The following is a 57,671-nucleotide window of genomic DNA, read 5'->3' as shown; positions in this document are numbered from 1 at the left end:
GATCACCTGATCGGCCGTCGCGCGACGCTCACCCAGGGGCTTGAGCGTGACGAACAGCAGTGCGTTGTTAAGCGCGTTCGCTCCCCCCACGAAGCCACCCACGAACGCGACGTTCGGATTCTCCTGCACCGCCTTGTTGACCATCTGGAACTGATGCTGCATCTCGTGCCAGGAGATGCTTTGCGACGCCTGCAGCGTGCCAAGCAGCAGCCCCGTGTCTTCCTCCGGGAAGAAGCCTTTCGGAACCACGGTGAACAGCCAGAGGTTCAGCACGAACACCAGCACCGTCACGCCACCCATCAATAGCGGATGCCGGATGACCCAGCGCAACGACGTGCCGTACAGGCGAGAAAATCCGCTCTCGTGATGCTCGTCGCCGTTCCCGGCTTGCGGTCCTGCGCGCAGGAAAATGCTCGTCAGCATCGGCGTGACCGTGAGCGAAATCAGCATCGACATCAGGATCGCAACGGAGAGCGACACCGAGAACTCACGCAGCAGCCGGCCCATCAGGCCACCCATGAACAGCAGCGGGACGAATACCGCGATCAGCGAAACGCTGATCGAAAACACCGTGAAGCCCACTTCCTGCGCCCCTGCGAGTGCCGCCTCGATGGGCTTCTTGCCGCGCGCCAGATGCCGCATGATGTTTTCGACGACGACGATTGCATCGTCGACCACGAAACCGGTCGAAATGGTCAAGGCCATCAGCGAGAGGTTGTTCAAGCTGTAGCCAAGGACGTACATGACCCCGAACGTACCCAGCAGCGACAGCGGTACGACGATCGCCGGAATGAGCGTCGCGCGCCAGCTGCGGAAGAACGCGAACGTGACGGCCGTCACGAGCACGATCGATATCAGCAGCGTCATTTCGACGTCGAGCAGCGAGCCACGGATCGTCTTCGTACGGTCAACCGAAATCGCCAGCTTGATGGTCGACGGGATCGCCGCCTCGAGCGCCGGCAGTTCGGCCTTCACGTTGTCGACGGCGTCGATCACGTTCGCGCCCGGTTCCTTATAGAGGACCAGCAACACGGCCGGCTTGCCGTTCGACAGGCCGTAGTTCTCAAGCTGCTCGACATCCTGACGTACATAGCCGAGGTCCGACACACGCACGATGTTGCCGTTGTTCTGCCTGACGATCAGCCGTCCGTAGTCGGCGGGCGAATACAGCATGTCGTTCGCGCCGATCGAATAGTTCTGCCCGCTCGCCGACATCGATCCCTTGGGCAAATCGACATTCGCATTCCCGATCGTGCTGCGGATCTGCTCCAGACTGATGCCGTAGTGGCTCACCCGATCTGGATTCAGTTCGACCCGCACCGCCGGCAGCGCGGCGCCGCCCACCACCACGTTGCCCACGCCGGTTGTCTGCATCAGCTTCTGTTGCAGCACCGTCGACGCCGCGTCGTAAAGCTGGGCTGGCGTGGCCGTGTCGGAGGTCAGACTGATCACGAGGATGGGCGAATCCGCGGGATTGACCTTGCGATACGTCGGGCTGCCGTCCATGTTGGGCGACAGGTTGGTTTTCGCCGCGTTGATCGCGGCCTGCACGTCGCGTGCCGCGCCGTCGATATTCCTGCTTAGGTCGAACTGCAACGTGATCTGCGTTTGCCCGCGCGAGCTGACCGACGTCATCTGGGCCAGGCCCGCAATATGGCCGAACTGCCGCTCGAGCGGCGTCGTGACCGAGGTGGCCACCGTCGTCGGATCGGCGCCGGGCAGTTGCCCCTGCACCAGGATCGTAGGAAAGTCGATTTCGGGCAGCGGCGCAACCGGCAGCAGCCTGAATGCCAGGATACCGAACAGAGCAAGGGCGACAGCCAGCAACGTCGTCGCGATGGGCCGCCTGACGAATGGGCCAGACAGGTTCATTGCACATACTCCGTTACGATCGGCTCGTCCGCGGCAAAGCGTCTTTCCAGACGATGCATCGCCAGATAGATCACCGGCGTCGAGAACAAGGTCAGCAACTGGCTGACGCACAGGCCGCCGATAATCGCGATGCCAAGTGGATGCCTCAACTCGGAGCCCATGCCGGAGCCGAACGCGAGCGGCAGTGCGCCGAACAGCGACGCCATCGTCGTCATCAGGATCGGACGGAAGCGCTGTTCAGCCGCACGCCGGATCGCATCGTGTGCGGACAGGCCGTGGTTGCGCTGCCCGTCCAGCGCGAAGTCGATCATCATGATCGCGTTTTTCATCACGATGCCGATCAGCAGCACGATTCCGATCAGGCCCATGATGTCGAACTGGGTTCCGGTCATCAGCAGCGCCAGCAGCGCGCCAAGCGCCGCCGAAGGGAGCGTGGACAGGATCGTGACGGGATGAATGAAGCTCTCGTACAGGATGCCGAGCATCAGATAGACCACAATCACGGCAGCGGCGACCAGGTACCCTTCACTCGCCAGCGACGACTGAAAGGTCGCGGCCGATCCTTCCAGCGACACCTGGACGGACTGCGGCAACCCTATCTGCTCCTTGACCCGCTCAAGACGGGCGATCGCCGTGCCGAGGCTGTATCCGGGAGCGAGATTGAACGACACGTCCGCATACGGGAACTGGCCCTTGCGATCAATCCGCAACGGCGCGGGCATCACCTTCATCGTCGCCATCGACGCGAGCGGCGCGAGGCTGCCCGACGACGTATTTACATAGAGTCCTGAAAGCAGATGCGCAAGGTCGTCGGCGTTGTTTCTCGCGACCAGCACCACGTGATACTGGTTCAACTGCGTGTAGATCGTCGACACCTGGCGCTGACCAAACGCGTCGTACAGCACATCGTCGATCGCCTGCGGGGTGATGCCAAGGCGCGACGCGGTATCGCGGTCGAACGTGAGTTGCACCTGATTGCCTGACTGCATCGCCTCGCTCTGCACGTCGGCAAACGCCGGATCGCCGCGCAACGCGCCAACCAGCTCGCCAGTCCAGCGAGTGAGCAGCGCCGGATCGGTCGACTGTACGCCGAGACGGTAGCTCGTCGTCGAGACGGTGTCGTCGAGCGTCAGATCCTGCACCGGATGCAGAAACAGGCGCACGCCCGCGACGTCTGCGGTGTCATGGGTCAGGCGGCGAATCACCTCGTCGATGCGCGCTCGCTCGCCCTTGTCCTTCAGATTGATCAACAGGGTGCCCTGATTGATCGTCGGTCTCGTCTGGTCGATGCCGACAAACGACGAGAGACTTGCGACTGCCGGATCGCGTGCGACCCGGTCGACGACCTGCTGCTGTTGGCCGATCATGCGCTGGAACGAAATGGTCGGCGCGGCCTGCACGACACCTTCGATCAGACCTGTGTCCTGCTCGGGAAAGAAGCCCTTCGGCATCAGCATCAGCACGACGAACGTCAGCGTGGCCGTCAACACCACCGATGCGATCGTCAGGCGCCGATGCGACAATACCCAGTCGAGACCGCGTATGTACCTGCTGTTGAGCCGGTCGAAGAAATCGACCCGATGCGAGTGTGGCTGCGCTTTTAACATGCGCGAGCACATCATCGGCGTAAGCGTCAGCGACACCAACGCCGACAGGACGATCGCGACCGACAGCGTCAGCGCGAACTCGCGGAACAGGCGCCCGACCACGTCGCCCATGAACAGCAACGGGATCATCACCGCAATCAGCGACACGGACAACGAGACGATCGTAAAGCCGATCTCCTTCGCACCCTTGATCGCGGCCCTCAGGGGCGTTTCCCCAGCCTCGATGTAGCGTGTAATGTTCTCGATCATTACGATCGCGTCGTCGACGACAAAGCCTGTCGCGACAGTCAGCGACATCAACGTGAGGTTATTCAGCGAAAAGCCGAGCCCGTACGCGACCGCGAGCGTGCCAACGAGCGAAAGCGGCACGGTGACTGCGGGAATCACGGTAGCGGGCACATTGCGCAGGAATACGAAGATCACCATCACGACGAGCGCCACGGCGATTGCCAGCTCCGTTTCGACGTCGGCAACCGACGCGCGGATCGTCTTCGTGCGATCCGTCAGCACGGCGACCTTCACCGATGCGGGCAAGCTCGCCCGCAGTTGCGGCAACAGCTTCTGCACGCTATCGACCACATCGATCACGTTGGCGCCCGGCTGCCGCTGGATGTTCAGCACGATAGACGGCGTGCTGTTGGTCCACGCCGCCTGTTGCAAATTCTCGGCGCTGTCGATCGACCTGGCGATCTGCGCCAGCCGAACCGGTGCGCCTTGCCGGTACGCGATGATCAGGTCGCGATAGTCCGCCGCCGATTGCAGCTGGTCGTTCGCACCGATCGAATACGACTGGTATTTTCCGTCGAGACTGCCCTTCGCCTGGTCAACGTTGGCACTGCCGAGCGCGGTGCGCACGTCGTCGATCGACATGCCGAGTGCGTTGAGCGCGCCGGTATCGGTCTGCACCCGCACGGCCGGCCGCTGACCGCCGCTGATCGTGACCAGGCCCACGCCTGAAATCTGCGAGATCTTCTGCGCAAGCCGGGTATCGGCCAGATCCTCGATCTTCGTCAGCGGCAGCACGTCGGATGTCAGCGACAGCGTGAGCACCGGGGGGTCGGCAGGGTTGACCTTGCTGTAGACAGGCGGATACGGCAGATTCGCCGGCAGAAAGCTCGACGACGCATTGATCGCGGCCTGCACTTCCTGCTCGGCGACGTCGAGCGAGAACGACAGATCGAACTGCAACGTGATCACCGATGTGCCGTTCGAACTCGTCGAGTTCATCGCCTTCAGCCCCGACATCTGGCCGAGCTGTCTTTCGAGCGGCGAGGTGATGGACGAACTGACCACATCCGGGCTTGCGCCGGGATACTGCGTGTAGACCTGGATCGTCGGATAGTCGATTTCCGGTAGCGCCGAAACAGGCAGCAGGATGTATCCCAGCACCCCGGCCAGAAACAACGCGATCATCAACAGCGCGGTCGCAATGGGTCGCTCGATAAAGATTCGTGAAGCGTTCATCGTCGGCTCCGCTCAGTGCGCCACGACTTTCACGAGCGAGCCGGTATCGAGCCTGTCTGCACCGTCGGTCGCGACCCGCTCTCCTTCCTTCACCCCGCCATCGAGAATCGCCGTGTCGTCGCCTTTTACCGGTCCGGTCTTCACGTTGCGCAATGCCACTGCGCCTGCGCCGCCGATCACGAAAACGAAATCGCCGTTCGCGCCATGCTGGATCGCCGTAGTCGGCACGACCGGAATCCGCTGCAGCGTGTCGACCTGCATCCGGACATTCACGAATTCGTTCGGGAACAGCGCGTTGCCGGAATCGGGGAAGACTGCCTTGACGTTGATCGTGCCGGCGCTCGTATTGACGAGGTTGTCGACCGCAAGCAGCGAGCCCTTCGCGAGCAACGATTTGCCGTCACGGTCATAGGCCAGCACCTGAACCTCCCCCTGCGACATCGCCCGCCGGATCCGTCCCAGGTCGTCTTCTGGCACCGAGTAGGTCACGGTCGCCGGCTGCAGTTGCGTAACGACCGCGATACCGGTCGTGCTGGTGCTGCTCACGTAGTTGCCGGGGTCAACCAGGCGCAGGCCCACGACGCCGTCCACGGGAGACGTGATGGTGCAATAGCCGACCTGAACCTGCAGATTGTTCACGTTGCCCGTGTCCGCCAGCACCGTGCCTTCGTCCTCCTGGACGGTAGCAACTTGCGTATCGAGCGTCTGCTGCGTAATCGAGCCCGCTTTGATCAGCTGCTGATAACGTTGCAGGTCCAGTTTCGCGTTTGCGAGTACGGCCTGGTCATGACGCAGCGTACCCTGTGCCTGCAGCAGCTGCGCTTCGAGCGCCCGCGAATCGATGCGTGCAATCACCTGTCCTTTCCTGATCGTCTGCCCCTCGCTGAAATCGACGGAACGCAGTATCCCGTTGACCTGCGTGATGACCGTGACGGTACGTGTCGGTGTCACGGTGCCGAGCGAGTCGATATAGACAGGAACATCGGTAACCGAAGCCGCAACCGCGCTCACGGGGATCGGATCGGGTGCGACAGCCGTCTGACGGTGACCGTGAGCCAGGTGGAACCACCCAACGGCCACGACGCCGGCCATGAATATACTAAGTACCGCAAAGTATCTTGTAAGGTTTTTCATCACACAACCATGAAAAATGGCCATCTCATCAAATGCTCACGCTGCCCTGCCAGACCCTTTGGGCGGGGCTCGAGCGTCACATTAAGTCGTAGTCCCTGCCACACCACGTCGACGGCGCAGTCATCGCGCCGACAAGTGCCCGTTAAGGAATGGGAATTTGCACCACGGCCTTGAGTCCGGACGGCGCATTCTGGAAGAGATCGAGCGTGCCGCCATGCTGCTGTGCGACGTGCTCCGCTATCGCGAGGCCGAGGCCGCTCCCGCCCTTTCGATCCGCCTCTGAGCCGCGCCGGAATGGCTGCTTTATCAACGACAGAAGCTCTTGAGGCAGGCCCGGCCCCCGATCCTCAACCGCAATCGTGACACTTCGCGCGTCCACGGTAGTCCGGACTGCGAGCCCGACCTGACCGTACACGACCGCGTTCTGCATCAGGTTCATCAATAGGCGCTGCATGCCGACCGGTCGGAACGCAACAGGTGGCAATTCCGCGAGCGACAGTTCGAACGTGCGACCGAGACCTGCATAGTCGGCGGCGAGCTGTTCGATCAGCGCGTTCAGATCGCCGTGCGTCGCCGGTTCGCTATCCCACCCACGGGCGAAATCGATAAACTGCTGGACGATGGTGTCGATCTCCTCGACAAAGCGTTCCGCACTGGCGGCCGGGGCCTCGAATGACTCCGGCGCGAAGATGGCCATGCGCAGCTTGGTCAGCGGCGTGCGGATATCATGCGATATGCCCGCAAGCATTTCGGCGCGCGTCGCTTCGAGATCTTCGAGCGTCGAGGCCATCCGGTTGAACGCCTCCGCTACTGTTGCCAGCTCGCGCGGGCCGCTCACGGGAACCGCTTCGGGCCAAACGCCACGCTCGATGGTGCCGGCAGCGCGCGCCAGCCGGCGCAGCGCCTGTTCGACCGGCCGGTGGATCAGATAGGCCCCAAGAGCAGGAAGGGTGGCCGCACTTAACAACAGGCCGATCAGCGCCCAAGGCAGCGTACTACTCATGGCCGACGTTCCACGCAGCGCCACCCAGTACCGCACGTCCTGCACATGGAGACGCACCCAGATCCGGTGCCCGTCGCGCTCCCAGCGAAGCTGTTCGTCCGGGGCAAGTTCCGATGCCAGTCGACCGAAAAAGCGGTGCGCCATGTAGTCGGGAGGCAACCCGTCGCGAGCCTGTGGCGGCGGCAGTTCACCTTGGGGCGCTCCGTTCATTTCCAGCAGTTGCCGGTTTCGCTCGTCGTCCGGCAGGACTGACAACAGCCGGTCCAGGATCCGGATCTGCGATGCCACGAGCGCTGCGCCATCGTCAACTCTTGGCTTCTGGATAAAGTTCAGATAGACGGCAAAGACCAGGATCTGACTTGTCAGCATCAGTACAATCAACAGCAATACGTTGCGCGCGAAAAGGGAACCCCGCCATACCGACATACCGCTTCCTTTCATCTCGCTCTCTCGATGACCTGCTACGCAGGTATACATAAAACAGTCAGATGCCTTTTGCATTCGATCGACCGGTCCCGGGATCGCAGTGGGTCCTCTGCATCCTTGCCCCGGAAAGGCACTCATCCACTTGCGCGGTCATGCCGTACAGCGCGTCCAAAACGATGGCGGACGAATTGCCATAACGTCGCGCGAGCTCCGCCAGGTTCATTAGCGCCGCATACGGCACTGTGCACTGCTATGCCAAGCTATTAAACGATGGTGAATTATCGCTGCGGGGGACAATCGTTTGGGTGCACGTCCATTCAGCCTCATGCACCCTCCAACCGTAAGTGCACCGAGGATGCCCAGCAGCACAAAGTCGGCAACCAGCAGACCGCGGCGAGCAGCGTTGGCGCCGAAGCGATGTGCAACATGGCTTTGCTGCTTTGATGGACCGGGGTGATGTATCGCACGAGACGGGTTCGGCGCAGAGATTTCACAACCAGTGACCGGCCACCCAAACCCCACCTACCCAGTGACCAGGCATCCAGACGCGACGCGGCACCGTAACTAGGTGCATCACAGGACGACGTGGCATGACGACGACCGCCATGGGAGGTGGGGGCGCTGGCGCAACCGTCACAACCGGTGCGACTGCCGCCGGCACGGCGGCTGCTGCGTAACCGTTTTGCACGACCACGGTCGGCGGCGCATAGACAGGTGTCGCCGGAACGACAGCGACGGGAGCCGGCACGGCGATACCGACGACCACGCCGGCGAACGCGGAAGCAGTCATGGATGTGAGCAAAGCCCCACCCACCAGCATGGCAAACGTTCGAGTTTTCATGAGCATCCTCCTTTACATAGAGGGCGCACGAAGCGGATCGCGCGCCGAGAAGAGAATGTACAGAGATCGCGACCTCAAATCTGTTGGAAAGGTGTGTCAAAAGATGTCACTTTGGCACTAGGGTCTGTTTACATATGGAACGCACGTGCGTTGCCTGGATTTCATTCCAGGGGAATGCCCGCTATCGGCCGCATGGCGGCGTCGTGCGTCGCTCACGTGGCGCGGCCACGCAGCGCTCCTTACTCCTTGCCCTGCGCCCCGAAGGAAGTCCCCTTGGGGGACGCCCCGAAGGAAGTCCCCTTGGGGGACGCCCCGAAGGAAGTCCCCTTGGGGGACGCCCCGAAGGAAGTCCCCTTGGGGGACGGCCGATAGCGGGCATTCGCACGTGCGTTCCATATGTAAACAGACCCTAGAAGTGGCGCCGAGAATTCGGAGAGGTCGGTAAGTGGAAAAGCCGGGACGTGAGTCGGTCACAATGGCCGGCAACAAGGAACCAGAAGATGACGAAACGCAACCGACGGACACACTCACCGGCGTTCAAGGCAAAGGTGGCACTCGCGGCGCTCAAGGGCGACAAGCTGGCGGTCAACACGCAGATCAGCCTGAACTCGCTGACAACCTCGTGCCCTTGCGCCTGCCGGACAGCCAGTTGCTCGCGCACGACGAAAGCTCGGTCGACGTCGACGCGATCAGAACGCGTTGCTTCGATCCGGATGCCTGATCAATATCTCTGGGGCTCGGAAACCACGCATTCGGCGCTCGCGCTCGCGCGTCGGCTGATGACTGCTTTGCGCGGTTGTTGACACGAGCGCTCGCCTTGACGAACACATGCCTGAGGTTCGCCAGTTCGGGGATATTGGCCTTCGCCGCCGGATAGCTGCCGTGAACACGGCTAGCGGAATTTACGAACATCAACACCGGCCGATGGGAAAGGCCGGCTCACCGGCCCCTCGGCGTTATGCGGTTTTCGATTGCCCCCGGCCTTGCCTCTGCGCTCAGCCGTGCTGCTGAGCCACCGTCGCTTGCCAGCCAGTGCGCGATTCCACCCACTCCGCCAACATCAGCAAATCCAGGTCGCCGTGAGCGGCGCCCACCAGTTGTGCGCCAAGCGGCAAGCCCGCCGGCCCGAATCCCACCGGAACGGTCACGGCCGGTACACCGAGGAACGTCCACGGTGCGCAGAACGATGCGTCGCCCGTATAGTCGAGTCCGCGCGGCGGCTCGCCCGTGGCCGGCGCGACCAGCAGCGCATCGAGCGCCATCGTGCGCGTCAGCCAGTCGTGAAAGCGATGCGCCATCGGCATCTGCGCCGCCTTGATCCTGGCGTAGGCGGTGACGGGCAGCTTGCGTCCCTCGTCGACGAGACCGCGCATTGCCTGGCTCACGAGCTCGGGCGTGCGATCGACCAGTTCGCCGTGCGTGATGGCCGCTTCCACGGACATCAGTTTCAACGCATGCGCGGGCGTTTCGAAGATCTCGACAGGCAGATCGACTGAGACTATCTCGGCACCGTCTCGCGCGAGCTGGGCCGCGAGCCTGTCCAGCGCGGCCTGCTGCGCCGGCTCGACTTCGCCGCCGACCTGTTTCGACAGCACGCCGATGCGCCGGGTCCCAGTGCCGCGCGTCGTCGCGCCAGTGTGCGGAACGTGCGAGACGTGCGGATCGGCTGCATCGGCCCCAGTGACGAGCGCCAGTGTGTAAGCTACATCGGCGACGCGCGTCGCGAACATGCCGACGTGATCGAGCGACCACGCCAGCGGCAACACGCCCGTGCGCGCGATCGCGCCATAAGTCGGCTTGAACCCGACGATGCCGCAGTACGCCGCAGGCCGGATCACCGAGCCCTGGGTCTGCGTGCCGAGTGCGAGCGGCACGATGCCCGCCGCCACCGCCGCCGCGGAGCCACTCGACGAACCACCCGGTGTGAACCCGCCATTCCACGGGTTGACGGTCGCGCCCGGCTGACGCCAGGCGAATTCGGTGGTCACGGTCTTGCCGATAATCGACGCGCCCGCCGCACGCAGACGCGCCACCACCCACGCATCGTGCTCAGGGCGTCGGCCCTTGTAGGCGGGTGAGTTGAATTCGGTCGGCATGTCGGCGGTATCCAGAACGTCCTTCACCGCGACAGGCACGCCCGCCAACGACACCGTCGCATCGACGGCATTGACCGGCGCGATCTCCGGCAAATAGCAGAACGCATGCAATGACGCCTGCGATTCGCACGCGGCATCGTAGGCGCGCACGACGTACTGCGCGACGTCTGCATTGCCCGAGGCGACCTCGGCGCGAATCCGGGCGATAGTGGGAATCGGGGCGACGGTGGAAGAAGCAGGGAACATAGTCATGGAAGCGTCGGCAAACGGTGTCATTTCGCGGCAAGCGCCGGCTGAATGTAACTCTGAACGATGAACCTGTCGTAGCTGGGTTGCTGCTTCAGGTTGCCGAGCGCGATCTGCGTGTCCATCGCGACGGTCAGCGCTTTCGGCGTGATGCCGACGTTCTTCGGATACACGCCTTCGTCCAGCATGCGCTTGACGGCTGCATCGACCACCACGGGATCGAGCGTCGGGAATTCCTTGCGAGCGATCGCCGCGGTTTCCGCAGGATGGCCCTGCATGAAAACCAGCGCGTTTTGCAGCCCCTTCACGAACCTCGCGGCCGCATCAGGATCGACGCTGCGTTTGGCGGAGATCGACGAGAACGCGTATTCGCCATAGAGCTTCGGAAAGCCGAGCACGACTTTCATGCCCTTCGCGACGGCCTGATCGAGACCCGGCTCATACATCACCGCGATCTTCGACTGACCGGCGACCAGCGGTCCGATCTCCGAGCCGAGCGGCACCTGAACCAGCTTGATGTCACTCTGGGACATGCCGTTCTCCTTCAACAGCTTGAAGAACAGCGACGTGCTCGTAGTCGGCATCTGTCCCGACACGACAACCTGATCCTTCACATCCTTGATGCCGCTGAACTTCACGTCCGGCGCAACCGCGATCCACACCGCCGCACCGTTCACGACGTTGGCGATCACGTCGACATCCGCGCCCTTCTCGGCGGCCACGGCCGTCCACTCCGGCCCGTGCAGCGAGAAATCGGCGCTGCCCGACAGCACGGCGGAGAGCGCCGCGCTCGGGCTACCCGCCGTCTGCTTGCTAACGTCGAGTCCCTGCTTCTCGAAGAAGCCACCGTCGATCGCTACATAGAGCGGCAAATACAGCATCGACTGGAACGCCTGCGAAATAGTCACTTTCTTGCCTGCGGCAAGCGCCGGCGTCGAAACAGCTGCAACGCTCACTGTTAAAGCGATGCTCAGCGCGCTCAGCGCCTTTCTTGCGGTTAGTGCCATCGTCTGTCCTGAGATGAAGTGGTTGGACTGCCGGAAATGGGTTAAACCTTGAGCGTGGTGGTATTCGACGCCTGCCGCCACGGCAGCAGCTTGCGCTCGAGCAGGTCGATCAAAAAGTACAGAACGAAGCCGATCGCCATCAGTACGAACAGGCCCGCCCACACGGTGTTGAGGTCATACAGGCTCGACGCTGTGAAGATCATGTGCCCGAGGCCCTTCTCTGACGAGATGAATTCGCCCACCACCGCGCCAACCAGACCGAAGCCGACGTTGATGCGAAAGGTGGAGATCACATAGGGTAGAGTGAACGGCACCACCACCTTCATGAAGACATCGTTTTTGTTCGCGCCGAGCGTGACAAGCAGCGCCTGCAAATCGGGATCGGCGTCTTTGGCCGCTTCATACGCGGCGATCAGCGCGACGATCGCGGTCAGCGAAATGGCCAGCGCGACCTTCGAGATCAACCCGGTGCCGAACCACAAGATCACGATCGGTGCGAAAGCGATCTTCGGCACACTGTTGATCGCGACGATGAACGGCTCGATCAGCCGCGCGACGAACGGCGAATACCACAGCGCGAGCCCGCATACCGATCCGACCGCCGTGCCGAACACGAAACCGAGAATGGCTTCGAAAAGCGTATAGCCGGTGTCGATAAAAAGCTGATGCGATTGCGTGTCGCGCACGAGCGCCGCGAGGATTTTCGACGGCGAGCCGACGAGGAAATTCGATACCCAGCCCAAGCGCGCCGCCCCTTCCCAGATGGCGAAGAACGCAATCACGGCCGCCAGTTGCAGCAGCGAGCGGCCCCAGCCGCTGTCAAGTGCGTACCGCACGCGAGCCTTCGGTGCACGCCGTGCCGGTGCCGATTTATGGATGGAAATGGACTGTGTCATGCTGCCTTTACCTCCGTCTGAATATCGAGCTCGCCGCACAATGCATGAAAGTAACCCGCGAAGTTGGGGTCGCTGCGCGCACCGATCGGCGAGCGCGCGGCGATGTCGATGTCATAGATCTTCTTCACCTGCGAAGGCCGGCCGCCGAGCACGACCACGCGCCTGGACAACGCGACCGCTTCGTCGATGTCGTGTGTGACGAGCACCACTGTCTTATGGAACGTTTCGACAGCTTCCATCAACACGCCTTCCAGGTACAGGCGCGTCTGGTAGTCGAGCGCCGAGAACGGCTCGTCCAGCAAGATGATGTCGGGATCGTTGATCAGCGTGCGGATGAGCGCGACGCGCTGACGCATGCCGCCCGACAGCATGCGGGGATAGGCATGTTCGAAGCCCGCGAGGCCATACGTGTTGAGGTATTCCATCGCCATGTCGTGCGCCTGAGCGGCCGGCATATTCGACAGTTCCGGTCCGATCAGCACGTTTTGCAGCACGGTACGCCACGGCAGCAGCAGGTCGCGCTGCATCATGTAGCCGACCTTGCCGCGTAAGCCGTCGACGCTTTGCCCGCGATAGACGATATCGCCGCTATCCGCCTCGAGCAGGCCGGCGATCACGTTGAACACGGTCGTTTTCCCGCAGCCCGAAGGCCCGATGATGCTGACGAAATCGCGTTCGTGAATATCGAAGGTCAGACCGCCGAGGACGTCGACCGAGCCGAGTTTGTTCGAAAACGATTTGCGGATATTGCGTAAGGCAAGCTGAACGGGCATGTTTGTTCCTCGACGACGGTTCGGTGTGCATTGCGGCAGACGGCGGGCGGAGTCAAACGCCCCGCTGTGCGGCGAGAAAGCGGCGGCGCATCGGCTTAAGCACGGCAATGGCCAGCAGTGCGGTGGCGATATCGAGCGTGATCGCGGTGGAGAACACCGGCTCCCAACTGCCCGCGTGCTGATGCAGCAATGCCGCGAGCGGGCCGCCGAAGATCGAGCCGATCCCTTGCGAGATGTAGAGCCAGCCGTAGTTCTCGGTGGCGTGACGCGTGCCGAAGGTGTCCGTCAGCGTCGCCGGGAACAATGAGAAGATTTCGCCCCAGCCGAAGAACACCACGCCCGACAGCAGTACGAATAGCACGGCGTTATCGCGCGTGAGCAGCCACAGCGCCATTGCTACGCCTTCGAGCGCGAACGCGAAGAACATCGTGTTCTCGCGCCCCACCTTGTCCGACACCCAGCCGAACAGCGGCCGCGTGAGTCCGTTCGTGAAGCGGTCGATTGTCAACGCCAACGGTAGCGCAGCCATGCCGAACACGAGCACCTTGGTCACGCCGAAGTCGGCGGCGAAGGTGGCCATCTGCGAGGTGACCATCAGACCCGACGTGGACATCATGGTCATCATCGCGAACATCAGCCAGAAGAGCGGCGTCTTCAGTGTCTGCGACGGGCGAAAACTCGCGACCGTCGGCGCGGAAATGGAACCCGCGGAACCGGCGGCATCGTCGTGCGAAGGCGGCACGCGCAAACCCTGCGAAGCCAGCAGACCGACCACGGCGAACGCAATGCCGAACATCCACAGCGTGGCTTCGATGCCGCGTGTCTGCAGCGACGTGGCGATCGGGAACGTCGTGACGATCGCGCCCATGCCATAGCCGGCAGCCACCGCGCCCGCCGCGAAGCCGCGCTTGTTCGGGAACCAGCGCACCATCAGCCCCACCACGCCGACATACACAATGCCCGTGCCCAGCCCGCCGATCACACCGTAGGTCAGATAGAGCATCGGCGCGCTATGCACCTGCGAGGCCAGAATCCAGCTCAGGCCCGCCATCGCGGTGCCGATCGAGATCGGCATGCGCGGTCCGAAGCGGTCGATCAGCTTGCCCTGAAACGCCGAGAAAAACGTCTGCAATATGATCAGCAGCGAGAACGTGACTTGCAGTTCAGGTAGCGCTACGCCGAGTTTCGCGGCGAGCGGTTTGGTCATCAGCGTCCATACATATTGCGGACTCGAGATCGCCATCATGCAGACGAGACCCAGCCCCAACTGAAGCCAACGGTTGCCTGTCACGGTGGTCGAAGTGCTGCGGAGGTCCGCCGACGCCATGGATTGCGAGCGTGTGGGTGTGGTCATCGAAACTCCATTTACTGAGCAAATGCCTGCCGGCGCCCGGCAGACGTGCAGCGTCCTCCGGGCCTCGAAGGCCGGACCTGCAATCTGATTGAAAAAAAGCGCGCGTGTGCGTCTACCAGCCCGCGGCTGCCCCGTCACTGCGCGGATCGTAGCCCGCTTCAATCAATCCATCTGGATACCGAACGATTGCGCCGGCGTGTCCCATTGCCTCGTCGTAGGCCTGCATCGTCTCGACCTGGTGGCCGAGCGCTTCGAGCCGGGCCACTGTGCCGGGCGCGAAGCGCGCTTCGAGCTTGAGGGTGTCGGTCGACTGGCCCCAGGTCCGGCCCAGCAGCCAACGCGGCGCATCGATCGCGGCTTGCGGATTCCAGCCGAATTTCGCGATGCGTGAGAAAACCGCGCTCTGCGATTGCGGCTGGCCGTCGCCGCCCATGTTGCCGTAGACCATCGTACGGCCGTCGGCAAAACGTGCGAGCGCCGGGTTCAGCGTATGAAAAGGCCGGCGCAGCGGCATCAGCGGATTGCGTGCGCGCTCGTCGAGCGAAAAACTGCAGCCGCGGTTCTGCCAGTTGATGCCCGACCCCGCCAGCACAATGCCGCTGCCGAACTCGTGATAGATGCTCTGGATGAAGCTCACCGCGACGCCGTTGCTGTCTGTCACGCCAAGCCACACCGTATCGCCCGGCCCGCGACCGGCGCCCCACGGCGCGGCCTGGGTGATCGAGACTTGCGCGGCCATCGCGTCAAGCGCGGCCGGCTGCAGCAACTCACGCGGATCGACGCGCATGTAATCCGGGTCGGTAATCTCGGCGTCGCGCACGGCGAACGCCAGCTTGGTCGCTTCGACGCACGCATGCACGAACTCGGGACCAAGCGGGTCCATGTCCTTCGTCAGCACCCGATCGAGGATGCCCAGAATCAGCAGCGACACCAGCCCCTGGGTCGGCGGGGGCATGTTATAGATCGTGCCCAGCGAGTGCTTGAGCGCGAGCGGCGTTCGCAGGCGCGCCTCGTGCCGTTCGAGATCCGCAAGTCTCAGCAGGGAGCCCGCCGACTGCAGATCGCTGGCAATGCTGCGTGCGAGGTCGCCCCGATAGAAGTCGTCGAAGCCCGCGTCGGCCAGACGTTCGAGCGTAGCGGCAAGACGCGGTGCGACGAAGCGCTCGCCGGTAACGGGCGCGGAACCGCCGTGTAGAAAGGTTTCGGTGAAACCCGCGAGCGGGCGCAATTCGGCAAGGCGGCTCTCCACACACTGCGCCTGGCTGCACGTGACCGGCACGCCGTGCTTCGCGTAATGGATCGCGTCTTCCAGCAGGCGTTTGACCGGCAGCCTGCCCCCGAGCGTTTCGGCCGACCAGCGCTGCGCGCGCTGCCAGCCCGACACCGTGCCGGCCACGGTATTGGCTGCGAGCGGGCCGCGCACGGGAATCGCCGACAGTCCGCGCGCGCGGTATTCGTCGATTGTTGCGGCCAGCGCCGCCGCGCCGCATGCTTCGATGCCGACCGGCTCGGCGCCGGGACGGGAGATCAGCCAGAAGCCGTCCCCGCCTATGCTGTTCATGTGCGGATAGACGACCGCGATGGTCGCGGCGGCGGAAATCATCGCTTCGACGGCGTTGCCGCCTTCACGCAGGATCGCGAGAGCGCTCTGCGCGGCGAGCGCGTGGGGCGCAACCGCCATGCCGCGGGTTCCGCGGCCCGGATTCAGGAATTTGGATGCCATGGGAGCAATAGGAGTTTGCTTGTATACATACCCACGCGAAAACCGTGCCATCAGCCAGAATTCCCGCAGAGGCCGACTGCAGAAGGAGCTTAAAAGCTCGAGCCGCTCCAACGTATGTTGCTAGATGGTGCCGCGCAACCTTGGTGGTGCATAGGGAGCGCTGTGAGGCTCCAATGCGGTGCGGGCGCGTTGCAGGCGCTCGGTCGTCAGCGTGCGCACCTCCGCCCGGCTCCCTTCTATGTGCCGTCCCAGCAACTCGACGGCACTGTCCGCCGCAAGATTGCGGATGGCCGCGAGAATTGCAATGTGTTCGTCGTAAGTGTCATCGATGCAGTCACCATAGACGAGGTCGAGCCGCCGCACCACGCGGATGCGGTCGGTCACGCGCTGCATGGCCGCGCTCAACTCGGCGTTGCCGGCGGCGACGACCAACGCCTCGTGAAAGGCTTCGTCGAGTGCCACCATCTCGCGGCCATCGCGAACGCGCTGTGCGTGAGGAACGTTCCAGATGCGCGCGAGCCGCTCGAGCATCTGCAAGGCGGTCGCGGATAAGGCGCCGTCGACCCCAAAGAACCGGCTGACCGAAAACGTCTCGATCAGCTGGCGCATTTCGTATAGATCTTCGAAGCGCCTGAAATCGATCGGCACGACTTCCCAGCCGCCGCGCACATAGCCGCGCATCAACCCGTCGCTTTGGAGGCGCTGCAGCGCCTCGCGCGCCGGTGTGCGGGAAACGCCGAAGCGATCCGCGATACTGCCTTCGGTCATACGATCGCCGGGCAGCAGGCGCATGTCGAAGATATCGTCGCGCACGCTGAAATAAACATGGTCAGCGCGCGATGAGGGAGATTGGGTTGTGTCTTTCACACATGAGCCTGGAATTGACGGGTCTTTTCGGCAGTGACTATCGGTAGCCTCAAAACATTCATGATGCGAGGTTGCCGCAGCCGCTCGATGAGTGTTTGCAACGACAATTGATACAGTGCAAAATTTCTCTCGATGTCCCGCTCTGCAATCAGGGCGATATTGCGAAGGTTGATTCGAGTAATTCGCCGTTTGCCAAGCGTGAAGTGAACTTCGCGGCTTTGAATAGCGCTAACACTACTGTGTTACGATTGCTTACACACTGTAGTAAAGAACGGACGCTTGGTAAAGGCGGTTTTGTCCTCGCGACAAGCGGTAGCGCTGGGCAAATCGGACCTGCTGATAACACGCTCACGCCCTTGCCTTGCGCTGCGGTATCCAACCCGGGGGATTGAGTGAGCCGTCTTGTTGTTGTTTCGAATCGCACTGCTGACCTCCGGAAGGCCGCAGCGGGAGGTCTCGCTGTAGCGGTAAAAGAGAGTCTGCAACAGACAGGTGGGATGTGGTTTGGCTGGAGCGGCAAGATTCGCGACGCGGCACCCGAATCTGACAGCGAGACCAGCGTCAGACTGCAAACAATCGGGAACATACAACTGGTGACGCTTGACCTGAACCAGCAGGATTACGATAGCTACTATCTGGGATACGCGAACGATGTCTTATGGCCGGTATTCCACTACCGGCTGGACCTTGCGAATTTTGATGTACGATTCGCAGCAGGGTACCGGCGGGTCAACCAGCTGTTCGCGCGAAAGCTGCTACCGTTGCTCAGGCCCGACGACATCATCTGGGTCCATGACTATCACCTGATCCCCCTTGCTGCCGAACTCAGAGCGATGGGGTGCGGCAACCGGATCGGATTCTTTCTGCATGTCCCGATGCCACCGCCTCTCATCATGGCGGCCATTCCAGAGCACGAATGGCTCATGCGTTCACTATTCGCCTACGATCTGGCCGGCTTCCAGAGCGAAGCGGATGTAACGCATTTTACGCACTACGTAGAGTCCGAAGCCGGCGCTGACGCGCTACCCGGCGCACAGCTTCGGGCCTTCAATCGCACGTTGCGGGTCGGGGCGTATCCGATAGGAATCGACGTCGATGAGTTCGCCGCTCTCGCGCAGGACCGGGAGGGTGTCGAAATGTTCGATCGTATGCGACAGGAGTACTCCCGACGCCGCCTGCTTCTCGGCGTCGACAGGCTGGATTACTCAAAGGGTCTACCGCAGCGCGTGCACGCGTTTCGTGAGCTTCTCGCGAACTACCCCGAGAACCGCAACAGCGCAACACTCATCCAGATCGCGTCCCCGAGCCGGGAAGACGTGGGTGCCTATGACGATCTGCGCCGCGAGATGGACAGCCTCTGCGGCGCGATAAACGGTGACTTCGGCGAACTTGACTGGATGCCGGTTCGTTATATTCATCGCAACGTCGCCCGTAGGCGGCTACCGGGACTATATCGCGCAAGCCGCGTCGCGCTTGTCACGCCACTGCGCGATGGGATGAACCTGGTCGCCAAGGAGTTTATCGCCGCGCAGGACCCAGCCGATCCCGGCGTGCTGGTTCTCTCCCGATTTGCCGGCGCAGCGGAACAATTGAAAGAAGCTCTTCTGGTGAATCCGTACGATACGCACGGGACAGCGCAGGTCATTCAGCGTGCGCTGACGATGTCAATCGAAGAACGGATCAGTCGTCACGCAGCATTAATGGGGCGGATCCGCCAGTTCGATGTGCACTGGTGGAGTTCGAGTTTTCTGAGGGATCTCTCGGCTGCTGAGCGCAGTGACGACCGTGAACCGGTGCTGGGACATTCAGCCGATCGCGCGAGCTAACCGACGGCGATTGGCGCATCGTGCCGCCCTACGCCGACGACGCAATCGGCTCGAGTACCCACGCGACATCGCGTTGCAGCCCCGCTGAAGAGCACATGCAGACTCGGGCCTGCCGGTTTGGTGTTGCACCGGTTTTCCAGCCCTGTCATGTGCCCGCTCACCCACGCTCATAGGTGTGAGACCGGGCCATCCTTAACCATAACCCGGTCCGCGTATGACCAAAGCTACCAGGCAACAGCCTTCTTCCCGCCCCCCCGTAGATGCGCTTCAGTATGAACGTCTCGCGCTGGCTGCCTTCCATCTCTGTGAACGGCAGGGACAGCAACTTCAACATCTGATTACGCTTGCGACTTCATTGTTCAGGAATCCTTCTGTAACGCCTGAGGAAAGACACGACCAGCGGAATCTGCTTGAGGTCATGATTCATATCGGCGAGGACTAGAGGCGCATGAACAATTGCGATCATGAACTGCTCACGGTTCTGGCGCTCGACGCCAAGGGTATTCCGGACCGTCGTCTTACTCCCCGCGATGCGGCGGACCTGCTGGCCGATGCGGCGCAAAGCGTTCAGGACAGACTTGCGACTCCTGGCACGACCACGACGAAGCACTAACTGGCTCTGTCAGCAATCCAATGAAGGCGGCTTGATGCCGCCTTTTTCAATTGCACGGCGAGAAGCAGACGTTTATTCGTTTTGCATATTGTGTCTGCATATGTTGTCACGCGCGTCCATCAGATAAATCATGTGCCTCCCGACCCGACCCGAACGAAACGCGCGGGGAGATGCTGGCCATGATTGAGCGCATCGCCGAACTTCTGGAGGCGCGCGCTCGCGGCGACGCCACGCTTCTCTCTACCACGCTGCGCTATCACGAGCAGCAGGGCTGACCGTTTCCCGCGCGCGATCGACTCGCATGCGTCGTTCGCCATTAGGTGTTGCTGCACCCGTTTATCACGCATTTCCATCTCGAAAAAGCAAAGGATTCCGATTTAACGATCATTCACAAAATCGTTGGCAATTTCGCACAGGGTGAGTGGAGTGATTGACGGGCAGCGGGTACCGCCCTAGATTTTTTCGGTTGAAGGTTGCTGACGCAACAGTTGTGCCTCGTTTCTTTAACCATACAGGGATGTGTGGATGAATGCTGTCACGAAAAACTTTACCGCCGCGCTCAGCCATCCGAGCGCGCGCCTGACCCAGCACCTCAGGATCTGGATCGGCTCCCAGCCCCATGACCTCGACGTGCTCGATTTCAAGGCCAGCGGTGGCTTCTGCAAGGACTACCGCGTCGACGTCACGGTTACGTCGCCACGGCTGGAGATCGACGGCAAGCAGTATGTGGGCCGTCGCGCGGGCCTGCAGATCGACGAGCAGGCGGCGGTGCCCTCGGTGAGCTACGTGCAGCCCGTCAGTCACGCCGCCGCCACCTTCAACGGCGTGGTGACGAGCTGGAAGCGCATCCGCACGAGCCGCGACGAGTCGGCTTACCAGATACGCATCGAGCCGCGCTTTGTGGCCCTCTGCAAACGCATCATCAAAAGCGACACATTCAAGGATGTGACGTTGCAGGAGCTGATCACCCAGGCGCTGGTGGACCGCAAGAATTTCGATGCCTTCGATGTCGAATTCCAGATCGAAGGGCTGCAGGAGAAGATGGAGCAGGTGGTGATGCTGGAGGAGTCGCTCTGGAATTTCATCGCCCGCCATTGCCGCCGCCTCGGCGTTTTCTGGTTCTACAAGCAGGGACGCGGCAAGGACGGCAAGCTCGACACCATCGTGTTCGCCAACAATCCGCGCGCCTATATCCGCTCGGTCGACGTGCCGCTGCTGGATGCCTCGGGCCTGCACGCGAGCTGGCACGAAGCGGCCCAGGCCGTGCATGAGCAGCGCGCGCTGGTGCCGGCCACCATCGAACTGTGGGAGCGCAACTACTGCACGCCGGACGATCCCCTTCGCGCCACGGCGAATGTCTCCATCGGGACGGATGACCGCTCGTCGTTCGGGCAGATCAGTCGCAGCGTCGAAGGCCATCTGACGCCAGCGCAGGGCGAAGCATTCGCGCAGACGCGGCGCGATGAGCAGATCGCGCGTCAGGCGACGCTGGCGGGCAGGACCGACGCCAAGGGCATCGCGGCGGGCGTGGTAATGAAGCTCACCAATGCGAAGATGCCGAGCGCCGAATACGGCTTCGTGATCACTTCGTTCAAGATGAAGGGCAGCCGCACCAAGCCGGCCTATACGCGCTTCAAGGCGATGCCGGCGAACCTGACCTACCGGCCCAGGTTTGACTTTGAGCGGGACTGGCGTTTTCTGCCTGGTCCCGCTGTGGGCGTGGTCACGACGAGCGACTCCGCCCCCTACGGCGACATGGACGACCACGGGCGTTATAGCGTGCTGCCGAAGTTCCTGCAGGGCACGGGCAACACCGACAACAAGCTGCTGAAGCTGCGCCTGCTGCGTCCGTCATCGTCCTACCAGGGCGGCTTCCACTCGCCCCTGCTGCCGGGAACCGAGGTCCTGCTCGACGCCGAAAATCGCGACGTGGACCGCATCTACATAGCGGGGGCCATGCACGACTACGCCCACCCGGACGTGGTGCGCGGAGACCAGTCGCTGTTTAGCTATGCCATCTGGCGCTCGCCGCTGCTGGGGGCCGAGGTCATTTTTAACGATCTGCAGGGCAAGGAAAGCGCGCGGATCGCGACGGTGTACAGCCAGTCGGCCGTCAATCTCGGTTACCTGCTCAACAGTAAAAAGCTCCTGCGGGGTGAAGGGTCCGAAATGACGACCCAGGGCTGGGGCACGACGCGCGCGGCGAAGGGACTGTTCCTCTCGGCGGATGCGGCGGCCGGGGCCGATACGCCGCACCTCGACATGCCCACCGCCGTCGCGCAGCTCAAGGCCGCCCTGCAGCGCGTGACGGATCTGGCAACCGCGACCACGCAGGCCGGGGCCGATCCGGCTGACCGCGCCACGCAGTCGGCGCTGCTCGACGGGCTGAACCAGCTGCGCGACGCGGGGCTGCTCGCGAGCGCGCCCGGCGGCATGGCATTCGTGACGCCGAAATCGATGCAGCACTCGGCGGGGCAGAACGCGATCGTGACGGCGGGGCAGGACATGGACGTGAGCGTCGTCCAGCGCCTGCGCATGGCGGTGGGCGGCATGATCTCGCTGTGCGCGCACAGGCTCGGCATCAACCTGACTGCAGCAAAGGGCAAGTTCACGGCCTCGGCGCTTACCGACGGGATGGACCTGTTCGCTCAGAAGCAGTTGCGCGTCGCCAGCGAAAGTGCGGATGTGCAGGTGTCGGCGAAGTCGAAGATCACGCTCAACTGCGGCGGGGCCTCGGTTGTCATGGAGGGCGGCAACATCACGTTCCACTGCCCCGGCGCATACACCATCAAGGCTGCCTCGTTCACGTTTGTCGGCCCCGGCAACGTGCCGACCCAGTTACCGTCCCTGCCGAAAAGCAGCCTGAAGATTTCCGACCCGTATTCGTCATCCCACTGAAGCCATGATCATCAGCCCTCCCTTCCTTCCCGCGTCGGGCCTGACGGCCAGCGACGCGTCGAAACCGGACCCCATGATGGAGCTCATCGACCAGTTCGAGATCGGTCATCACGGGGTCTGGCCGGTCACCTTCGACCGGCGTTCTCATTGCGGCATCCATCTGAACCCGGGTGAGCAGACGGAACCCGTCCGCGCGATCGCTGATGGGGATGTTGTTGCGTACCGGGTCTGCAAGAATGGCATCTCGGATGGCACCACCAATTCGACGACCGGGCAACCTGAGCTGAACTCGAATGCCGGTTTCGTCCTGCTTCGGCACAAGACCAACACGGGAGACGGACGCACGATCACGTATTACTCGCTCTACATGCACCTGCTGGACATGACCAGCCAGGAGCACATCGTCCCCCAGCCTAACGACCCGCCGGAGACCGGCTCGGCGAATGCGCTGCCCAAATGGCTGCTCGATACGGCAGGGGGCAAGGATGGGGTAGTCCAGACGGCCGGCACGAAGAAGGTGTATCGCAAGGACATGCTTGGCTACGTCGGCCAGCATCAGGGTGTGGCGCATCTGCACTTCGAAGTATTCATGGCGGACGGCGATTTCAAGGCCTGGTTCGACAAGGTACAGATCGGGGTGAAAAAACCGGCCCAGCCGACCACGGGCGACTATTGGGGGCACAGCTATTTCGTCATTTCCGGCCCGCAGGAGTTCTATCCGCAGCCAGCGGGCATGGATGAGAAGTGGTTTCCCCGAGTGCCGGGCGGCTCGCTTGGCGCAGGTGACACGCTCTATGTCGAGGCGTGGTTCAACAAGGGGCAGCGCTTTACGCGGGCGTGGATCGATCGCGGCAGCAGCGGCAACGTGATGCTGCTTACGCCCGACCCCGTTGCGGACCCATATGATCACGGCACCGACAGCCACCACAATCCAAAGCGCTACGAATACGACCTGTGTGATCGCGCGATGGCACTCTATCCGACGTGCCCGAGCGATGGTTATGAAATGCTGCGGTTTGGACGCATTCTCTCGGACCATCCGACGCTGACGGGGACGGCTTGTGCCACCTGGATCGCAGTGCCGTTCGACGGGAACGGCACGCTGGGCTACGTCAACATCGCGCCGGACGCGATCAAGAAGCTGTCCGATGCGGATTTCCCGTTCTTTACGGGTTGGCAAAAGGTGGATGGCGACAACACGCCGTTCAACGACGCCGGGCGATGTGATTACGCCACGCTTTGCGGGTTGACCGGCATTCAGGATTCGCTGCCATCGGCACAGCCGCTTGAAGCCGATCCAAACAACAACAATGAGGTCAACCTGCAGCTTGCCAGCTATGTGCAGAACACGGACGGCGTGGATGAAAAGCTCCGGGGGATGGTGTTCAAGGCGCGCAGCGAGTGGGATCCGTCCAACAACGACGAACGGTACAAGGACCTGAACGACCCGTATGGCTTTTTTGGCAAGCAGAAGGATACCAACCCCGATGGGTACGCCAAGTTCACCGATTTCCTGAGCAAGTTCCAGTTTCTGGACAAGACGCCGCTCGCTGGGAAGGAGCTGTGGTTTTTCCATCCTCTGGCGTTTATCCGACATTTTAGGAAGTGCTCTTGGCTTGATGCTCGGGAAATGGCAGAGTGCTTCCCGCGTAGCTTGCTCCAGTTAGAGTTGACTCAATTTCGACCGTCAAAGCTGCCTTGGAATAGTGCGCTTTCTCACGCGGAAAAATGGAATAAATCGTTTAATGTCGGAACGAGAAAATATGGGATTAACTCGATTCGGCTATTGCATTTTTTGTCTCACGTTATTCCTGAGACTGGCAGGCTGAGCTTGGTCAAGGAAATTGGTGGTGAGCGCCAACATTATAATCCATATTATGGGCGTGGGCTTATACAGCTAACGCACCTCGAAAACTATAAGCCTTATGGGAATTTTCGGAAGTTCCAGTCCGGAGCCGTTCCCGAGAAATTTCATGCGCTTGGATGGGATCCTGATGCCTTGATCGCTAAAGACAATAATGGGGGGCAAAATACTGATAATTGCGTTGATAGCGCCTGCTTTTATGTTGCGAAGCGCAACGGAATGCTATCGCATGTGGATGCAGGTGTTACGCAAGACGATGCGATCAGGGCGAGTAAGGATGTGAACGGCTATGTCGCCATTGAAAACCTTAATGGATTAGATGTTCGCCTTCAATCCGTCGTATATTTGCGAAATATTCTTACGGATGAGATTTTCAAAAGTGAGCAGGTGATCATAACTTTTGAATGGCGGCGAAACTCCCAAAGAGAACCTGTCTTGGACGCGCAAGGTTCTCCAGTCATGGAAGGCCATCCGCCGCATCAGCGCCCGAAAAAGAAATTTTATAAAACGATTCATACCATCACTGCATCTATTGAACGGCAGATTCCCGAATGAAAAAAAGTCTTAGGCAATTATGTGCTGTCGCTGTCGTGTTGCTGCCAGCAGTCGCACACTGCGAAATTTCGGAAGAGGTATATTGCTTCGATTCCAGCGGCCCGGGATCAAAGAATTTTGGCCTTCATGTTTTGTACGATGACGCTGCAAAGTGGTCCGGTGCATTTGTAAAGTATCGCGGTGCTAAGTCGGCAATAACGTTGGTATCGAAAAATGAAGAGACGGAAGAGATAAGTCCAGGGCGTCCGGATCAAGTGACAACGACATGGTATGAAGTGTACGGAGGGAAAATTGCGGGAGAGTACGAAATGATGAGTCAAGGTGCAAATATATATTCTATGACTTATAAGAATTACGGAACTCGTAAGCAAATTGCGTTTCTCTTTAATCCCGAGGCGCTGGGGGAAAATGGCTCGGAATGCATTTGGTGATGTGGTGAATTCCCTTATCTGAGTTCGCTGAATTTATGAAATGGTGCGGCGCCTATTTTTCTCGTAATGTGCCGTTGCGTAACTGAAATTCATGAAGGGTCTCGATTAATATATGCAATCTCCCGTCCGCAAAGGCGACGAACTCGAACACGGCGGCGAAGTGACTGGCGGCTCGCCATGGATGAACTTCATGGGCAGGCCGCTTGCCCGCAAGGGAGACGAGGCGATCTGCGCGCAGCACGGCCCGACTGTCATCGACGAAGGCTACGCGAAGTTTCCCGACCGCGACGGCAGGGAGGTTGCCTTCCATCATTACCGCTGCGCGTGCGGCTGTCGTCTGCTTTCGTCGCTCATGAATTTCAACATCGAGTAATGCCCGTCGATCTCTCTTCCGCCGGACGCCCCAGCGGGTATCCGCCCAGGATGCGTTTCTGGCCATGGGCGGCGACCTGGTTCGTCTGTAACGTGTTCGGCCCCGTGATCGTGCTGCTTGCGTGGCCGAAGGGTGAGCCTGCGCGCGGCCTGGAGTTCTGGAGCTGGATGGTCGGGGCACCGAACGGCGTGTTCCTGGTCCTGCTCGGCTTTGCCCGCGCGGGCTACGAAGCGCTGTGGTATCGCGCGTACTGGCGCAACCATCATCGTGATCGCTGGCTGGCGGAGAAAATCCGTTTCGCGCAGCGCCCGCTGCACGTACTCGAGGCAGGCTACTGCCTGCCGCTCGCGCGCAGATCCCTGGCCGAAGTTCTCGCTGGCAAGCAATCGCTCCTGAAGATGCAGAGCGCCCGCCATGGATCGGGCAAGGTCTCGTGCAACCGCTTCGAGGATCATGATCCGCTGCTGGCCGGGCTGCCCATAGCGGGTGAAGAGGAAAGCGAGGGCGGCGCAGGCGTACTGACGAAGACCGCTCCGGCTGTCCAGATGATCCGTGCTGCGCTTGAGCCGCTGGCCGGAAGTATCCAGGCACTAACCCGATACGAAAAGGCGTACTGGCCGCAGGTGCGCGTGCTGGCCGGGCCGGAAACTGCGGACCTGCGTGTGGCCCAGGTCCGCGACGCGTTGCGGCTGGCGGCGCTGCCGCCGCTCGAGGTTCAGATTGTCCCGGCATCTGACGGGCTGCTGGTGGCCGATGCCTGGCTCGATGCGCACGAGTGCCGTCCGCTTCTCGTCGTCGCGGCAGCGTGGTACGACGATGCCATCGACGAAGGCTGTGCCGAAGGATGCGCTGCAGTGCTCTTCGGCCCCGGCTACTTCAGGCTCCCCCCGGAGGTCAGCCCGAAAGCGGCGCTGCACCGGCCCGTCCAGGGGATCGACGGTGAGGCCGAGTACGGCTTCGCGAATGCCGCGATCTGGGGCAAGGTCAAAGCCGCAGCAGTGACGCGCGCATGGATCACGCGCCCGGTTGAGCACTGCGACCGGGCTCTGGCTGCTGCCGGTTTTCAGGCCGCTTCGAAGGATGCCGCGCAGTGCCGCCTGGATCGTATTGTTGGCGACGCCGGCGCAGCCAACGGCCTGCTGGCAATCGCCGCTGCCATCGAATCCGGTGCCGCAGGCGGACCGCAACTGGTTGTCGATGGTTTGCAGTCGGCCATCCTCCATGTCTTACCCGCAGATCAAGAAAACGCATCCACGCATGACGATACCCAAAAATAACCTTCAGTACACGGAGCCTGATGCCGCCGCCAGCAAACCGGCTCCGAGCCGCGCAGCGATCTGGGGCATGCCCCTCGCCGCGCTCGTCCTCGCCATCGCCGCACTCCTGCTGGTCTGGTTCGGGAGTGACCGCCTTGGCATCGCGGATGGCGCGCCTCGCACGCGGCTATTGATCGGCATTCCGATGGTGCTGGTCATCATCGTGATCGCCCATCTGTTCGCGGTATCGACAGGCGCATACGGCGGGGCCGCCAGACTGTTCCGCTCTGAAACCGGCGATCACGCAAAGACAGCAAAACCGCTCAGGCGCGATGCGCGGCTGCAGCGCGTGTACGAGGAACTGCGCGTCTCGCACGGCTGGTTCTGGCGGCACCGCCAGCGCTGGCTACTGGTGAACGGTACGGATGAACGCGTCGATCAGGTCGCGCCGGGACTCAGGCAGGCGGGAATCATGCACGTGGCCGAAACCATTCTCGTGCATGCGTCGCCGGACGGCATCGAGGCGGCGAAGTGGCTGGGCCAGGTCCGCCGGCTGCGCCGCCGCTACCCGGTCGATGGCGTCGTGCACGTCGCGCGCGCGGACGACAGGGATACCGAACTGCCCCGTGCACTTTCGGGCATCGCTACCGCGCTTGGCTGGGCCGCGCCTGTTACGTTTCTGCACCCGGTCGAGGCGAAGGATAGCCCGTCCGAACGCTTCGACGCGGTCGGCACCTTCATGCCGAACGATTCGCGCAGGCAGGCACGGGAAGCCGCCACCAGGTTGCCGGAGCTGCTGAACGAGGTCGAGCAGCGGTCTGCGGACGCGGGCGTACATCTTTGCACCCGGAATAACCTCCGGGCGACCTGGCTGATGGAAATCTCGAAGTACGTCGGCGACCATTGCGAGCGCATCGTCGATGGCCTTCGGGGACTGGCTGCATCGAACTGGCTGCGCGCGCCGCTTGCGGGCGTCATGTTCGCGCCGGTTTTTCCGGGGCCGACCGTCGTACCGGTGCCGGTAGCCAACGGCGACGGGACGCCCGGCGAGCCCGCCGACGCGCCACCGGCAGTAACCGTCCTGCGCGTGCAGCCCGCCGCGTTGCTGCCGGTGTGGCGCGAGATCGCGGCGGGGGCGCCCAACTACCGGGGCCGGCGCGTCGGCTTCTACTGGCCCAACGCGCTCGCCACGCTCGTCACGGCTGCGGCGATCCTGTGGTGCGTATGGATGACGGTGTCCTTCGTCGGCAACCGGCAGTTGATGCGTGAGGCCAGTCAGACAGCGCAGGCCGCTGTCGATGCAAAACCGCAAACCGCCGAGGCCTGGCGCGCCCAGCTCGCGCTCCAGCAACTGATGGAAAAGCTTGAGTACCGTCGGCAGCATGGCGCGCCCTGGTATCTACGCGCGGGCGTTTCTTCGAACGACGCCCTTCTCGCTGCGATGTGGCCGCCATACCGTATCGCGGCGACCCGCAATCTGCAGGCGCCGGTCGTGCAAACCATCACCGACCTGCTGAAGGCTGCGGGCGAAGCGCGGGCCGACGCGCTGCAGTCGCAGGAGGCGCGCGGCAGCACCTACAACGCGCTCAAAACGTACCTGATGCTTGGAGACCCCGCCCGCGCCGACGCCGCATTTCTGCGCCGCTCGCTTGTCGCGTTGTGGCGCCGCCCGGTCGACAAGCCGGAAGGTGAGCGCGACGATACCGGCCGCCGGCTCGCCGCGTTTTACGCCGATCACCTGCAGGCGCACCCCGAATGGCGCATCACACCCGACCAGAGCCTCGTGAGCACGACCCGCAACGTGCTGGTGACGCAGATGGGCCTCGCATCGGCCGACGACACGGTGTACCAGAGCATCCTCGACGAGGTCAAAGGCAAGTACGCTGACGCATCACTCCAGACGTTGCTCAACGGCGCGGACGCGCAGGGGCTTTTCAGCACGTCGCAGGCGGTGCCTGGCATCTACACGCGCGCGGCGTGGGACGGCCTGATCGCGGACGCGATCGACAGGGCCGCAAGCGAGCGACGCGTGAGCGGCGACTGGGTGCTGACCGGCGCGCAGCCATCGCAGACCATCGGTAACACCCTCGCACAGGGTGCGATCCGCACCAGCGCCGCAATTGACGAGAAGCGGGCGGCCGAAGAACTGAAGCAGCGACTGACAGCGCGCTACTTCGCGGAGTACACCGCCGCCTGGCAGACCATGCTCAACAGCCTCCAGTGGCAACCGGCATCGAACCTGAACGGCGCGATCGACCAACTCACCCGTCTCGCCGACGCGCAGACCTCGCCGCTGATCGCGCTGATGAAGTCGGTGCAGTATCAGGCGCAGGCAGGACGACCCTCACAGGCGCTGACCGATACGCTGGTCCGCAAGGCACAAAGCCTGATCGGCAACAACGACGACGCGAATGCCCCGATCGTCAATCCGCTGGACAAGTCATTCGGCCCGCTGCTTGCATTGATGGGAGAGAGCGGCGTTGCAGCGACGAACAGCGGAAACGGCAAGGCCGGTGCATCGACGAACGTCGCGCTGAGTGGCGTCAGCCTGTCGCGCTATCTGACGGCGGTCACCACGATGCGACTGAAGCTTCAGCAGATCGCAGGCAGTCCCGACGCACAGGCGATGGCGCGCTCGCTCGCGCAGGCGGTCTTCCAGGGCAAGCTCTCGGAGCTGTCTCAGGCGCGTGACGATGCGGCGCTGACAGCCGCGAGCCTCGGCTCCGCGTGGGCGGGCTTTGGCAACGCGGTGTTTGCCCAGCCGCTCGAAGCGGCGTGGCAGACCATTCTGCAACCCGCCGCGGCGAGCCTGAACGAAGCATGGCGCGCAAGCGTGGCTGCACCATTCAACGCGGCGATGAGCGGCCGCTATCCGTTCTTTGACACGCAGGCCGATGCATCCTTCGCCGAACTCGGCCGCTTCGTGCGTCCCGACACCGGCCTGGTCGCCCGTTTCATCTCGACGCAACTCGCGGGCGTACTCAAGCTCGAGGGCGATCACTGGACACCGAACGAACTGGCACCACAGGCACTCCAGTTCGATCCGAAGTTCCTTGCCGGCCTGCGCCAGCTCTCGACGGTCGGCGCGCAACTCTACATAAAGGGCGATGCCAACGAGCGCTTCGAGATGATGGCCTTGCCGACGCCGGACGTGACGCGCTCGGAACTGTCGGTGGACGGCAAGCAGATCGTCTACTTTAACCAGCAGGAAAGCTGGACGCCGCTCGCCTGGCCCGGCGACGGCCTGAACGGGCACGCGGGTCTGACGTGGCAGACACTCAACGCGGGCCTGAGGCAGGCGTTCGATTCGACGGGCGACTGGGCATTCCTGCGCCTGCTCGCAAAAGCCGATGTGAAGCAGCTCGACAGTACCCGCTACCAGCTCACGTGGAACGACGCAAATGGCGACCCGTTGCGTTACCTGCTGCGAACCCAGGTTGGAGCCGGTCCGCTCGAACTGCTGAAGCTGCGCGGCTTCCAGATGCCCGAAAGGATTTTTGTTGTCGGCAAGGCTGGTGCCGTACCGATGCTTCCTCCCCTGCCACCGGAATTGCAACCATGACCGCACCCTGGAAGAAAAACCCGACTGAGCACGAGAATCCGTTCCTCAGGTACTACGACGAAGAGATGCGCTACCTGCGCGAGGCAGGCCGCGAGTTTGCGCAGGCGCAGCCTGACGCCGCGCGTCGCACGGGGATGCTCTACGGCGAACCTGAGGGGGCTGCGCGCGCGGTGAACGAAGCCTTTGCATTTCTCTCGGCGCGGCTACGCATGAAGCTCGACGACGGCATGCCCGAGGTGACCGACGCGCTGCTCGATAACCTCTATGAGCACGCGGCGCGCGCTATTCCGTCGCTGTCGATCATCGAATGCTCGCCGCTGAACCGAACGGGCGCAACTGCGGTGCCGATTCCCGCCGGAGCCGTCGTACGCTCAACGCCCGTCGGTCCCGATAAGGTGCAGTGCGTGTACCGGACGACGCAGCCCGTCGAGCTGTTACCGCTCTCGGTAGAAGATGCGGTCGTCGCCGTACGCGCCGACGGGCGTACGGTGATCCGCCTGACGTTTGGTCTCTGGCTCGGGGAGCAGCGCGAGCGCATGGACCTGTCGCGTATTCGCCTGTACCTGCATGGCGACCGGCCCGCTGCGGCTACGCTATACGCGGCGCTCACGCGGCAGGTTGCGTCAATCGGGCTGCGTCTGCCGTCAGTACGGGACGGCGCCTTGCAGCCGCTGGACGGGGTGCATGTCGAGGCGGCAGGCTTCGGCCCGTCGACGCGGCTATGGCCAGTCACAGACGCGAAGCGCGACGGGCAACTGGACCGCGAGCAGACGATGCTGGAGTATTTTGTGTTCCCGCAAAAGTTTCACTTCGTCGACCTGTGCGGGTTCGATGCTGCGGCGCTGCCGGCGGGTGAAGCGCAGATGACCTTCGAGATTGAACTCGATGCCCGGATGCCTGGCGACTATCCCGTCAGCCGCGAGAATTTCCGCCTGTTCTGCACGCCTGTCATCAACCTGTTTGAGGTCGATGCGTTGCCGTTGGAACCTGTCGGCTGGCACGACAGGGAGCACTGCATCCGCGTACAGCCTGGCATCGCCTCTCATGTCGAGCCGTACGATGTACTCGCGGTGATCGCCGCCGAGCCGGAGGACAGCGCACGGCACGACTACCGGGCGTTTACGAGTTTCCGGCATCGTGGCTGGGCGTTGCGTCACGAAAAGCCTGAGCGCTACTTCCATACGTCGACGCGTTTCGGTCCGCTTGGGCGGGAACTCTGGGTGACGCTGGCGGGGCAGCTATGGGCCGGAACGTACCGGCACGCAGAGAACGACGAGGACCGTCCCGATCCGGACCGCTACCTGACGGTACGCGCGCTCGCCAATAACGGGCGTCTCCCGCGCATGGCGCTGGCCGAGGCGACGATCACTGAAACCGTATCGGACTTCACCGGGATTGCATCGGTGCGCAACCTCACGGCACCGTCCATGCCGCTCTATCCGCCGCGCTATTACCCGGGCTACGACTGGCGCGTATTGGGGCACTTTACGGCGGGTGGCGCGAACGAACTGAACCGGGTCCATATGGAGGGCGCACCGGCGCTGCGTGAGACGCTGGAACTCTACGACTGGACGCCAGACGACGGGGTCTCGCGTCGTATCGACGCGATCAGGGACGTACGTTTCTCCGAGAAGCAGAAGGTGGAGCGGGCATACGTACAACGTATTGCGTGCGCATATGTCGAACTCGATCCGACCGCGTTCGACGGGCCGGGCGATGCTGCGCTATTCGGCGAAGTGCTCAATCACTTTCTGGGGCGCTACGCGAGCCTTCATGTTTCCATGCAACTGGTACTGAGCATCGGTGGCAAGGAGACCGTCTATCCTCGCATCGACTTCGAGGGAGCACCTTTGTGATGAGTGTCCGGATTTTGCGGGGTGCGCTCGGCGTGGGCCTCGCGCTGGCCGTCTCGGCATGCGGGACCTGGCAGTCGGTGAAGGACGGCACCGTGGATGTCACACGCGCGGTGTTCAAGACGAAAGTCAAACAGATGAACCTCGTGGTGACGGCACGCGGCGCACTGAACGAGGATGTGCGTGGCGCGTCGCTTCCGGTTGTGCTGCGCATCTACCAGTTGAAGGACGACAAGCCTTTCGTAACAGCGACCTACGCGCAACTGCTCGCGGGCAACGAGGCGCTGAAGGCCGCGACGCTCTGGAGCCGGGACGTGACGCTGGGACCGGGGCAGACATTGAAGATCTCGGAGCCGATCGGCGACGCAGCGAACTACGTAGGCGTGGCGGCGTTCTTCCTCGATACGGCCAACACCGAATGGTCCGTGCTCGTGCCGAAATCACAGTGGAAGAAGACCGATCCAGTGAGGCTGCTGGCAGTGGACCGCACACTGCAAATTGACGCGGAGCATCGATGAGGCTTCTGTACAGCTGGATGGTGGCCATTACCGGGTAGTCAGTTGCATGTGTAGAAGGTAGGACTTGGTTCGACAGACGATGTGAGGTCGTCGATCTCAGTGCGGCCGCTTTCGGTCACTCAACCTCAGTCCCTATATAGTTGTAGTGAAGCGGCGAATGTTTTTTTTGACTTTGTGAGAAATTCGGGGGAAGTATGCGTGACGAGTTGATGACCGAAGCGTTGTGTTGGGAACTCGAAAAGATGATCACGGTAGAGTACGCACGTGCAGTAAGGGCTACCGAGGACTGGGTTTTCTACTGTCCGCACGAGATCTGCCTAACGAACGTTCACACCCGAACGTGGAAAAATACATATTTCGCCGCTCGCCCCAGACACGTCAGCGGATGTCCGGATGAGGCGCCTTCGTCAGAGTCCTCCATAATTCCCGGTGCACCGAAGTGCAAACCTGTGCAAGTCAGGGAGAAGCCAATACCCAACCTGCTGGGGCCACAGCCTGCGCTAAAGCAAAAGTCCCGCGCCCCAACAAAAGAAGAACTCTTGCAGCTGTCCCGGGCGGTGCGACATATTCCAGCGCTATACCCGGGCACGCTGGAAGAAGTTGTTGACGCCTGGATCCGGATTGCGCCAAAAGAACGAGACCAACGAGCACTGACAATTGGCAATCAGGAACTGACCTACAAGAGTGCCTTTAGATTCCTTGGTGGGGCTTCTGACGACGTAAACTCGCTTGATCCCTACCGACAGATCATTTTCGGCGCCGCGACTGTAGAGAGATGGAAGCAGTGGATTCTAGTGAAAAGCAGAAAGAAGTTCTCGGCCGGAGAGGCAACGGTGCCTCTGCGTCTGGCAGTGAAGCAAGACGAGGCGCCGTGCTGGCTCCCAGAACTTGTCGATCGGCCGGCGACACTCTTCTGGCATGGCGTGATACCCGAGTTGGGCGCTAAGAAGGATGCGTACCGGTTTGCGGTCGATTTCGACTTGCTTCATGCAGGGTTCACCGTTCGGGCCGAGCATTTGATGCCGTGACGCCCCACCTCGCCAATCAAGGCGATCGGAAGTGGTTCCGATATAAGGTGGGCTAAGGCTTGGAGTCCAGAAAAATAGGGGAAATTCTTGCCGATGCAGAATCTCCCCACTTTTCACACCTACTCGGGCCGGTTCTTTTCGCGGGCCGCTTTCAGGATGCGAACCGTCGCCGTCAGAGTCTCCCGATCCGGCACAGATCAAGCAACACGTCGCGCCATGCGTCCTTCGATTCGTGATAGCCGTCGGCGATCGCCACGCGCTCCTTCGTTCCATCCGGCTTCACGCCGATGATGACCAGCAGGCACTGGCCGTCAGAATCGTCAGTGCGCAGTCCGGTATGAATGCCGTCGGCCCACCAGTAGAACCAGCGCGCGCCTGACAGGTCACGCCGGTTCCATAGCAGGTGCTCCTCGGCCCATTGCGCCTTCAGGCGGCTGACCACGTTCGGTGAAAGCCCTTTAGCCTGTTCACCCAGGAGCACGCTGAGCGCCTCACTCATGTTGCCGGTCGATACGCCGCGCAGATAGAGCCACGGCAATGCCGCCGACACACGTGGTGACTTGCGGATGTATGGCGGCACAATGTTCGAATTGAACTTCACTCCCGAGCCTGAGCGGTCGCGTACCTTCGGTACCTTGACCGGAACCGGACCGATCGCCGTGACGACCTCACGCGCCGGCAGATAGCCGTTGCGCACTACGGCGCGCCGGCCGTCGAGCGTCTTCACGTTCCCGTACTGTTCGAGCAATGTCGCCAATTCTGCCTCGATCGCTTGCTGGATGATCTGTCGCGCGCCTTGCTGGATCAGCTCATCAAGGCTGCCGACGCCTGCTGCTGCTTTACCGCCGTTCGTTTCTTCCGTAAGCTTCTTCATGGTGGTGGATTCCGGTTCGCTGGTTCGTTACTCTCGACAAGCAACATTCTCAGCTAACCGCCACCGCCTTCTCAAATCCCCGCCTCATCCCCATACACCACTTCTGACGATAACTCATCAGACTGATTGCGTGACAACTGATGTAACAAACGAATGTTGAGGTGCCGCGATGCAGTACAACTACGGAACATTTCACATCGATTGCCGGGCGCACCGCGCTAACGATGGTCGCTACGTTGCGAGAGCCAGAATCAGTCGAGGACCGGGCGACGCGGAAGACCGCGTCGAAACGCATGATTCAGGTGATATCGATTCGTTCGCCGACGAGGCCGATGCCATATCTTGCGCGAAAGCGTGGGCTATCAAATGGTGCGACGAAAACTGGGACTGAGCCGCGCACGGCGGTTCCGCATACTTGACGATGGAGACCGACATGGCTGAGCGGCGAGAGCAGCTTGACGAGTACAACGGCTTCGTCGTGCTGGCCAAACCAGCCTGAACGCATCGAGTTTCTCAGGAAATGCACGACACTGGATTTCTGAAGAGGTGAGCCGGACGAGCGCCCGGGCCGCGCCAGATCGAGTCAACGGGGAATGCGCATCCACGCCACCGACTCGCGCTAATTGGGGAACTATCTTCCTGGAGGCCTGACAGACTGGTACGAGCGCTTACACCGCTCACGTCTTTGAGTTCCGTCACTCGGAATCAATTGGGGAGGAAAATCGATGAAAAAGTGGCTCGACCTGAACGTGTTTCTGGGTATCCCTGCCAGCGAGTGGGTCTATGCGGCGATCGCGACCATCGTCAGCTACCTGGCGTTGATCTATCTGCTGAAGTTCGCCATCACGCGCCTTTCGATGCTGTCACAACGAACGTCAACCCGTCTCGACGATATGCTGGTTCAGGTCATTGAAGGCACGCACCGGCTTACGCTGCTCGCGGCAGCAGCGCTGGTCGGCACGAAGTTTCTGACATTGCCGGACAGGTGGGACGCCCGTCTTGGCCATCTCTGGTTTCTCATCATCGGTTTTCAGCTGGCCCTGTGGATAAACCGTGGCGTGACGCTATGGACCGAGAGGCGGCTGGAAGCGACAGAGAGGCTTGCCCACAATCCGGTCATCACGACCATGCTGTCGTGGACGTTGCGCGCGCTGCTGTGGTCCGTTCTTATGCTGGCGGTGCTCGCCAACATGGGCGTGAACATCACCGCGTTTGTCGCGAGCCTGGGTGTGGGTGGTGTTGCCGTCGCACTCGCGGTACAAAGCATTCTGAGTGATCTTTTCGCATCGCTGGCCATCGGACTCGACAAGCCATTCGAGATTGGCGACTTCATCGTCTTCGGTGAGATTGCCGGGAGCATCGAGCACATCGGACTCAAGACTACGCGCATCCGGAGTCTGAGTGGAGAACAGATCGTTTGCAGCAATACCGAACTGCTGAAAAACACGATTCACAACTACAAGCGAATGGCCGAGCGGCGCATTCTGTTCAATTTCAGGGTGACATACGATGCGAGTCCCGAGCAATTGCGCGCCGTTCCTGCCATGGTACAGAAGGCAGTCGAATCCGCCGGAAAGACCCGCTTTGATCGTGCGCATTTCAAGGGGTTCGGCGACAGCTCGCTCGATTTCGAAGTCGTGTATTACGTCACCGATCCCGCCTACAACCTGTACATGGACATACAGCAGGAAATCAATCTCGAGTTGATGACGCAATTGGGTAGACGGGGTATTGAATTCGCTTTCCCGACGCGCACGCTCCACGTCGTGAACAAGCAACAGGCGGAGGACGGTGCAAAGAGGTCATCGTTCACACCGCAAGCGGAATTGGCTACTCGAGAGGCACAATAAACGCTTCCGAATACCGCCCGGGCCGTTCATGAGCGTGTTCGGGTTAATGCCTGGGACAGGATTTCAGGCGCCTGGCTGCCCCACGCGTCTGCCGGATGACCTGTCTGGCAACCGCGCATACTCCCGTTTCGCAAGGCACGGCTGGAGTCCGGATGCAGAAAATTCAACATAGATTTCCCGTGCGAATCCGATCACCCGATCCAGCGCCGCTGGTCCGCTCAATCCAGCCCAGAACCTTCATCCCCCGCCACGCCGCATGCTCGACATCATTGCCATCTGTCTGGTCGTCACCGCGCTACTGGCGTATGTGAATCACCGCTTTCTGAGGCTTCCGACGACGATCGGCGTCATGGTAACGGCGCTCGGACTCTCCCTTGCGATCGTTGGACTGGACAAGCTTGGCGTCGCGCACGGTTTGCGCGTTGCAGAAGAGCATCTCGTCAACTCGATCAATTTCAGTGAGGTGCTTCTGCAAGGCATGCTGTCGCTTTTGCTGTTCGCCGGCGCGATGCATGTGGATTTACGCAAGCTGAAGGCTTTCCGGACCCAGATCATCAGTCTGGCAGTGCTCAGTACGGCGACCTCCACGCTGCTGATCGGATTCGCGATGTGGAAACTGCTCCCCCTTTGCGGAGTCGAACTCGCGCTGCCCTTCTGCCTGCTGTTCGGCGCCCTGATTTCGCCGACGGACCCCGTCGCGGTGATGGGCATCCTGAAGTCCGCAGGCGCGCCCGAAGGCCTGAAGGTGGTCATTACTGGAGAGTCGCTCTTCAACGACGGCGTCGGGGTCGTGCTTTTCTCTCTGCTGCTCACGATGGCCAGCACGGGCGTCACTCCATCCGTCCAGACGGGGTTGGCTGCATTTATCCTGGAAGCCGGCGGCGGCCTGCTATTCGGCGGGGTCGTAGGCTATCTGACATATCGGCTGCTCAAAAGCGTCGACCATTACCAGGTCGAAGTCCTGATGACGCTCGCATCGGTGATCGGCGGCTACGCGCTCGCTAATCATCTGCATGTCTCCGGGCCACTCGCCATGGTGGTTGCGGGCGTGATGATCGGCAACCGCGGCCGCGCCGACGCGATGTCCGAGACGACCCGGCGATACGTGGACATGTTCTGGGAGTTGATCGATGAGATTCTGAATGCCGTTCTTTTTGTATTGATCGGCATGGAGGTTCTGCTCGTCGAGTTCCCCGGCAGGATACTACTCGCTGGCGCCGGTGCGGCACTGGTCGCACTGCTCGCGCGACTGGTTTCTGTGGGACTGCCTGTCATGCTGCTTGGGCGGGCGTCCCGGCTACCGAAAGGAGCGTGGAGCGTGCTTACATGGGGCGGGCTGCGTGGTGGCATTTCCGTTGCACTGGCACTATCGATTCAGCCTGGACCGGGGCGCGACATCGTCCTCGCGTTGACGTACTGTGTGGTCGTTTCGTCGATCCTGGGTCAGGGGCTCACGGTTGGCTGGATTATCCGTCGGGCAGCAGGCGTCAAGGAAGAATGAAAACGGTCCGTATGCGGTGGCCAGTTACGACAAAAGGATTGCCAGGCGTCGACCGCTAACGACAGCGCGTGAGACGCGATCTCGAGCATATCGTCTATGTGACCGGCCCTGGATTGTCCTGCACAAATTGTGCGCCAGGATCATCAGGCGTCACGCCCAGAAGATTCATGGTCTTCGCCGCGATATCCGAGAAGGCAGGTCCTGCGACTGCGCCGCCGAAATGCGAGCCCACGTGGGGCCGGTCGATCGACACCGCGATGATCACCCTCGGATGTTGTGCCGGGACAATCCCAACGAACGACGCCCGATACTGACTGCGGTCGTAGCCGCGCGCGGTCCAACGATATGCGGTTCCGGTCTTGCCTGCGGCCGTATAGCCCGGTACGGCTGCCTGTGGTGCTGTACCGTCCTCGGACACCACGGACTCAAGCATGGTGAGCACTTCCGCCGCGACGCGTGGCGAATAAACGCGTCGACCATGCGCCGGCATACCATGTCGCGGATGAATCGTAGCGGGTACAAACAGACCTTCATTGCCGAATACCGTGTACATCTGCGCCAGTTGCAGCAACGATGCGGACAGACCGTAGCCGTACGACATCGTTGCCTGCTCGATCCGCCGCCAGTTCTGGTAAGGACGCAGCGTGCCGGTTGCCGCGCCCGGCAACCCCGCGCGCGGCGCCCGACCCAGCCCGACAGCATGGAAGTTGTTCCACATGTCGTGTGGCTTCATCAGCAGCGCGATTTTTGTCGTGCCCACGTTGCTTGACTTCTGCAGGACGCCGCTAACCGTCAAAGTGCCGAAGTCCTTGTCGTCGTGAATCACGGCCCCGTCGAGTCGCAGCCTTCCACCGTTGGTCGGTACCACGGAGCGAGGCGATACCTCATTGCGTTGCAACGCCAGTGCGACCGTCAGGGGCTTCATGACCGAGCCCGGCTCGAACACATCGGTGACAGCGTGGTTGCGGACAGCATCGCCCGCTCTGCCGCGGGGGGTATTCGGATCGAAACTCGGCCAGTTTGCCATTGCGAGAATCTCGCCAGTATGTGCATCCAGAACGATCGCCGAGCCTGAGTGAGCATCGGTGAGCTCAACGGCGTCACCCAGCGCCTTGAACGTCGCATACTGGATCGGCTGATCAATGGTGAGCTGCACGTCCTCGCCAGCAACGGGTGGTTGCAACGCAAGTGTTTCGATGACCTGCCCTCTGGCGTTTCGCAGCACGCGGCGACTTCCATTGCAACCGGTCAGTAGGCGATTATCGACTTTTTCAATGCCCTCCAGACCATTACCGTCGACGCCAGCGAAACCGGTGACATGCGCCACAATGCTGCCTTCCGGATAGTAGCGACGGTAATCTGGTTGGGCATAAACGCCCGGCACATCGAGAAGCATCGCCCGCTGCGCAACATCCAGGGGCACCTGCCGCTTGAGGTAGACAAATGATTTGTGGGACGCCACCATTGCGCCGATCCGGTCCGCGTCAATGTCGAGCAACTTACCCAGTGCAGATGCCTGGTCGGACGAAACCGTGTCCGCACCGTCCGCATCCAGCCATAACGTGCGCGTCGGAAGGCTGACCGCCAGCGCTCTCCCGTCGCGGTCGAGAATGCGTCCACGCGTCGCATGAATGCTGAACTCGCGCACCTGTCGAAGTTCCCCCTGCTTCTGATAAAACCTATCGTTGATCCCCTGCACCCACGCCGCTCGCGCAGCGAGGACGAGAAACCCCAATGAGAAAGCCGCTCCCAGCGCGTGCGAACGCCAACGCGGCAGCGCATGTGGTCTGGTCGAAATTGGCGAAAAATTGATGGACCTGGAGCGGAAACGCATTGAGTGATTTCAGAGGAGATGACCTTCGCCACCTGGACGGGAACGGCCGCCAACATGGGCAGTACGAGGAAGCATCGGAGCCTGGGATCTCCGAAATACTAGCACGAGCCCCTCTGCGCTCGATCTCTACCGCACACAGCCTTTCACAAACGACATATAGATGTGATCTGTCGTCCAGCTCAGTCGCGCCCGAGTAAATGGGTGCACCTTCAAACACATCATGCGTTCGTGAACACGATATGAGCATGGCGCATCCAAATGCCGCGGCAAGCATCCAGTTCCTTCTCGTTCGGCGGTGATGCGAGTATCGCTCCGCTCCGGCAATCCCGACTCGCAGCACTGCTGCGCAATTGTCGTGGGCATCCCCGCTTCGGGCAAAGCGTGCAGAAAGCCGGTTTAAGGCTGCGTGTATACTCACGGTTTGTTGCCCTATGGATAAGTGCCCCCTGCGGGCTTGCTACCGAATGAAGGTCATCACCAGTCTTTTTTTTCTCGTCGTATGTTGCTGGACCTATCACCTGGCTCACGCGCAACCGAAACCCTCACCACTAGCCGACTACGCCTTTCTCAGACGCATCCATGTTCGCGAAGCGGTCGTAAATTGCATCGCGGCGTTCGACCAATGGGTTCGAACCGGGCAGCGCTACGATTCAATTATCGTCTCGGCAGGCAATGCGTTACACGCAAAAGTATTGCCCGGGAGAGGCGCGCAAGAATCAGGGCAATCGGCAACACTCGATGCAACGGTAGATATGCCTGCAGTCGCCAAGCTTCGACAAAAGTATGTGTGGATTCCCGTCACGGCTTCCTGTGGTGTCTGGAAGAAGCACGTCGTTTCCTTTTCACTTAGGCCTAGAGAGCGACGCCCATAAAGCGCACGCTGGCTGCCGTTGCACCCGAAGCTTTTAACGACTTTACTGGTAGTCATGCTTGTCCGAGCGCGTCAGCGCGATTGGCAAGGCGTCTGCAGCAAAACGAATGCTACGCACGCCGTAGCGGTCGGAAGAATGGGGCTGGCCAGCAGCCAGAGGGCACTGACGGATTCGTCAGAAAATCCCCCTCGCACAAGGATGATCTCGGCCGGACTGGGTGCGTTGGCGATGACCGTTAGCCCTCCCCCGATCACCGCGCCTGCAACCAGCAGATATCTTGCTTCATGCGATAGCCTGCCGCCGATCTCGTGCCCGTTGTCCTAGCCGACGCTCGCATTCTTTCCTTGACGCTCTGTCAAATTAGCCATCACTCGCCGGGAAGCCGATAACGTCACGTGGTCGATCGAAGATTCGGATACCGCGAAGCTGCGAACGTCAGGCACCTAACATAGTCAGCGACCAGCGTTCGATCCTTCAACAACATCGCAATCCGGGCGTGCGGCAAAATCCACCTGCCGTCGCTAGCTCGCGAAACTTGTTTCATTGACACACCGCTGGAATAACGATTCGATCGCCGACCCGAGCTGTGAGGCCGCCGCGCAAAACCGCGCAAATCAGTCAACGGTGGGCGTTGCGAAACGCAACCTCGGCGACGGACGCAACGCCCCAGCGCGTTGCGCGCTCAGCGGTGGCGCATGGTTCGGATCCAGCGCCGCAGCTCGATCGCGTCCTGAAAGTGCGCGTGCGGATTCGGAGCGCCGAGCAGCACGATCACCATCATGTGTCCGCTCACCGGCGTCATCACGATCAGGCAATGACCGGCCTCGTTCGTAAAGCCTGTTTTTTGCAGCGCAACGTGCCATGACGCGCGATGCACGAGCGGATCGGTGTTGTGATACATCAGCGGGCCGTCGCCGCCAAGAACGACTTGCCTATGGGACGTCGAATACGCTTGTATCTTCGGATACCGGTACGCGGCGCTTGCGAGTTTCACCAGATCGCGCGCGCTCGATACGTTCTGCGGCGACAGTCCGGTCGGATCGACGAAATGGCTGTGAGTCATGTGCAGACGCCGCGCCTTGCGATTCATTGCTTTGACAAAGCCGGCACGTCCGCCCGAATAATCACGGCTCAGCGCAAATGCCGCGCGATTCTCCGACGACATCAGCGCGATATGCAGCATCGTTCGACGCAGCAGCAGCGAGCCGACCGGCAGGCGCGAGCGCGACCACTTCAAGCGGTCGACATCGGCGTCCGTGATGCGTGACGGCTTGACCAGCGAGCGTTTCGAGTCGATCACCACCATTGCGGTCAGAAGTTTGGTCAACGACGCGATCGGGAGGCGCTGATCCGCATGCTTCATATACAGCGCGCGCCCGGTCGTCAGATCGACGACCATCGCAGCGCGCGCGAGCACCGCGGGTTTCGCCACGACGCGTTTGATATGACGGGCGCGCGCCATCGCGGGACCGGCGAATAAGGAGAACAAAACCAGGATCAGGATGCACGCACGCATGTCCCGACGCTCACGAAACATCTGCCGGACGTATTGCCTGCTGCGCGAGCCGGGCGCGACCGGTCCGTGGCAGCGGGAGTGGCGGCGAGCAAAGCGCCGGCGCATCCGTCGCGTGGACGCAAGGGGTCGAACGGAAAAACAGGAGTTTGCCGGTGCGTGCTGCCGGCACTTCGAATGTGGGAAAACTCATGAAGGAACGGCGGGAAGCGGTGATATTGAACGACGGCGACTTGGCTCGCGTGCCGTCACGAATGAAGAGAGGCCGGACCCGATGCCAACTTTGCATGGCCACGCCCGCCACGCTCATTCGCGCTACGCACGCGTCGCGAAGCTCGGGCTTGTTCGGATACCGCTGTCGGTGCGCTTGCCCAACATCTGTCCGCATGCCTTCGGGGCGACCGTGTCTTCGGAGGGGTAACCGTAGAGATCGAAACTTAAGCGAAACTTAAAACGTCAATCGATTCACAGGGTCGGCACCGCGAAAGCGAAGCCCGGGGTCAAGCGTGAGAACTCAGTAATGGTCAGCGTGCGCGTTCCGCAACCGGCCCGGACGGTCCGCCGCGGCAGCGAGGTTGGTGATCGGGATCACTTGCCGCGAATATAGGACATTCCGAAAACAAAAGGATGCCCACTCGAGACCGGCGTGATCGGCGGGATCATCGTGGCTGGCTGTTATGAGGTGAGTAGACCCGGGGAGTTGCACGCCGAGTCTCTCGCAGAACCCAACGTGAGCCTCTCGACTCATTCGGCTCCCGTTATCCGACCGATACGCCAACGATACGCCAGTGGACAAACAACCTGAGGTGGGCGAACTTCATCTTGCGTAGCCATTCCGCACTACGTCGCTTGCGCTGCCGCAGCCTCCTGTACTTTCGTCGAGCCCACCGCATAAGCCATAGGTCGATGTAGCCGAAGAGGCTGTGCATCGCCGCCCGGTAGAACGCCCCATAGTAGTTCCACCACCCTTGTATCGTCGTGTTGCATTGCTGCGCAAGTTCATCCAGCGTCGCCGATGTTCGTCGGTGTATTCGCCAACTTCGCACGTGCTGTCTCATCCGCTTTAAGGCATCGCTGCTCGCCGCTGGCAGAAAGCCAGTAAATCGCCGCTGGTGTTTGCTCAATGCCCCTCTCGGTCTAAACGTAAAACCGAGGAACGTAAACTGCACGTTCGGATAAGTGCCAGTGCGATTGCTGTCCTTGCGATACACGATCTTCGACTTCTCCGGATACATCATCAACCCAATCCAGATTGGGGAGTTGAGTGCGCTGCTGACGCTTGCTTGACATCACATCAGTATGAACAGGCTGCCTTGGGTTATTACAAGCTCGATGCAGCTGAGCCGAGGATCGCATCGAAGGTAGCGTACTGTGAATGGATGCTTGGCCACGACGAAGAGGCATTCGATCGCCTCATGTCGCTTGGCGAAGAACTTGACGCAGATGGTGTAGGCCTTCTGAGCGAGTTGATTCGTACTCGCTATGGTGACAAAAATCGTAGTGCACACATGGAGGCGATTTGGGCGCGCCTTAAGGTCGTTACGACGGCTGATTCCGTACCGCTTTTGGCTGCCGAGGCACGCGCACGTGGTTTGTGGCCTGGAGACGCTGAAAATCGCGAACAGAGGCGCCGAGAAATCGAGAGGCTCCTTTCTCTTCACCCGACCAGTCAGCGCATTCGCCTAGAAGTTCTTAACGAGTTGCGATGCTCCGACTCTCCGGCTGAGGAACGATATGCGTTGTTGCGCGGTTGGAACAGTAGCGACCTAATCCCGAGGTTCCAATGGGAATCTGCTTGTGTGGCTGCTGAAGTGCGAAAATTCGACGAGGCAATCGATTACCTCCGCCAACTGGAAAAGAGAGAGCGTCAGAGCGCACGCCCATCACAGAACCTACTTCTGAATATCGACCTCGCGCGGTGCGATATCACAGTTCGCTCTGCTGATGCTCCCGATTTATCTGGCTACGATGCAATTCTGAGCGGCACTACGCTCGACGGGGAAAATAGCGCGCGCGTTGTCCGTGCAGCACTTGCGGCCGCCTGCAGTTTCGCCCCGGAACGGGTTGCCGAGCTGTGCGATGGTTTGCTCAATGCACTCAAATCAACCGAGTATGGATTCCCGATCGATGCTTCAGCGCTGTTCAACGAGTCGTATCCCGTCAGTGGTCAAGAATGGGACGACTGTGCCCATACTTGGCCGTGCGGCAACCTCTTTCCCCATCAAGATATTCTTCTCGCAACTACAAGGCCACGCGAACGCGTTCCTCCGCGCCGCTTTCGCCGCGTCAAAAATTAATGAAAACTATATGGACGACGATGTAGAACCGGAACTCCCAGCGGGATTCTGGGATGACATCGAAGCGCTTATTGGAAATAGCACGGGAGATGATTCTGAGCTCGGTGGCAAACTTTTGTCACTCCAAAATGCCGCTCGCGCGCATCGCCACCGTCCCAACAGGACTGCGTTAGGGCAGTCTTGGATAAAATCCGAAATACTTCGCAGCCCCGATGACTATGCCGTCACTTACGGATGGCTGACCCTGAAGGCAGCGACACGAACCGCCACCGCTGCACGGACCTTTCCTCTGGAGTTCTCAAGCAATTGCGCGATAGCGCAATTGAGGCGCCCCAAGCGTATGACTTGGTTGAACCACTCGTGGAAATCCGCATTCGCGCTCGTGATCTCGGCGTTGAGACAAAGTGCTCCGGTTTGCATCGCCGAGGCAGAGCACCAATCTATCACCATTAAAATTGGCGCATTGCACAATAAAAATACGCGTCGCCGCAGACTTTGTTGTATCTGAACCGCTCTCCCTTACTTCCCGCAAAACTTTGTTGTGCTCCCATAACAACAAAAAAAAAGCGTCACGTTGCCGTGACGCCTTAAAAAGTTCTAGCCATTCCGAGGGCCGTGCTAGAACCTGAGAGAAGGTAATTCGAAAGGCGCAAGCGCATCGGACGGGCAATCGATCCTGCATTTTGGGATTTTTCCGCTCGCGCGCACCAAAATGCAGCGGAGACAAGCGACTTTCGAAATGCGGTTCCATTTTTTATGGTTATGCTGACTAAGTCAAGCAAAAAGAAGTAGTCGACCATCGATCGGCAATTTCTTCCGATACAATGACTTTTCTTAAAAATGTATGAATGGGTGCCCCGGTTTGGAGATGTCCCTGCCTCTGTGAGCGGCCATCAACAGGTTGTCCCACGAACAATTTGAAATGCTGTTCCATAAAAACGCATGAACCGATCCACTCCCAACCAACCCGTCGCCGCCAAGGTCCCCGCCAGCAAAGACCGAGACGGCCCGGGCGATGAAGTCACCGCGCTCGCGCGCGGCCTGACCGTACTGCGCGCCGTCGCTGCCGCGCACGCACCACTCAGCAATCGCGAACTCGCCGAGTTGACCGGCATCCCGAAGCCCACCGTGTCGCGCATCACCGCGACGCTCGTCGGCACCGGTTTTCTGCTGCGACTACCCGACAGCGAACGCTTCGTGCTGACCTCGTCGGTGCTCGAACTGAGCAACGGCTTTCTGCGCAACTTCGACATCCGCTCGCGCGCGCGGCCGTTTCTGATCGAACTCGCGGAACGCACCGCGTTGTCGGTGCATCTGGCGGTGCGCGACCGCTACGACATGGTCGTCATCGACGCGATCCGGCCGCGTTCGGCGGTGCTCGTGTCGCGACTCGAAATCGGCTCGCGCATGAGCTTGACGCGCACCGCCGTCGGCCGGGCGTACCTCGCGGCGCTCGCGCAACCGGACCGCGACCGTCTGCTGGTCGGCCTGCAGACGGCCGAAGGTGACGATTGGGGCTATATCGGCAGCCGTCTCGCAAGCGCGATCCAGGACACCCTCGAGCGCGGCTTCGCAATCGCCACCGGCGAGTGGTACAACGGGCTGAACGCGATCGCGCTCGGCTTCGTCGGGCCGTCGGGCGAGCGCTACGCAGTCAATTGCGGCGGCTCGGCCGACCAATGTCCGCGCGACTGGCTGATCGCGCGCGCCGCGCCCGCGCTGCTCGAATGCATCGACAAGATCGTCCTGGAGATCGGCGGCACGCCGGGGCGCCGGCTCGACGAATAAGCCGTCGGCGGCATCGGGCGCCAAACGGCGCCCCGCGCGGATCGAACGCGGCGCCAGCCGCCCGTGATGTGCGAGAGTGGCGACGGCGGCCCGCCCTCGCCCGACGATGCGCCGACATGCTGTAACCTTCGTAATCAACCGAAAAATACGCGGCTGGACTGTTACAGACGCCGCAACGTACGATCACGCATCCCGTCGCGGGACCGCGCGCCGCGAGCCGTGAGCGTCGTCGAACCGGCCGCGTCCAGCCGCGATGATTCCGCATTGCGTTAACATCTCTGTCCCGCGCCTCGGGTAGCATCGCGCTGAACATTGCGCGGCGCCCGCCGCCACGACCGCCTGACATGCCGCCCATGTGCCGGCCCACCGCCCTTCGAATGGCGGCGAGCGCATCGGCGGCTCACATCATCAAGCCAGCCACCCGACCGAACCGATGGACGAACAACAAAAGCACCCGGAAACCCAACGCCCTGCCGCTTCCCAGCCGTCCGCGAACGGCGCGCAATCGAGCGCGCCCGGCGCGGTGAAACGCCACCGTGGCCGCACTGTCGCGCTGATCGTCGCGGCGCTGGTCGTGTTCGGCGTCGTGCTGTGGCGCTGGCATCCGTGGGGCGGCGCCGGCAGCGGCGCGAGCGCGCCGGGGGCGGCGAGCGGCGCGCGCAGCGGCCGCTTCGGCCGCGGCGGCCCGAACGCGATGGCCAACATGGCGCAGCCGGTGCACGTCGCCGCCGCGACGCAGGGCGAGATGCCGGTCGTGCTGACCGCGCTCGGCACGGTGACGCCGCTCGCCACCGTCACCGTGCTGCCGCAACTGAGCGGCGTGCTGCAGGACGTCTATTTCAAGGAAGGCCAGATGGTCAAGAAGGGCGACGTACTGGCCCAGATCGACCCGCGCCCGTACGAAATTTCGCTGCGCAACGCCGAGGGCACGCTGGTGCGCGACGAGGCGCTGCTCGCCACCGCGCGTCTCGATCTGAAGCGCTATCAGACGCTGCTCACGCAGGACTCGATCGCGAGTCAGCAGGTCGACACGCAGGCGTCGCTGGTGCGGCAATACGAAGGCACGGTGAAGTCCGACCAGGCCAACATCGACAGCTTCAAGCTCGACCTCGTGTACGCGCGCATCACCGCGCCGGTGTCGGGACGCGTCGGTCTGCGTCAGGTCGACCCGGGCAACTACGTGACCTCGGGCCTCACCAACGGCATCGTCGTGATTACGCAGCTCGATCCGATCAGCGTGTTGTTCACGACTTCCGAAGACAATCTGCAGCAGATCATCCAGCACACGCAGAACGGCGAGTCGCTGTCGGCCACCGCGTACGACCGCAGCAACACGCATCCGCTCGAAGTCGGCTCGCTAAAGACGATGGACAATCAGATCGACACGACCACCGGCACGATCAAACTGCGCGCGATCTTCGAGAACAAGGACAACGGCCTGTTCCCGAACCAGTTCGTCAACACTCGCCTGCTCGTCGATACGATCAGGAACGCGGTGATCGTGCCGACCTCGGCGGTGCTCAACGGCTCGATGGGTACCTTCGTGTACGTCGTGAAGCCCGACAACACGGTCACCGTGCGCCAGGTCAAGGTCGGCCCGGTCGACGGCGAGCGCACCAGCATCCAGTCGGGCCTCGCGGTCGGCGAGCGCGTCGTGATCGACGGTTCGGACCGGCTGCGCGAAGGCGCGAAGATCACGATTCCGGCCGAGCGGCCGCGTGGCGCGTCCGGCGCATCGGCCGCATCCGGCGCGCACGCGCATCGCGGCCGGCACGCGGCGCAAGCATCGCAATAAAGTAAAGGCACGGCACTTACCGCATGAATCCATCCCGCGCTTTTATTCTGCGTCCTGTCGGCACCGCGCTGCTGATGGCGGCGATCATGCTGGTCGGCCTCGTCGCGCTGCGCTTTCTGCCGCTGTCCGCGCTGCCCGAGGTCGACTATCCGACGATCCAGGTGCAGACCTTCTATCCGGGCGCGAGCCCGGACGTGATGACGTCGTCCGTGACGGCGCCGCTCGAGAGGCAATTCGGGCAGATGCCGTCGCTGAACCAGATGTCGTCGCAAAGCTCGGCCGGCTCGTCGATCATCACGCTGCAGTTCAGCCTCGACCTGCCGCTCGACATCGCCGAGCAGGAGGTCCAGGCGGCGATCAACGCGGCGGGCAACCTGCTGCCGTCCGACCTGCCCGCGCCGCCGATCTACGCGAAGGTCAACCCGGCCGACGCGCCGATCATCACGCTCGCGATCACGTCGAAGACACTGCCGCTCACGCAGGTGCAGGATCTCGCCGACACGCGTCTCGCGCAGAAGATTTCGCAGGTCGCCGGGGTGGGTCTCGTGAGCCTGTCGGGCGGCCAGCGCCCGGCGATCCGCATTCAGGCGAACCCGCGCGCGCTTGCCGCGTACGGCCTGAATCTCGACGACCTGCGCACCACCGTCTCGAACCTGAACGTCAACACGCCGAAGGGCAATTTCGACGGTCCGACGCGCAACTACACGATCAACTCGAACGACCAGTTGACCGACGCCGACGAATACAAGAGCGCCGTGGTCGCGTACAAGAGCGGCCGTCCGGTGATGCTGACCGACGTCGCGAGCATCGTGGCGGGACCGGAGAATACGAAGCTCGGCGCGTGGGTCGACAACACGCCCGCGATCATCCTGAACGTGCAGCGCCAGCCAGGCGCGAACGTGATCCAGGTGGTCGACAGCATCAAGGCGCTGCTGCCGCAGTTGCAGCAGTCGCTGCCCGCCGCGCTCGACGTCGAGGTCGTCACCGACCGCACCACGACGATCCGCGCGTCGGTGCGCGACGTGCAGTTCGAACTGGCGATGTCGGTCGTGCTGGTCGTGCTGGTGATGTACCTGTTCCTCGCCAACATCTACGCGACGATCATTCCGAGCCTGTCGGTGCCGCTGTCGCTGATCGGCACGCTCGCGGTGATGTACCTGTGCGGCTTCTCGCTCGACAACCTGTCGCTGATGGCACTGACCATCGCCACCGGCTTCGTCGTCGACGACGCGATCGTGATGATCGAGAACATCGCGCGCTACGTCGAGGAAGGCGACACGGCGCTCGAAGCCGCGCTGAAGGGCTCGAAGCAGATCGGCTTCACGATCATTTCGCTGACGGTCTCGCTGATCGCGGTGCTGATTCCGCTGCTCTTCATGGGCGACGTGGTCGGGCGCCTGTTCCACGAATTCGCGATCACGCTCGCGGTGACGATCGTCATCTCGGCGGTCGTGTCGCTGACGCTCGTGCCGATGATGTGCGCGAAGCTGTTGCGCCACACGCCGCCGCACGACAGTCACCGTTTCGAGGCGAAGGCGCACCGCTTCATCGACTGGGTGATCGCGCGCTACGCGGTCGCGCTCACGTGGGTGCTGAACCGTCAGCGCTCCACGCTGGTCGTCGCGGTGCTCACGCTGGTGCTGACCGGCCTGCTGTACGTGTACGTGCCGAAGGGCTTCTTCCCGGTGCAGGACACCGGCGTGATCCAGGCGATCACGCAGATGCCGCAGTCGGTGTCGTTCGCATCGATGGCCGAGCGTCAGCAGGCGCTCGCCGACCAGATCCTGAAGAACCCGGACGTCGAAAGCCTGACCTCGTTCATCGGCGTGGACGGCAGCAACATCACGCTCAACAGCGGCCGCATGCTGATCAACCTGAAGCCGCGCGACGACCGCAGCAATACCGCGAGCGAGGTGATCCGCCAGTTGCAGAAAGACGTCGCGCATATTCCGGGCGCGTCGCTGTACATGCAGCCGGTGCAGGACCTGACGATCGACTCGACCGTCAGCCCGACGCAGTATCAGTTCATGCTGACCGATCCGAACATCAGCGAATTCACCACGTGGGTGCCGAAGCTGGTCGACCGGTTGAAGCAGTCGCCCGAGCTCGCGGACGTCGCGACCAATCTGCAGGACAACGGCCGCTCGGTGTTCATCGAGATCGACCGCGCGACCGCCGCGCGCTTCGGCATCACACCGGCCACGATCGACAACGCGTTGTACGACGCGTTCGGCCAGCGCATCATTTCGACGATCTTCACGCAGTCGAACCAGTACCGCGTGATTCTCGAAGCGCAGCCGACGATGCAGCACTACACCACGTCGCTGAACTCGATCTACCTGCCCTCTTCCACGTCGACAGGCGGCCAAGTGCCGCTGTCGTCGATCGCGAAGTTCATCGAGCAACCCGCGCCGCTGCTGGTCACGCACCTGAGCCAGTTCCCGGCCACCACGGTGTCGTTCAACCTCGCGCCGGGTTCGTCGCTCGGCGCGGCGGTCAAGTCGATCCAGCAGGCCGAGAAGGACGTCGGTCTGCCCGCGTCGTTCCAGACGCGCTTCCAGGGCGCGGCGCTCGCGTTCCAGGCATCGCTCGCCAACGAGCTGTTCCTGATCCTCGCGGCGATCGTCACGATGTACATCGTGCTCGGCGTGCTGTACGAGAGCTTCATCCATCCGATCACGATTCTGTCGACGCTGCCGTCGGCCGGCGTCGGCGCGCTGCTCGCGCTGCTGATCACCGGCCACGATCTCGACATCATCGGCATCATCGGCATCGTGCTGCTGATCGGTATCGTGAAGAAGAACGCGATCATGATGATCGACTTCGCGCTCTACGCCGAGCGCGAGGAAGGCAAGCCGCCGCGCGAGGCGATCTACCAGGCATGTCTGCTGCGCTTCCGGCCGATCCTGATGACCACGCTCGCCGCGCTGCTCGGCGCGCTGCCGCTGATGCTCGGCACCGGCGCGGGCTCGGAGCTGCGCCGGCCGCTCGGTATCGCGATCGCCGGCGGCCTGATCGTGAGCCAGCTGCTGACCCTGTTCACGACGCCGGTGATCTACCTCGCGTTCGATTCGCTCGGCCGCCGGTTGCGCGAGCGCTTTAACCGCGGCGATTCGTCCGGTAGCGCCACGCCGCCCGCCACCGATGCAGGGAACTGAGCGATGAACCTGTCGCGTCCGTTTATCTCCCGTCCGGTCGCCACCACGCTGCTGGCGATCGGCATCGCGTTGTCGGGGGTATTCGCGTTCACGAAGCTGCCGGTCGCGCCGCTGCCGCAGGTCGACTTCCCGACCATCTCGGTGCAGGCGACGCTGCCGGGCGCAAGCCCGGAGACCGTCGCGACGAGCGTCGCGAGTCCGCTCGAGCGGCATCTCGGCTCGATCGCCGACGTCACCGAGATGACGTCGCAGAGCTCGGTCGGCTCGACGCGCATCACGCTGCAGTTCGGCCTGAACCGCAACATCGACGGCGCCGCGCGCGACGTGCAGGCGGCGATCAACGCGGCGCGCGCCGACCTGCCCGCGAGCCTGCGCAGCAACCCGACCTACCACAAGGTCAACCCGGCCGACGCGCCGATCCTGATTCTCGCGCTGACGTCGAGCACGCTGACGGCGGGCCAGCTCTACGATTCGGCCGCGACGGTGCTGCAGCAGTCGTTGTCGCAGGTGCAGGGGGTTGGCGAAGTGGATGTCAGCGGTTCGGCGAATCCGGCCGTGCGCGTCGAGTTGCTGCCGCATGCGCTGTCGCATTACGGCATCGGCCTCGAGGACGTGCGCGCGGCGCTCGCTGCGGCCAATGCGAACAGCCCGAAGGGCTCGATCGAGTTCGGCGAGAACCGCGTACAGCTGTACACCAACGACCAGGCGAGCAAGGCGTCGCAGTACAAGGACCTCGTCATTGCCTATCGCAACGGCGCGCCGGTCAAACTCTCCGACATGGGCGAAGTCGTCGATTCGGTCGAAGATCTGCGCAATCTCGGTCTCTTCAATGGCAAGCGCTCGGTGCTCGTGATCCTGTACCGGCAGCCGGGCGCGAATATCATCGAGACCGTCGACCGCGTGAAGGCGATGCTGCCGCAACTGCACGCGTCGCTGCCCGCCGACGTCGACATCGCGCCGACCTCGGACCGCTCGACGACGATCCGCGCGTCGTTGAGGGACACCGAGCGCACGCTCGTGATCGCGGTCACGCTCGTCGTGATGGTGGTGTTCCTGTTCCTGCGCAACTGGCGCGCCACGCTGATTCCGAGCGTGGCCGTGCCGATCTCGATCGTCGGCACGTTCGGCGCAATGTACCTGATGGGCTTCTCGATCGACAATCTGTCGCTGATGGCGTTGACCATCGCGACCGGCTTCGTCGTCGACGACGCGATCGTCGTGCTCGAAAACATCTCGCGCCACATCGAAGACGGCGTGCCGCGCATGAAGGCCGCGTTCATCGGCGCGCGCGAGGTCGGCTTCACGGTGATGTCGATCAGCATCTCGCTCGTCGCCGTGTTCCTGCCGATCCTGCTGATGGGCGGCATCGTCGGGCGGCTGTTCCGCGAGTTCGCGCTGACGCTGTCGCTGGCGATCGCGGTGTCGCTGGTCGTATCGCTGACGCTCACGCCGATGATGTGCTCGCGCCTCCTGCGCGAGCCGCACGAAAAGCATGAGGAAAACCGCTTCGGCCGCTGGCTCGAACGCGGCTTCACGTCGATGCATCGCGGCTACGAGCGCACGCTCGGCTGGGCGCTCGTGCATCCGCTCCTGATCGTCATGGTTCTGCTGCTGACCATCGCGCTGAACGTGGCGCTTTATATCATCGTGCCAAAGGGCTTCTTCCCGCAGCAGGACACGGGGCGCCTGATCGGCGGCATCCAGGCCGACCAGAGCACGTCGTTCCAGGCGATGAAAGGCAAGTTCTCGGAGATGATGGAAATCGTCAGCAAGAATCCGGCGGTCGACAGCGTGGCCGGCTTCACCGGCGGCCGGCAGACCAACTCGGGCTTCATGTTCATGTCGCTGAAGCCGAAGAGCGAGCGCAAGCTGTCCGCCGACCAGGTGATCCAGCAGCTGCGCGCGCCGCTCGGCGACGTGGCCGGCGCGCGCACGTTCCTGCAGGCGGTGCAGGACATTCGCGTGGGCGGCCGGCAATCGAACGCGCAGTATCAGTTCACGCTGCTCGCCGACTCGACGCCCGATCTGTACAAGTGGGGGCCGAAGCTCACCGAGGCGCTGCAGGCACGCAAGGAGCTCGCGGACGTGAACTCCGACCAGCAGCAAGGCGGTCTCGAAGCGATGGTGACGATCGACCGCGCCACGGCATCGCGCCTCGGCATCAAGCCCGCGCAGATCGACAACACGCTGTATGACGCGTTCGGCCAGCGCCAGGTGTCGACGATCTACAACCCGCTGAACCAGTATCACGTCGTGATGGAAGTCGCGCCGCAATACTGGCAGAGCCCGGAGATGCTGAAGCAGATTTTCGTCAGCACGTCGGGCGGCAGCGCGAGCGGCGCGCAGACCACCAACGCGCCGGCCGGCACCGTGATGTCCAGAGCGACCAGCACGTCGACCACGACGAGCGCGGCAACCGGCGGCATGGCCGCCACCACCGCGACGAGCGCGGCCAGCATCGCAGCCGACTCCGCGCGCAATCAGGCCATCAACTCCATCGCGGCGAGCGGCAAGTCGAGCGCGTCGTCGGGCTCGGCGGTGTCGACCGCGAAGGAGACGATGGTGCCGCTGTCGGCGATCGCGAGCTTCGGGCCCGGCACCACGCCGCTATCGGTCAATCACCAGAGCCAGTTCGTCGCCTCGACGATCTCGTTCAACCTGCCGCCGGGCGTGTCGCTGTCCACCGCCACGCAGGCGATCTACGACACGATGGCCGAGATCGGCATGCCCGCCACGATTCACGGCAGCTTCCAGGGCACCGCGCAGGCGTTCCAGCAGTCGATGTCCGACCAGCCGATCCTGATCCTCGCCGCGCTCGCGGCGGTGTATATCGTGCTCGGCATCCTGTACGAGAGCTACATCCACCCGCTGACGATCCTGTCGACGCTGCCGTCCGCGGGCGTCGGCGCGTTGCTCGCGCTGCTGCTGTTCAAGACCGAGTTCAGCATCATCGCGCTGATCGGTGTGATCCTGCTGATCGGCATCGTGAAGAAGAACGCGATCATGATGGTGGACTTCGCGATCGACGCGTCGCGCAAGGGAATGTCGTCGCGCGACGCGATCTACCAGGCCTGTCTGCTGCGCTTCCGGCCGATCATGATGACCACCTTCGCCGCGCTGCTCGGCGCGTTGCCGCTCGCGTTCGGCAGCGGCGAAGGCGCGGAGATGCGCGCGCCGCTCGGTATTTCGATCGTCGGCGGGCTGATCGTCAGCCAGATGCTGACGCTCTATACGACGCCGGTCGTCTATCTGTACATGGATCGCATCCGCGTGCGCTGGGAGGCGAGAAAGGCACGCCGCGCGGGTGGCGCGACGCCGACGTCGTCATGACGTAGTGAAGGTGGCGCTCACAGCTTCTGCTCGATGGCCAGCGAGAAAATCCGCTGCCATCGGCGCGCCGCCCGCTCGTTCGACATCGGCACGAGCCACTCGCCGTGCCGCGAGTCCTTGACCTTCAGCGCGAGCCGCGCCTGTGCGTCGCGGCCCTGTGTTTCGGCGCCGAGCAGATCGGCGAAGATATACGCGCCCTGCTGATCGCCGACGCGAATCTCGCAGAGCCGCTTGGCCGCCGCGAGCCGCACCGAGCCCCAACTGCCCTTCAATTCGTGCGTCCAGTCGCCGTCGCGCACGTTCGGCGCGACTTCGCGGCGCCGCTGCCGCCAGTACGCGAGCGCACCGGCGATCAGCAACGCAACCAGCACGGCCACACCCTCCGCCACCGCCAGCCCGAAAGCGGCCTGCAGCGCATAAAAGGCACGCACCGCGCCGTACCCCAGCGCGATCAGCGCAATCAACGCAACGACAATCGGCATCGCAAGCTCATCCGGCAAATGGTTTTAGTCGGCTAACGTCGGCAAACGCGACGGCGCGTTCGGCCCCTCACTGCCCCTCACTGCGCCTCACTGCCCCTTATGCGCGGCCGACCACTCCTTGAGCGCGTTCAGCGTGTTCTCGACATGCTTGTCGGGCGACAGGCTCGTGTACTCGTAGATGATCTTGCCGTCGGGCGAGATCACGTACGACACGCGATTCGCCATGCCGGCCTTCAACGGCATGGCCGCGTCGTACGCATTGATCACCTTCGCGTCGGCGTCGGCCGCGACCGGGAATTTGCTGCGGCATTCGCTGACCGAAAACTTCGTCAGCGTATCGATGTTGTCGTGCGACACGCCGATCACCGTCGCGCCGTACTTCTTGTATTGGTCGACCGCATCGGCGAACTCGTGCGCCTCGATCGTGCAGCCCTTCGTGAACGCGGCCGGATAGAAGTACAGCACGACCGGGCCCTTCTTCAGTTCGTCGGCGAGCGAATACGCGTAGGTCTTGCCGCCGAGCGAGGCCTCGGCGGTAAACGTCGGCGCCGTATCGCCGGGCTTCAGGGTTGCCGAGGCGAGCGGCGAATGCATTGCGAATCCGAACGCCATGACGGCGGCCAGTACCGCCGGTATGGGTTTTGTCTTCATCTGCTCCTCCACGCGTGAGCGCACGCAATTGATCGGGTCCATCGGAGACAGCTTCGGCCGACGTCACAGGCCTTCGCTGAACTTACTATTGGACCACGGATGCGCACGCGGCGTGGGTCGTCGCCCGGATCACAAGCGAATCGAAAGGGTGCGGCGCGCGAGCTCGACGTATCAAATGCCCAATTCCGCCACGTGCGCGCCGAACCACGCCGCCGCCGACAGGTTCAGCTCCGACAGCACGTCGGGCGTCAGCGCGTGGAAGCCCGCCGCCGTCGCGACCGGCGCCGCGTCGCCGCCCTCGCCCGCGACCTCGGCGATCAGCAGCAGCGCGCCCAGCTCGCCCTTGCGCGCGACGATCGCGTCGCGAATCTGCGGCGCGAGGCCGAGTTTCTCGAGCACCGCGTCCGGCGTGCTGTCGAGCACGATGTGCACGAGCGAAAAAATCCCGGTCATGAACGCGGCGTCGGCGAATTCGCCGTCGGCCGGACGCAGCCAGTTCGCGGCGAGTTCCATGAAGCGCGAGCGCGTCGCCGCCAGTTGCACGAGCGGATCGGCGCGCCACGGCAACTCGCCGGTGTCCGAGTACAGCAGCAGTTGCGCCCAGCGCGCGATCTGCCGCGTGCCGGTCGCGATGATCGCCTCGCGCAGCGACGCGATGTTGCGCCCGAGGCCGAATGCACTCGAATTGACGAGCCGCAGCAGTTGCACGACCACGCCCGGGTTGACCTTCAGCTCCGCCTCGAGCTCGACGATGCCGGCGTCGCGCGACAGCAGCGCGAGCAGCCGCAGCAGGCCCGGACGCAGCGAGCGGTTGCGCGGCGCGGCCAGCACCTGCGGCCGCGCGAAGAAGTAGCCCTGGAACAGATCGAAACCGAGCTCGTGGGCGAGCGCGAAGTCCTCGCGCGTCTCGACCTTCTCGGCGAGCAGCGTCTTGCCGTGGCCGCGCAGCGTCGACGCGAGCTTCGCGACGGTGCGGCGCGGCGTCTGCAGGAAATCGATCTTGACGATGTCGGCGTACGGCAGCATCGCGCTCAGCTCGTCGGACAGATCGTGCACGTCGTCGAGCGCGACCTGGAAGCCGGCGCCGCGCAACTCGCCGAGACGACGCGCGAGCGAGGCGTCGTAGCGCACGGTTTCGAGGATTTCGAGCACGAAGCGCTCGGGCGGCATCAGATGGACGATGTCGCTAAAGAGTAGCGCGCGATCGATATTGACGAAGCCGCGATGCTGGCCGAGCACGGCGGGTACGCCGATTCCGCCGATCGTGCGCGCGACCACCTGCGCGGTGGCCTGCGTGTCGTCGCTGATTTCGGCGTAGTTGTACGTTCCGGCACGGAACAGCAGCTCGTAGGCGTGAAGCGCGCCATCGCGATCGAGAATCGGCTGGCGGCCGACATAGACGTACTGCGGGGCAGCGTCCAGCGCCCCGTGCTCACGATAGCCGGCCGACGCGCCGGCGAGGACATCACGCACCTCGACGTCCCGCGGGACGGGCCGTGGGGCTCTGGCGGACCTGACGACGGGGCGTTCGGACATGGATCATCAGTGCAAGGTTCGGAAAGTCTATGCAGCGCGACGTCATCAGCGTCGCCAAAAAAAGGGGATTCGCCGTATTAACGGCCGCGAAGCGACGTCACTTT

At 62.2% G+C, this 57,671-nt stretch carries 41 protein-coding genes and 2 pseudogenes (1 of these 43 only partly in view); 22 read left to right on the top strand and 21 right to left on the bottom strand.

The window, feature by feature from the left end; genetic code table 11:
- The 5 genes from OKW37_RS10805 to OKW37_RS10785 all read right to left on the bottom strand — a co-directional run.
- On the bottom strand, nt 1-1,872 hold the 5' portion of the coding sequence (locus OKW37_RS10805) for an efflux RND transporter permease subunit (protein WP_429406555.1). 1,281 nt of this gene lie to the left of the window's left edge; only the first 1,872 of its 3,153 coding nucleotides appear in the window; it begins with the start codon at nt 1,870-1,872; its stop codon lies off the left edge, out of view.
- Nucleotides 1,869-4,943, bottom strand: coding sequence for an efflux RND transporter permease subunit (locus OKW37_RS10800; protein ID WP_429509816.1), 3,075 nt, complete (start codon nt 4,941-4,943; stop codon nt 1,869-1,871). The genes OKW37_RS10805 and OKW37_RS10800 overlap by 4 nt, the downstream gene beginning before the upstream one ends.
- Nucleotides 4,944-4,955: 12 nt before the next feature.
- Nucleotides 4,956-5,954 (bottom strand): efflux RND transporter periplasmic adaptor subunit, encoded by a 999-nt coding sequence (locus tag OKW37_RS10795; RefSeq protein ID WP_429406558.1) that lies wholly within the window; start codon nt 5,952-5,954, stop codon nt 4,956-4,958.
- A gap of 265 nt (nt 5,955-6,219) precedes the next feature.
- Nucleotides 6,220-7,521: an ATP-binding protein gene (locus OKW37_RS10790; protein WP_429406561.1), complete on the bottom strand. Its 1,302-nt coding sequence runs from the start codon at nt 7,519-7,521 to the stop codon at nt 6,220-6,222.
- Nucleotides 7,522-7,996: 475 nt separating this feature from the next.
- Nucleotides 7,997-8,347: a hypothetical protein gene (locus OKW37_RS10785; protein ID WP_429406563.1), complete on the bottom strand. Its 351-nt coding sequence runs from the start codon at nt 8,345-8,347 to the stop codon at nt 7,997-7,999.
- Between the two features lie 445 nt (nt 8,348-8,792).
- Here OKW37_RS10785 and OKW37_RS10780 point away from each other — a divergent pair, with 445 nt between their 5' ends.
- Complete coding sequence (locus tag OKW37_RS10780) at nt 8,793-9,068, top strand: hypothetical protein (RefSeq protein ID WP_429408511.1); 276 nt, start codon at nt 8,793-8,795, stop codon at nt 9,066-9,068.
- Nucleotides 9,069-9,078: 10 nt separating this feature from the next.
- Here OKW37_RS10780 and OKW37_RS10775 read toward each other — a convergent pair.
- The 8 genes and pseudogenes from OKW37_RS10775 to OKW37_RS10740 form a co-directional block, all read right to left on the bottom strand.
- Nucleotides 9,079-9,226: pseudogene (locus OKW37_RS10775) on the bottom strand (IS6 family transposase); the annotation flags it as partial.
- A gap of 116 nt (nt 9,227-9,342) precedes the next feature.
- A complete protein-coding gene (locus tag OKW37_RS10770; RefSeq protein WP_429406566.1) occupies nt 9,343-10,695 on the bottom strand; it encodes an amidase in 1,353 nt (450 codons plus the stop codon).
- 20 nt (nt 10,696-10,715) lie between these two features.
- Nucleotides 10,716-11,696, bottom strand: a complete 981-nt coding sequence (locus tag OKW37_RS10765; RefSeq protein WP_187626730.1) for an ABC transporter substrate-binding protein — start codon at nt 11,694-11,696, stop codon at nt 10,716-10,718.
- A 41-nt stretch (nt 11,697-11,737) separates the two neighbouring features.
- Entirely contained in the window at nt 11,738-12,592 is an 855-nt protein-coding gene (locus tag OKW37_RS10760; protein ID WP_429406568.1) for an ABC transporter permease, read from the bottom strand.
- Complete coding sequence (locus OKW37_RS10755; RefSeq protein WP_184044181.1) at nt 12,589-13,365, bottom strand: ABC transporter ATP-binding protein; 777 nt, start codon at nt 13,363-13,365, stop codon at nt 12,589-12,591. The genes OKW37_RS10760 and OKW37_RS10755 overlap by 4 nt, the downstream gene beginning before the upstream one ends.
- Before the next feature lie 52 nt (nt 13,366-13,417).
- The gene (gene oxlT, locus OKW37_RS10750) at nt 13,418-14,719 is read right to left on the bottom strand and encodes an oxalate/formate MFS antiporter (RefSeq protein WP_429406571.1); all 1,302 of its coding nucleotides are present in this window, start codon (nt 14,717-14,719) and stop codon (nt 13,418-13,420) included.
- A 112-nt stretch (nt 14,720-14,831) separates the two neighbouring features.
- Entirely contained in the window at nt 14,832-16,400 is a 1,569-nt protein-coding gene (locus OKW37_RS10745) for a gamma-glutamyltransferase family protein (RefSeq protein WP_429406574.1), read from the bottom strand.
- A 162-nt stretch (nt 16,401-16,562) separates the two neighbouring features.
- Nucleotides 16,563-17,324 (bottom strand): GntR family transcriptional regulator, encoded by a 762-nt coding sequence (locus OKW37_RS10740; protein ID WP_429408435.1) that lies wholly within the window; start codon nt 17,322-17,324, stop codon nt 16,563-16,565.
- Nucleotides 17,325-17,701: 377 nt separating this feature from the next.
- Here OKW37_RS10740 and otsA point away from each other — a divergent pair, with 377 nt between their 5' ends.
- The 11 genes from otsA (at nt 17,702) to OKW37_RS10685 (ending at nt 34,086) form a co-directional block, all read left to right on the top strand.
- Nucleotides 17,702-19,135, top strand: a complete 1,434-nt coding sequence (otsA, locus tag OKW37_RS10735) for an alpha,alpha-trehalose-phosphate synthase (UDP-forming) (protein WP_429406577.1) — start codon at nt 17,702-17,704, stop codon at nt 19,133-19,135.
- A 448-nt stretch (nt 19,136-19,583) separates the two neighbouring features.
- Nucleotides 19,584-19,748: a hypothetical protein gene (locus OKW37_RS10730; RefSeq protein ID WP_429406579.1), complete on the top strand. Its 165-nt coding sequence runs from the start codon at nt 19,584-19,586 to the stop codon at nt 19,746-19,748.
- 525 nt (nt 19,749-20,273) lie between these two features.
- Nucleotides 20,274-22,646, top strand: coding sequence for a DUF2345 domain-containing protein (locus OKW37_RS10725; RefSeq protein ID WP_429406582.1), 2,373 nt, complete (start codon nt 20,274-20,276; stop codon nt 22,644-22,646).
- Between the two features lie 4 nt (nt 22,647-22,650).
- Complete coding sequence (locus OKW37_RS10720) at nt 22,651-25,065, top strand: hypothetical protein (RefSeq protein WP_429406584.1); 2,415 nt, start codon at nt 22,651-22,653, stop codon at nt 25,063-25,065.
- Nucleotides 25,062-25,496 (top strand): hypothetical protein, encoded by a 435-nt coding sequence (locus OKW37_RS10715; RefSeq protein ID WP_429406586.1) that lies wholly within the window; start codon nt 25,062-25,064, stop codon nt 25,494-25,496. The genes OKW37_RS10720 and OKW37_RS10715 overlap by 4 nt, the downstream gene beginning before the upstream one ends.
- A gap of 112 nt (nt 25,497-25,608) precedes the next feature.
- Complete coding sequence (locus OKW37_RS10710) at nt 25,609-25,869, top strand: PAAR domain-containing protein (RefSeq protein ID WP_429406589.1); 261 nt, start codon at nt 25,609-25,611, stop codon at nt 25,867-25,869.
- Nucleotides 25,869-27,146, top strand: a complete 1,278-nt coding sequence (locus tag OKW37_RS10705; RefSeq protein ID WP_429406592.1) for a hypothetical protein — start codon at nt 25,869-25,871, stop codon at nt 27,144-27,146. The genes OKW37_RS10710 and OKW37_RS10705 overlap by 1 nt, the downstream gene beginning before the upstream one ends.
- Nucleotides 27,127-30,687: an ImcF-related family protein gene (locus tag OKW37_RS10700; protein ID WP_429406594.1), complete on the top strand. Its 3,561-nt coding sequence runs from the start codon at nt 27,127-27,129 to the stop codon at nt 30,685-30,687. The genes OKW37_RS10705 and OKW37_RS10700 overlap by 20 nt, the downstream gene beginning before the upstream one ends.
- A complete protein-coding gene (gene tssF / locus OKW37_RS10695; RefSeq protein ID WP_429403509.1) occupies nt 30,684-32,543 on the top strand; it encodes a type VI secretion system baseplate subunit TssF in 1,860 nt (619 codons plus the stop codon). The genes OKW37_RS10700 and tssF overlap by 4 nt, the downstream gene beginning before the upstream one ends.
- On the top strand, nt 32,543-33,058 hold the full coding sequence (tssJ, locus tag OKW37_RS10690; protein WP_429403508.1) for a type VI secretion system lipoprotein TssJ: 516 nt from the start codon (nt 32,543-32,545) through the stop codon (nt 33,056-33,058). The genes tssF and tssJ overlap by 1 nt, the downstream gene beginning before the upstream one ends.
- 539 nt (nt 33,059-33,597) lie before the next feature.
- Entirely contained in the window at nt 33,598-34,086 is a 489-nt protein-coding gene (locus OKW37_RS10685) for a hypothetical protein (RefSeq protein WP_429406597.1), read from the top strand.
- Nucleotides 34,087-34,279: 193 nt separating this feature from the next.
- On the opposite strand, the pseudogene OKW37_RS10680 reads toward OKW37_RS10685, so the two are convergent.
- A pseudogene (locus OKW37_RS10680) lies at nt 34,280-34,960 on the bottom strand (transposase); the annotation flags it as partial.
- Nucleotides 34,961-35,129: 169 nt separating this feature from the next.
- On the opposite strand from OKW37_RS10680, the gene OKW37_RS10675 reads away from it, so the two are divergent.
- From OKW37_RS10675 to OKW37_RS10665, 3 genes are all read left to right on the top strand, one after another.
- Nucleotides 35,130-35,351 carry a hypothetical protein gene (locus OKW37_RS10675; RefSeq protein ID WP_184062038.1) on the top strand — a complete coding sequence of 74 codons (222 nt, stop codon included), beginning with the start codon at nt 35,130-35,132 and terminating at the stop codon, nt 35,349-35,351.
- Nucleotides 35,352-35,685: 334 nt separating this feature from the next.
- Nucleotides 35,686-36,810 carry a mechanosensitive ion channel family protein gene (locus OKW37_RS10670; RefSeq protein ID WP_429406600.1) on the top strand — a complete coding sequence of 375 codons (1,125 nt, stop codon included), beginning with the start codon at nt 35,686-35,688 and terminating at the stop codon, nt 36,808-36,810.
- Between the two features lie 256 nt (nt 36,811-37,066).
- Complete coding sequence (locus OKW37_RS10665; RefSeq protein WP_090804028.1) at nt 37,067-38,311, top strand: cation:proton antiporter; 1,245 nt, start codon at nt 37,067-37,069, stop codon at nt 38,309-38,311.
- 94 nt (nt 38,312-38,405) lie between these two features.
- Here OKW37_RS10665 and OKW37_RS10660 read toward each other — a convergent pair whose 3' ends face one another.
- On the bottom strand, nt 38,406-40,046 hold the full coding sequence (locus OKW37_RS10660) for a peptidoglycan D,D-transpeptidase FtsI family protein (RefSeq protein WP_429509814.1): 1,641 nt from the start codon (nt 40,044-40,046) through the stop codon (nt 38,406-38,408).
- A gap of 530 nt (nt 40,047-40,576) precedes the next feature.
- Between OKW37_RS10660 and OKW37_RS10655 the strand changes: the two genes are divergently transcribed.
- On the top strand, nt 40,577-41,017 hold the full coding sequence (locus tag OKW37_RS10655; RefSeq protein WP_429509812.1) for a BspC domain-containing protein: 441 nt from the start codon (nt 40,577-40,579) through the stop codon (nt 41,015-41,017).
- Between the two features lie 71 nt (nt 41,018-41,088).
- On the opposite strand, the gene OKW37_RS10650 is transcribed toward OKW37_RS10655, so the two are convergent.
- The 3 genes from OKW37_RS10650 to OKW37_RS10640 all read right to left on the bottom strand — a co-directional run bounded on the left by OKW37_RS10650 (nt 41,089) and on the right by OKW37_RS10640 (nt 43,588).
- A complete protein-coding gene (locus OKW37_RS10650) occupies nt 41,089-41,322 on the bottom strand; it encodes a putative Na+/H+ antiporter (protein WP_429408437.1) in 234 nt (77 codons plus the stop codon).
- A 377-nt stretch (nt 41,323-41,699) separates the two neighbouring features.
- Nucleotides 41,700-42,449, bottom strand: coding sequence for a serine hydrolase (locus tag OKW37_RS10645; protein WP_311734823.1), 750 nt, complete (start codon nt 42,447-42,449; stop codon nt 41,700-41,702).
- An 839-nt stretch (nt 42,450-43,288) separates the two neighbouring features.
- A complete protein-coding gene (locus OKW37_RS10640) occupies nt 43,289-43,588 on the bottom strand; it encodes a group II intron maturase-specific domain-containing protein (protein ID WP_260321284.1) in 300 nt (99 codons plus the stop codon).
- A gap of 225 nt (nt 43,589-43,813) precedes the next feature.
- On the opposite strand from OKW37_RS10640, the gene OKW37_RS10635 reads away from it, so the two are divergent.
- The 6 genes from OKW37_RS10635 (at nt 43,814) to OKW37_RS10610 (ending at nt 54,898) form a co-directional block, all read left to right on the top strand.
- Nucleotides 43,814-44,827 carry a hypothetical protein gene (locus OKW37_RS10635; RefSeq protein WP_429406607.1) on the top strand — a complete coding sequence of 338 codons (1,014 nt, stop codon included), beginning with the start codon at nt 43,814-43,816 and terminating at the stop codon, nt 44,825-44,827.
- A gap of 10 nt (nt 44,828-44,837) precedes the next feature.
- Entirely contained in the window at nt 44,838-45,335 is a 498-nt protein-coding gene (locus OKW37_RS10630; RefSeq protein ID WP_429406609.1) for a hypothetical protein, read from the top strand.
- A gap of 434 nt (nt 45,336-45,769) precedes the next feature.
- Nucleotides 45,770-46,615: an IclR family transcriptional regulator gene (locus OKW37_RS10625; protein WP_184062044.1), complete on the top strand. Its 846-nt coding sequence runs from the start codon at nt 45,770-45,772 to the stop codon at nt 46,613-46,615.
- A gap of 433 nt (nt 46,616-47,048) precedes the next feature.
- Entirely contained in the window at nt 47,049-48,410 is a 1,362-nt protein-coding gene (locus OKW37_RS10620) for an MdtA/MuxA family multidrug efflux RND transporter periplasmic adaptor subunit (RefSeq protein WP_429406612.1), read from the top strand.
- Between the two features lie 23 nt (nt 48,411-48,433).
- Nucleotides 48,434-51,568, top strand: coding sequence for an MdtB/MuxB family multidrug efflux RND transporter permease subunit (locus OKW37_RS10615; RefSeq protein WP_429406615.1), 3,135 nt, complete (start codon nt 48,434-48,436; stop codon nt 51,566-51,568).
- A gap of 3 nt (nt 51,569-51,571) precedes the next feature.
- Complete coding sequence (locus OKW37_RS10610) at nt 51,572-54,898, top strand: efflux RND transporter permease subunit (RefSeq protein WP_429406617.1); 3,327 nt, start codon at nt 51,572-51,574, stop codon at nt 54,896-54,898.
- Between the two features lie 17 nt (nt 54,899-54,915).
- On the opposite strand, the gene OKW37_RS10605 is transcribed toward OKW37_RS10610, so the two are convergent.
- The 3 genes from OKW37_RS10605 to OKW37_RS10595 form a co-directional block, all read right to left on the bottom strand.
- Nucleotides 54,916-55,380 (bottom strand): hypothetical protein, encoded by a 465-nt coding sequence (locus tag OKW37_RS10605; protein ID WP_429406619.1) that lies wholly within the window; start codon nt 55,378-55,380, stop codon nt 54,916-54,918.
- An 87-nt stretch (nt 55,381-55,467) separates the two neighbouring features.
- Nucleotides 55,468-56,031: a peroxiredoxin gene (locus OKW37_RS10600; protein ID WP_184062048.1), complete on the bottom strand. Its 564-nt coding sequence runs from the start codon at nt 56,029-56,031 to the stop codon at nt 55,468-55,470.
- A gap of 171 nt (nt 56,032-56,202) precedes the next feature.
- Complete coding sequence (locus tag OKW37_RS10595) at nt 56,203-57,504, bottom strand: EAL and HDOD domain-containing protein (protein WP_429406621.1); 1,302 nt, start codon at nt 57,502-57,504, stop codon at nt 56,203-56,205.
- Nucleotides 57,505-57,671 lie beyond the last annotated feature (167 nt).

It is taken from the genome of Paraburkholderia sp. MM5482-R2, from assembly GCF_050436125.1.
GTDB classification, from domain to species: Bacteria; Pseudomonadota; Gammaproteobacteria; order Burkholderiales; family Burkholderiaceae; genus Paraburkholderia; species Paraburkholderia tuberum.
The sequence above is the reverse complement of the archived record's forward strand: the minus strand, read 5'-3'. Positions and strand labels throughout refer to the sequence as shown.

Coding starts and splice junctions, on each gene's coding strand:
- OKW37_RS10785 (WP_429406563.1), bottom strand. CDS start 8,347: ATGAAAACTCGAACGTTTGCCATGCTGGTGGGTGGGGCTTTGCTCACA.
- OKW37_RS10715 (WP_429406586.1), top strand. CDS start 25,062: ATGAAAAAAAGTCTTAGGCAATTATGTGCTGTCGCTGTCGTGTTGCTG.
- OKW37_RS10720 (WP_429406584.1), top strand. CDS start 22,651: ATGATCATCAGCCCTCCCTTCCTTCCCGCGTCGGGCCTGACGGCCAGC.
- OKW37_RS10765 (WP_187626730.1), bottom strand. CDS start 11,696: ATGGCACTAACCGCAAGAAAGGCGCTGAGCGCGCTGAGCATCGCTTTA.
- OKW37_RS10675 (WP_184062038.1), top strand. CDS start 35,130: ATGCAGTACAACTACGGAACATTTCACATCGATTGCCGGGCGCACCGC.
- OKW37_RS10770 (WP_429406566.1), bottom strand. CDS start 10,695: ATGACTATGTTCCCTGCTTCTTCCACCGTCGCCCCGATTCCCACTATC.
- OKW37_RS10615 (WP_429406615.1), top strand. CDS start 48,434: ATGAATCCATCCCGCGCTTTTATTCTGCGTCCTGTCGGCACCGCGCTG.
- OKW37_RS10760 (WP_429406568.1), bottom strand. CDS start 12,592: ATGACACAGTCCATTTCCATCCATAAATCGGCACCGGCACGGCGTGCA.
- OKW37_RS10605 (WP_429406619.1), bottom strand. CDS start 55,380: ATGCCGATTGTCGTTGCGTTGATTGCGCTGATCGCGCTGGGGTACGGC.
- OKW37_RS10625 (WP_184062044.1), top strand. CDS start 45,770: ATGAACCGATCCACTCCCAACCAACCCGTCGCCGCCAAGGTCCCCGCC.
- OKW37_RS10725 (WP_429406582.1), top strand. CDS start 20,274: ATGAATGCTGTCACGAAAAACTTTACCGCCGCGCTCAGCCATCCGAGC.
- OKW37_RS10665 (WP_090804028.1), top strand. CDS start 37,067: ATGCTCGACATCATTGCCATCTGTCTGGTCGTCACCGCGCTACTGGCG.
- OKW37_RS10630 (WP_429406609.1), top strand. CDS start 44,838: ATGGACGACGATGTAGAACCGGAACTCCCAGCGGGATTCTGGGATGAC.
- OKW37_RS10710 (WP_429406589.1), top strand. CDS start 25,609: ATGCAATCTCCCGTCCGCAAAGGCGACGAACTCGAACACGGCGGCGAA.
- tssJ (WP_429403508.1), top strand. CDS start 32,543: ATGAGTGTCCGGATTTTGCGGGGTGCGCTCGGCGTGGGCCTCGCGCTG.
- OKW37_RS10800 (WP_429509816.1), bottom strand. CDS start 4,943: ATGAACGCTTCACGAATCTTTATCGAGCGACCCATTGCGACCGCGCTG.
- oxlT (WP_429406571.1), bottom strand. CDS start 14,719: ATGACCACACCCACACGCTCGCAATCCATGGCGTCGGCGGACCTCCGC.
- OKW37_RS10705 (WP_429406592.1), top strand. CDS start 25,869: ATGCCCGTCGATCTCTCTTCCGCCGGACGCCCCAGCGGGTATCCGCCC.
- OKW37_RS10670 (WP_429406600.1), top strand. CDS start 35,686: ATGAAAAAGTGGCTCGACCTGAACGTGTTTCTGGGTATCCCTGCCAGC.
- OKW37_RS10640 (WP_260321284.1), bottom strand. CDS start 43,588: ATGAGACAGCACGTGCGAAGTTGGCGAATACACCGACGAACATCGGCG.
- OKW37_RS10655 (WP_429509812.1), top strand. CDS start 40,577: ATGGATAAGTGCCCCCTGCGGGCTTGCTACCGAATGAAGGTCATCACC.
- OKW37_RS10745 (WP_429406574.1), bottom strand. CDS start 16,400: ATGGCGGTTGCGCCCCACGCGCTCGCCGCGCAGAGCGCTCTCGCGATC.
- OKW37_RS10730 (WP_429406579.1), top strand. CDS start 19,584: ATGAACAATTGCGATCATGAACTGCTCACGGTTCTGGCGCTCGACGCC.
- OKW37_RS10600 (WP_184062048.1), bottom strand. CDS start 56,031: ATGAAGACAAAACCCATACCGGCGGTACTGGCCGCCGTCATGGCGTTC.
- OKW37_RS10610 (WP_429406617.1), top strand. CDS start 51,572: ATGAACCTGTCGCGTCCGTTTATCTCCCGTCCGGTCGCCACCACGCTG.
- OKW37_RS10790 (WP_429406561.1), bottom strand. CDS start 7,521: ATGAAAGGAAGCGGTATGTCGGTATGGCGGGGTTCCCTTTTCGCGCGC.
- OKW37_RS10755 (WP_184044181.1), bottom strand. CDS start 13,365: ATGCCCGTTCAGCTTGCCTTACGCAATATCCGCAAATCGTTTTCGAAC.
- tssF (WP_429403509.1), top strand. CDS start 30,684: ATGACCGCACCCTGGAAGAAAAACCCGACTGAGCACGAGAATCCGTTC.
- OKW37_RS10700 (WP_429406594.1), top strand. CDS start 27,127: ATGACGATACCCAAAAATAACCTTCAGTACACGGAGCCTGATGCCGCC.
- OKW37_RS10620 (WP_429406612.1), top strand. CDS start 47,049: ATGGACGAACAACAAAAGCACCCGGAAACCCAACGCCCTGCCGCTTCC.